Genomic DNA, 57,671 nt, shown 5'->3' with positions numbered 1-57,671 from the left:
TTGAACCCGACGAAGGCGCAGGAGGCGTCCTCCCCGAGTTCGATCGCGTCGCCGACGGCGTGAACGGCGAGGATGTACCGGTGCGGACCGTGGCCCTCCGGCGGGGCCGCGCCCACGAACCCCGTGAACCCGGCGTCGTTGCGGACCACGACGGCCCCCTCCGGCAGGCCCGAGGTGTCGTCGCCGGTGCACGCCCCCTCCGGTAGCGAGGTCACGTCGGCCGGGATGTTGGCCACCGACCAGTGCCAGAACCCCGAGGCCGTCGGCGCGTCCGGGTCGAAGACGGTCACCACATAGGTCCGGGTCCCCTCCGGTCCGGCACTCCACGTCACCTGTGGGGACCTGTCCTCGCCGCCCTCGACGCCCATCTTCCCGCCGAGCTGCGCGGACGACAGGGTGGAGCCCTCGGTGAAGGACTCGCTCGTCACCTCGAGCGCGGGGAGATCCGGCAGGGCGTCATAGGGGTTCGGCACGCGGAAGTCGGTCATCGTCATCCTCCTGGGTCGGACGGTGTGGGGGAGGTATCCCCCAGCCGGTCACGTCCTTGTCTACCAGCGATGACCGACGGGCGCCGGGTGGGAGCGGGGTCCGATTTGTCCCACGGTTCGCGCATCGGCTAGTGTCATTCCTCGCACGACCAAGCCGGGAACGAGCCGGTGCAGGTCACCAGTGTGCGAGCGCGAGTGGCGGAATGGCAGACGCGCTAGCTTGAGGTGCTAGTGTCCTATTAACGGACGTGGGGGTTCAAGTCCCCCCTCGCGCACACTGTGTCGAGACAGTAGAAGTGGCCCCGGATCCGTGAGGATCCGGGGCCCACTTGTTTCCGGGAGGACTCCCGATGGCCCGCACGCCGCCACCCCCCGCCCCACGGTGGCTGGTCGAGCGACTGCGCAGACTCCTCGCAGACGAACAGGTGGCGCGCGAGGACGAACTGCTGGCCCGCGGGGTGTCGAGGTCCGGCGTTCGATGCCGGATGAGGTCCGCCGTCGCCCGGGCGGCGGATGCGCTGGGATACCTGGTCGGCGCCACCGCTCGCGCCGTGGACCGGCGTCTCGAGACCCTGGGACTGGCTCCCCCACCCCTCGACCCGCCCCCCGAGGTCCGCGACGACCTCCGCGCGTTCTTCGGACACACGATCGACCCGGCCGAGGTGATGATCCGTCGGGGACACGTGCCCGCTGTGCCCCACCGGCGCGCGTTCGCGCTACCCGGCCTCATCTACCTGGGCGCCGACGCCGGAATCGTGCGCCCGCGCGGAGGGGGCGTCGAGCGACCCCGGGCCACCCCGACGCTGGTGCACGAGCTGGTCCACGTCTGGCAGGGCCGGGTCATCGGCCCCCGATACGTGGTCATCGCGCTGGTCGAGCAGGCACGACAGGGGCGTCGGGCCTACGACTGGCGCGCGGTGCTCGACGGCGCCGTCCACGACCGTGCCTCCCACGACCGTGCCTCTTACGATCGTGCCCCGCGGGCCTTCCCGGTGGAGGCCCACGCCCAGCTGGTGTCCGAGGCCTACGCCCACCGGTACGGGTTCAGCCCCGCAGCGGCGTCCGCGAGGCGGAGTCGGCAGCTGCCGGCCGTGGAGGAGGCGCTCGCCGGGCTCAGGGCCGGTCGCGCGCCCACCCTGCCGTGGCGAGCGGTTTAGGGACCGACGGCCTCGTCGTCGTACCGTGTCCTGGTGACAGGCATCGATCCGGACGACCTCGAGACCCTCCAGCGCGTCCTCGACCAGGCGGCGGCGCTCGGGGAGGACCACCCCGATTCCATCCGGGTACAGCGCTCGGTCGGCCACATGTTCAAGCTGCTCAAGAAGTCCCGCCGGAACGAGGTCCGACGCGCCCGGCAGGAGGCGGACAAGGCGGTCATCGAGGCCACCGCGACCGGGTCGCCCTCCCGAATCGACGACGAGACCGCCGGCATCCGCCTGGTCTCCAACGCCCCGGGCGCCGTCGCCGGCCACCTCCAGCGCGCGATGGCGTGCTACGTCTGCAAACAGCGCTTCACCCAGGTCGACGCCTTCTACCACCAGCTGTGCCCGAGGTGTGCGGCGCTCAACCGTGCCAGGCGGGATCCGGAGATGGACCTCACCGGCCGGCGGGCCCTGCTCACCGGTGGCCGCGCGAAGATCGGCATGTACATCGCCCTGATGCTGCTGCGCGCCGGCGCCGACGTCACCATCACCACCCGTTTCCCCCGCGACGCCGCCCGCCGGTTCGCCTCGATGCCAGACCACGCCGACTGGGCCGACCGCGTGCACGTGATCGGGGTGGACCTGCGAGACCCCGCCCAGGTCGTGGCACTGGCCGACGAGGTCGCCGCCGCCGGACCGCTCGACATCCTCATCAACAACGCCGCCCAGACGGTGCGCCGCTCCCCCGGGTCATACTCCGGACTCGTGGACGGGGAGTCCGCGCCCCTCACCGGGCGGGCCGCCGACATCCCCATGATCACCATGGGCCGCACCTCCGAGCTGCACCCGGCCGCGCTGATGGGCGGCGAGTCCGCGCTCATCGGCTCCGACGAGGCCGAGCGCGAGGCCGGACACATCGCCGAACAGGCGCTCCTGGCCGGGTCGGCGTCCCTGGACCGCGTGGCCGCCGGCACCGCCATCGACGCCGGCGGGCTGCTGCCGGACGTGGTGGACCACAACAGCTGGGTGGCCACGGTCGAGCAGGTGGAGCCCATGGAGATGCTCGAGGTGCAGCTGTGCAACTCGGTCGCCCCGTTCATCCTGGTCTCCCGACTGCGGCCCGCGCTCGCCGCGTCGAAGGCCCGCCGCAAGTACGTCGTCAACGTCTCCGCCATGGAGGGCCAGTTCTCCCGGCGCTACAAGGGCGCGGGGCACCCGCACACCAACATGGCCAAGGCGGGCCTGAACATGCTCACCCGCACCTCCGCCGAGGAGATGTTCACCGAACACGGCATCCTCATGACCGCGGTCGACACGGGCTGGATCACCGACGAGCGTCCGCACACGACCAAGGTCCGGCTGCACGAGGAGGGCTTCCACGCGCCCCTGGACCTCGTCGACGGCGCGGCCCGCGTGGTGGACCCGATCGTCCGCGGCGAGGCCGGCGTGGACCTCTACGGCTGCTTCCTCAAAGACTTCGAGCCGAGCCCGTGGTGAGCGTCGACGCCGCCCGGCGGATCCTGGCCGACGAGCTGATGCCCGCGATCCGGGCCGCGGTGGCCGATCTCGGCGGCGACGGGCCCGACACGCTCGTGCACCACCGGCCCACCGCCGAGGGTTCCGAGTGGCCCACCAACACCGCCGCCGCGCTCGTCCACCACCTGTGCGGCGTGCTCACCTCGTGGGGCGCGGCCTGCCTCGGCGGGGAGGACATCGTGCGGCACCGCGAGGCGGAGTTCGACTTCGCCGGACCGACGGCGCCCGAGCTCGACCGGCTCGAGGCGCTGATCGACCGGCTGCCCGGGTGGGCCGCCGCGGCGGCCGGGCGGGGCGATCTCGCCGAGCCCGCCGGCACCACGGTCGACGTCGACGTCGCGCGCCGGGCGGGGACCTTCACCCCGGACTGGGTCGTGGGCCACATCCTGCACGAGGTCGCGACCCACACCGGCCAGCTGCAGCTGACCCGCGACGTCCTGCTCTCCAGGGGCCGCGCGCGGTGAGTCCGACGCCGGTACTGCTCGACTGCGACCCGGGCATCGACGACGCCCTGGCGATCGCCTACCTGGTGGCCGAACACCTCGCCGGGCGGATCGAGCTGACAGGGGCCGTGTGTACGGCCGGCAACGTCGGGCTCGAGGACACCGTCGCCAACGCGTGTGCGTGGCTGGACCTCGCGGGTGCCCCGGAGCTCCCCGTGGCCGCCGGCGCGTCCGGCCCGATCGCCGTCCCCCACGTGCTGACACCCGAGACGCACGGCCCCCGCGGGGCGGGGCACGCGCAACTGCCGACGACGACGAGGTCCACCGATCCACGTGACGGCGCCCGCCTCTGGGTGGACGCGGCACGCGAACACCCGGGCGAGCTCGTCGCGGTGGTGACCGGTCCCTCGTCCACCCTGGCCCTCGCGCTGGAGCTCGAGCCCGCGCTCCCGCGGTTGCTGCGGCGGCTCGTCGTGATGGGTGGGTCCTTCCGCGGCCACCCCGGCAACACCACTCCCGTGAGCGAGTGGAACGTGGACGTCGACCCCGAGGCCGCCGACCGCGTGTGCCTGGCCTGGGAGGTGGCGCGTGCCGACGACCCGAGCGTCGCGCCGGCCCGATGGTGCGGGCTCGACCTGACGGAGCGGGCGGTGTGGACCCCCGAGCGCTCCGGGCGTCTGGTGGAGGCGGCACGGGGCTCGACGCTCTCCCGGCACCTGGCGGATGCGCTGCGCTTCTACTTCGAGTTCCACGAGTCGGTCGGCGAGGGCTACCTGGCGCAGGTGCATGATCCCCTGGTGGCCTGGCTGGCGCTCCACCCCGAGGCGGCCCTGACCGAGCCCGTCCATCTGCGCATCGAGTGCGCGGGAGAGCACACCCGGGGGATGACGGTCGAGGACCGCCGTGGCCACCGTGGGCGGCCGGCGAACGCCGAGCTCGTCGTCGATCTCTCCGTTCCCGGTGGTGCGGTCGCGGTGGTGGAGGAGGTCACCGCCTCGATCGCGAACCTGCGCTGAGACGACCTCCACCGGCCCGGTCCGACGTCGAGACCACCATCCGCACGGACCGGCTGACCACCCCGGGGTCGCCCTGTGGAACCGGTGCTAATCTCGTCCGGATGCCCTGGCGGCGGCACCACCGTCGCCGGACGAGGGACCGTCGTCTCACTTGAAGTAACCCCGGGAGAATCCATGAGGCCTGTCGCCGCCGTCGCCCTCGCTGGTGGAGCTGTCGCGGCCGGGTTCGCCGCGCGACGCCTCGCGCAGCCCGCCCCACCGACGGCGGCGGCTCCGACCCTGGCCGACGCTCCCGAGACCGCCGCAGCCGAGGCCACCGGGGTGCAGCAGCCGCGGCTCGCCGGTGCTCGCGGTCACATCCCGGCGCTCGAGGGTCTCCGCGGCCTCGCGGCGATCGGCATCATCACCACCCACGTCGCGTTCGTGACCCGGATGTCCTACGGGACGCCGGTGCGCCGCCTCTACGGTCGTCTGGACATGCTGGTCGCGGTGTTCTTCGCCAAGACCGGCTTCCTGCTGTGGCGGGCTCACTCCGACCACGCCCGCCGCGACCGGCCGGGAACGGCCCGCGCGGTGATCCCCTACCTGCGGGCCCGGCTCGTGCGAATCATGCCGGCGTACTCAGTGCTCGTCGCCGTCGCCATGGTGCTCCTCCCCCAGAACCGGATCAACGGCCCCGTGGTCTGGCTGCGCAACCTCACCCTGACGCAGATCTACCAGCGGAGGTTTCTCGTCTCCGGGCTCACGCACGCCTGGTCACTCGCGGTCGAGATGGCCTACTACCTGGCGCTCCCGGCGCTGTGGACCGGGATGAGGAACCTGCGGGGCGACAGGGCCCGATGGCGGCTGCCCGCCGTCGGCGCCTTCGGGCTCTCCGGCCTGCTGTTCCCGCTGATCCCCTGGCAGCGCCTGCGGCTCCTGCCCAGGGGCATCAACGTCCAGATCCTGCCGCCGGCGTTCTCCGCCTGGTTCGCCTCCGGGATGCTGCTGGCCGAGCTGGCCACCGCCCGCCCGGGACTGCTCGCCCGACTGAGCCGGGCATCCTATGCCAGGTGGGGTTGGTGGACGGCCGGCGCCGGGGCGCTGCTCGCCACCACGTCGACCCGCTGGTTCTCCGAGGGCTTCCACCACCCGAGCGGCCGTGAGTACGCCGCGCGCAACGGGCTCACCGCGGCGATGGCGTTCTTCTTCCTCGGGCCGGTCGTCCTGGCCCCGGCGGGCACGCGCTTCCGCGTCCTGGAGTCGGCACCCCTGCAGGCGATCGGCCGCTGGTCGTACGGGATCTTCCTCTGGCACCTGATCGTGCTGCACTACGCGTTCCCGCTCACCCGCACCTCGCTGTGGACCCGGCGGATGGGCGCCATCTGGCCCGTGACCGTGGCCGGGTCGATCGCAGTGGGCGCGGCCAGTTACCGGTTCATCGAGGAACCGGCGCGAAAGCTCCTCTCTCCGCACGCCTGAATTCGGCGCCGAGTTCTCGTAGGGTGAGCCGCACGACCGCGGACAGGCTCGCGGTCACGACGAAGGAGAACAGACGATCGGTACTGACCCCGGGCGTCGGCGGGCCGGGCGTCGACCTCTACCGCCTCCTCGGTCGTCTCACGTCTGAATCCACACGCGTGATCGTCATTCCCGGACGTGATGTCGCGTGTGGGTGAGCCTGCAGCGTGTGGATCCGACGGCTGAGGACTCCCGTCCTGGTGCGCCCGGGAGCGGAATCCGGAAGAGCGCGGAGAATTATTGTGCGAACCTGTCGATCTTGCGGCGGCTGTTCGTCATGGAGGTGTCGGCGCACAACACCGCGGCCGGCATCCACCACTCCCAGTCAGGAGATCGACATGAAGTACGTACTGCTGCTTATGGCCAACCTCGAGGACGTGCGCTGCGGCGAGGAGGAAGGGCCCGGCGTCGAGGAGTTCATGGCCTTCGACGCCGAGCTGGAGAAGGCCGGCGTCCTCGCCGGTGGCTTCGCTCTGGAGGACCCCGAGACCGGCGTCACGGTCAGGATCCCCGCGGGCGGGACGGACGCCGTCGTGACGTCCGGTCCGTACGCCGAGAGCAGGGAGTTCGTGGGCGGCACGATCGTCATCGACGTGGCGGACATCGACGAGGCGCTGGCCTGGGCCGCCAAGTGCCCCGGCGCCAGGGGCGGACGGGTCGAGGTCCGCGCGATGCTGGAGTTCTGATGCCGGACCGACGGGTCCGGGGCGACGCGGGGGTGACCCCGTGACCGCCCCGGGCCCGGCGGCGTCGGACGTGCTGGTCGCACTGCGGCGCGAGGAGCACTCGCGCCTCCTCGCCACGCTGGCGTCACGCTTCGGGGATCTGGATCTCGCGGAGGACGCGGCCCAGGACGCGCTCGAAGCGGCGATCGAGGCCTGGCCCCGTACCGGGGTGCCGGACTCCCCGCTCGCGTGGCTCACGACCACCGCCACCCGCAAGGCGATCGACCGGCTCCGGCGGGAGAAGGCGCTCACCGAGCGTCTCGCGCGTCTCCGGGTCGAGGAGGACCGACGAACCTCCGCGCCGCCGGTCCGTGCGGTCGTGGAACCGGACGAGATCCCTGACGACAGGCTCGAGCTGTTCTTCGCGTGCTGCCACCCCACGCTCAGGACCGACGAGCAGGTGGCGCTGATCCTGCGGTACCTCGGCGGGCTGACGACGACGGAGATCGCCCACGCCTTCCTCCTCCCGGTGACGACGGTGCAGCAACGCCTGGTCCGGGCGAAGAAGCGCCTCCGGGTCACGCGGATCCCGATCCGCACGCCCGGCCCGGATGATCTGCCGGCTCGACTGCCCGCGGTGCTCGCGGTGATCTACCTGATCTTCACCGAGGGATACGCCGCGTCCACCGGTGACGGCCACCTGCGCGGGGACCTCACGACGGAGGCCATCCGCCTCGCCCGGATCGTGCACAGGCTCGTACCGGGGCAGCCGGAGGCGACGGGCCTGCTCGCGCTCCTGCTGCTCACCGAGGCACGCGCGCCGGCCAGGGTCGACGACGAGGGCCTGCCCGTCCCGCTGCGCGAGCAGGACAGGGACCGGTGGGACCGTCTGGCGTCGGATGAGGGGCTGGCCCTGGCGATGGAGGCCGCGGCCGGCGGTCCGGGGCCCTACTCGGTGCAGGCGTCGATCGCCGCGGTCCACGCGGAGTCGCGAGACGTCGAGTCGACCGATTGGGCACAGATCGTGGTGCTGTACGACCTCCTCCTCGCTCTCGCACCCGGACCCGTCGTCCGGATGGCGCGTGCGGTGGCCGTGGGTCGCCGCGACGGACCGCAGTCAGGCCTTCGGCAACTCGACGCCCTCGCCGGAGAGGCGGAGCTCGAGCGGCACCACCCGTTCCACGCGGCGCGGGCGACGACGCTCGAGGAACTCGGCCGCGGTGAGGAGGCGCGCCGGGCCTGGGCGCGTGCCCACCAGCTCACGGAGAACGCCTCCGAGCGCGAGTACCTGGTCCGCAGGTGGTGGAACGCCTGACGTACTCGCCGACGAGTCGGCGCGTCAGCTGTCGAAGGCGTCGATGATCGCCTGGGCGGCGAGGGCCGCCGTCAACGTCCCCTCGCTGACACGTCGCTCGACATCGGCCGTGACCCGACGCACCTCGGGGTCGGCCGCGAGTCTCGCCATGAGTGTGTCGTGCACCATCGACCTGGTCCATTCCACCTGCTGACGGGCTCGACGGGCCGCGACCTCGCCGATCTTCCCCATCGTGTCCTGGTGCGAACGGACGGCATCCCAGAAGTCGTCCAGACCGTCACCTTCGAGACCCGACATCGTCAGGACGGGCACCTTCCACGCCGAGTCCGACGGTCGCACGAGTCGCAGTGCCGCGCCGAGTTCCCGCGCGGCGCGTCTGGCGTCCTTGACGTGGGGGCCGTCGGCCTTGTTGACGGCGACGACGTCCGCCAACTCCAGGACGCCCTTCTTGATGCCCTGGAGCTGGTCTCCGGTGCGGGCGAGGGTGAGGAACGTGAAGCAGTCGACCATTCCGGCGACGGTGACCTCGGACTGTCCCACCCCCACCGTCTCGACGAGTATCACGTCGAATCCCGCCGCCTCGAGCAGCACCATCGTCTCGCGGGTGGCCTTCGCCACCCCTCCGAGCGTGCCGGAGGTCGGCGACGGCCGGATGTAGGCGCGGGGTTCCGTCGAGAGCGTGGCCATCCGGGTCTTGTCGCCGAGGATCGACCCGCCGGTGCGGGTGGAGGACGGGTCGACGGCGAGGACCGCCACCTTGTGGCCCTTCTCCACCAGATACAGACCGAAGGACTCGATGAACGTGGACTTCCCCACGCCCGGTACCCCGGTGATCCCGATGCGCAACGCGCCACCGGCGTGCGGGAGTGCGCCGAGAAGCAACTCCTGGGCCTTCTCGCGGTGTGCGGGGTTCGTGGACTCGAGCAACGTGATGGCGCGGGCGAGGATGGGACGATCATCCTCGAGCACCCCCTCGAGGAGGGCCGCCACGTCGATCTCCCGGCGCGGCCTCGGGCCCGTCGCGGACGGGACCGGACCGCGGACCGCACCCGTACCGAGCGTGGTGGACAGGCTGCCCGAGACGTTGCCCGACCCCGCGGGATCGGGACCGGAGCCGAGGCGGTTCAGGACTCGGCCCCCGCCCCTGCCCCTTCGCCGGGGCGCGCCGGTGCCGAGCCCGCGGCGTCCGATCCCGGGGACTCCGGGCCGGCGGAGGGCAGCTCGTGACCGAGTTCCCGGGCCAGTGCCCCGAGCAGTTCGATCGCCGCGTCCGAGATCACGGTGCCGGGGGGATAGATGGCGGTCGCCCCGGCGTCGTAGAGTTCCTGGAAGTCACCGGGCGGGATGACGCCACCGACGGTGACCATGATGTCCGCACGGCCCACCGCGGCGAGCGCCTCGCGCAGTGCCGGCACCAGGGTGAGGTGACCGGCGGCCAGGGAGGACACGCCGACCACGTGGACGTCGGCGTCCGCGGCCTGCTGGGCGACCTCTTCCGGGGTCTGGAACAACGGGCCCATGTCCACGTCGAAGCCGAGGTCGGCGAAGGCGGTCCCCACGACCTTCTGCCCGCGGTCGTGGCCGTCCTGTCCCATCTTGGCCAACAGGATGCGCGGCCTGCGACCCTCCAACTCGGCGAACTCCTCGGCCATCTTCATCGCCTTGGTGACGTTGTCCACGGCGCCCTCCTTGGAGACCTCCTGCCGGTACACGCCGGACAGGGTCTTGATCTCTGCCTTGTGTCGACCGTAGACCTTCTCGAGCGCGTCCGAGATCTCGCCGATGGTCGCGTGGGCGCGGGCGGCGTCGATGGCCAGCGCCATGAGGTTGTTCTCCATACCGCTCCCGGCCCCGCCGCCGGCGGCCTCGGTGAGCCTGTCCAGGGCCGCCTGGCAGGCGGCCTCGTCGCGCTCAGCCCGGAGCCTGTCCAGCTTGGCGAGCTGCTCGGTGCGCACGCGGGAGTTCTCGACCTTGAGGACCTCGATCTCCTGGTCCTCGGTGACGACGTACTTGTTGACCCCGATCACCGGCTGGCGACCGGAGTCGATCCGCGCCTGGGTGCGGGCCGCGGCCTCCTCGATGCGGAGCTTGGGGATCCCCTCGCCGATCGCCTGTGCCATCCCGCCCGCCTCCTCGATCTCGATGAGGTGCAGTCGGGCCTTGTCGGCGAGCTGAGCGGTGAGCCACTCGATGTAGTACGACCCCGCCCAGGGGTCGATGGGGCGGGTCGTCGCCGATTCCTGCTGGAGCAGGAGCTGGGTGTTCCGCGCGATGCGGGCGGAGAAATCGGTGGGCAGCGCCAGCGCCTCGTCGAGGGCGTTGGTGTGCAACGACTGCGTGTGACCCTGCGTCGAGGCCATGGCCTCGATACACGTGCGGGCGACGTTGTTGAACACGTCCTGGGCGGTGAGCGACCAGCCGGAGGTCTGGGAATGGGTCCGCAGGGACTTGGACTTCTCGTTCTGCGGTCCGAACTTCTCCACCAGTTCACTCCAGAGCAGGCGGCCCGCCCGCAGCTTGGCGATCTCCATGGAGAAGTTCATCCCGATCGCCCAGAAGAACGACAGCCGAGGGGCGAACTTGTCGATCTCCAGCCCGGCGTCCAGCCCGGCGCGCAGGTATTCGACGCCGTCCGCGAGCGTGTACGCCAACTCCAGATCCGCCGTCGCACCGGCCTCCTGGATGTGGTAGCCGGAGATCGAGATCGAGTTGAACCGGGGCATCTTGCGGGAGGTGTAGGCGAAGATGTCCGAGATGATCCGCATCGAGGGCGTGGGCGGATAGATGTAGGTGTTACGGACCATGAACTCTTTGAGGATGTCGTTCTGGATGGTCCCCGCGAGCTGCTCCGGAGCCACCCCCTGTTCCTCGGCCGCAACCACGTACAACGCGAGGATCGGCAGGACGGCGCCGTTCATCGTCATCGAGACGGAGACCGCGGACAGGTCGATCCCGTCGAACAACTCGCGCATGTCCAGGATCGAGTCGATCGCCACACCCGCCATCCCGACGTCCCCGGCGACCCGGGGGTGGTCGGAGTCGTACCCGCGGTGGGTGGCCAGGTCGAACGCGACCGACAGCCCCTTCTGGCCCGCCGCGAGGTTGCGGCGATAGAAGGCGTTGGACTCGGCCGCGGTGGAGAAGCCGGCGTACTGCCGGATGGTCCACGGCTGGTTGACGTACATGGACGGGTACGGACCGCGCAGGAACGGCGCGGCGCCCGGGACGGTGTCCAGCGGGAAGGGCGTGACCTTCTCGCCGTCGTCGGTCGGGGCACTGCCCGTCTCGACCGCGTCACGGTCCGCCTTGGTGAACACCCGCTTGACGTCGATGCCCTCCGGGGTCTCCCACGTGGGGCCCTCGTCGACGGAACCCGGCTGGGGGGCTCCGTCGGTGGACCCGCGCAGCGGAGAGATGCTGAAATCGGGGAAGGTGGTCATCTCACTTCACTCCCAGCTGGTCGAGGAGGGTGGTCAGGGCGGCGACGGCGTTGATCCCGGTCGCGAGGTATCCGTCCGGTCGGTCGTCGGCGTCGGCGGGGAACCCCTTCTCGGCGCCCGCGAGGTACACCGTCGTCACACCCGCCTCGCGCAGCGCCCGGACGGCCTCCGGGCCCTCGGTGGCGTAGCGCTTGTCGGCGCCGCAGAGGACGGCGATCTCCTCCCCCTCGCGGACCCCGGCGTACTGGTCGGCCGCGGTGGCCAGGGGGTTGCGGGCCTCGATCCCGCCCGCCGCGAGCAGGTTGGCGATGAAAGTGACCCGACCCGTGGTCTCCGCCATGGGGCCGAGCCCGGCGAGCAGGATCGTCGGCCGGGCGCCGGTGGCCTCGAGGTGCGCGTCGGAACGGTCCCGCAGGGCCTCGAAGTCGCGCCCGTACCGGTAGTCCTCCCCGCCGCGCCGAGCCGGGTCGAGCGGTGGCTCGGCGAGGTTCGGGAACTCGGAGACACCGGTGATCGGCGCTGTGCGGTGGGCGATGTCGGCATCGCGGGCCTCGCGGACCCGGGCGATCGCGGCGGCGACGCTCCCCGAGGCGATGGCGGCGGCGAGTCCTCCCTCGGCCTCGACGGTCTGGAACGCGGACCAGGCGGCCTCGGCGAGCGAGTCGGTGAGCGACTCGACGTACCAGGATCCTCCGGCGGGATCGACCACATGCCCCAGGTGGGACTCCTCGAGCAGCAGCAGTTGGGTGTTGCGTGCGATGCGCTCGGCGAAGGCCGGTGAGGCGCTCTCCAGGCCCCCGGGCAGGGAGGCGTCGAACGGCAGGACGGTGACGGAGGTGGCACCGCCGACCCCGGCCCCGAACGAGGCGAGAGTGGTGCGCAGCATGTTCACCCACGGGTCGCGTCGCGCCATCATGGCCGAGGAGGTGACGGCGTGCTGCGGCGCATTCCCCGCGTCGGGTGCGCCCAGGAGTTCGGCGACGCGGGCCCACATCAGGCGCCCGGCACGGAACTTGGCGATCGAGACGAACTGGTCGTCCGTGGCGGACAGTCGGAACGAGATCTGGCGCAGGGCGACCTCGACGTCGAGCCCCGCCGACACCAGTCCCCGCACGTACTCGAGGCCCGCCGCCACCGCGTAGGCGAGCTCCTGCGCGTCCCCGGCGCCGTCAGCGTGGAAGACGGTGCCGTCGGCCACGAAGGTCCGGAGGGTCTCCTCGCGCTCGGCCACACGGACGGCGAGGCCGACCGCCGCGTCGAGGTCGACCGATTCCGACGACGCGCCCGCGGCATACGCGGAGGTGACCGGTGTCGCGCCGAGGTCGGCGATCACCGCGGACCGGTCGGTCACCCCGTCGCCTGCCGCCCTGCGCTGGTCGAGCAGCTGGAGGAACGCGTCGGTGACCTCGACGAGGTCCGATCCGGCGTCGAAGGTCACCGGCGCGAGGTCCAGGTAGACGTCCTTGAGGACGGCGGCCACGTCGGCGGCCGGCACCCGCAACCACAGCGCGGACGCGCCCTGGCCGAGAAGGTCCAGGACCGAGGTGTTGACCTCGCTCGGGTCGCCCTTGGCCTCGACCCTGGCGCTGAGGTGCCAGCCGTTCTCCGGGAGCCCCGACCGGTCCCCTCCCCGCACGAACGGGAACGACCCCGGAGCCGGGCGCTCGGGCGTCTCGTCGGCGCGCGTGTAGAGGGGGTTCACCTCGATCCCGTCGCGGGTCGTGGCCACGAGGGCGCGCCAGGCGTCCTCGGGCATCTCGGCGGGATCCTTGCGGGCGGCCTTCGCGAGGACGGCTCCCACAGAGGCGTACCAGGAGTGAAGGTCGGGACCTGTGGTCGGACTGGACACCGGTACCTCGTTCTCTTGTGGAGTGAAGGGGGTCACCACGGACTCTAATGCAGCCCCTCCCGCTGTCGAGACGTGACCATGTGTGCGGGGTCACCAGGGGTGGGCTCCGCGATCCCGGCGACTACAGTCGACCCGTGCGCGGACGGGTGATCTGGTGGGTGGCGGTCGTCCTGGCCCTGGTGGTGCTGGCCACCGTCGTCCCGACCCCGGGACTGGAGCAGCTGCGCGGTTGGGCGGATGAGCTGGGCCCGTGGTTCCCGGTCGCGTTCTTCTCCGCCTACGCGATCGTCACCGTGGCGCCGGTCCCCCGGTCGACCTTCACCTATTCGGCCGCTGTGCTCTTCGCTCCCGCGGTGGCGATCCCGTGGTCACTGGTGGCCTCCGGGATAGCGGCCACCCTCGCGTTCGTCGGCGTCCGCCGTCTGGGCCACCGCCGCACCGCCGCGCTGCGCGCGGACCCCCGCGTCGCGGCGGTGGACGCCCGCCTCCGGCGTCGCGGATGGCTCTCCGTCGGGAGCCTGAGGCTGGTCCCCGCCGCGCCGTTCTCGGTGGTCAACTATGCGGCCGCCCTCACCTCGATCCCGTTCCGTCAGTTCCTGCCCGCGACCGTCATCGGCAGCACCCCGGGGACCGTCGCGGCGATCCTGCTGGGGCACTCCCTCACCGAGGGCGACGGCACCGCCGCGCTGTGGGCGACGGGCGCCTTCGCGGCGGTGGGACTGGTCGGGATGATCCTGGACGCCCGCCTGCCCGTCCGTGGAGACGACGACGGGGTCGGCAGACCCGGGTGAGCTGCCCCCGGTGGGGATCAGGCGGGCTCGGTGACGAAGTCCACCAGACGTTCGACCGCACCCAGCAGGGCCGGCTCGACGTCCCGGTACGTGCTCACCGCGCCCAGGACCCGCCGGAAGCCGTCGGCCGGCTCACCCCATCCGAGCCGGTCGCAGATGCCGGTCTTCCAGTCCTCGCCCCGTGGGACGACCGGCCATTCGTGGATCCCCACGGCCCGGGGTTTGACCGCCTGCCAGATGTCCACATAGGGGTGTCCGGTCACCAGCACGTCGCCGCCGAGCCCGGCGACGATGCGTGACTCCTTGCTGCCCGTGACCAGGTGGTCGACCAACACGCCCAGGCGCGCCTGCGGCGTCGGCCCGAACTCCGCCACCAGGGCGGGCAGGTCGTCGATCCCGTGGAGTGGCTCCACGACGATCCCCTCGACCCGCAGGTCGTGGCCCCAGATCTTCTCGACGATGGCCGCGTCGTGGATGCCCTCGACCCAGATACGGCCAGCGCGCGCGGTCCTGGCCCGCAGGCCCTCGACCTTCCGGGACCCGGACGCCGTGACCTTCGGGCCGGCCGCCACGACCGGCCCGGGCCTCCGGAGCGTGACCGGTGAGCCGTCGATGAGGAAGGCCGAGGGGGTCATGGCGAAGAGGCGGACCAGGCCGCGGCGGTCCTCGAGTTTGACGAAGTCGCCGTCGGGGGTGCGGTTGAATCCCATCACGGCACCGCAGAATCCGGAGTCCGCGTGCTCCACCACCAGGTCGCTCTCGGCCACGACGACGGGGATCTCCGGTCGGCGACGTCGCGCCGTCCCGGACAGGATGTCGGATCCGTACATGTCTGCCATGGGCCGACACGGTAGCCGGATCCGTGCGCGGGGGGTCGGCGGCGCACCGGCCGGTAGGATTGATCGTCATGTCCCGCCCCCTCACCCGGAGCGCCGCGCTGTCCCCCGCGTGGCCGCTGCCGCTGTTCCTCCTGCGCACCGCCTGGGGTGATCAGCCCTTCGACGAACTGACCGGGTACGTCTCGGGCCTGGCCGGGTCACACCTGGTCGAGGTCACCGGCGAGCCCGTACGGATGCTGGACGGGATCTCCCCCGCCTCGGGACCCACCGCGCTGCTGCCCGGGCTCGTGACCGGTCTCCGGCGCTCGGTCGGATCGCATCCCGCCCCGGAGTCGCTGGCCCTGCTCACCGCGGCACCCGGGGATTCGTCGAGCCTCCCCGCGGTGCCCTCGCTCCGCTCCGACGTGGCGGAGGCGGGGTGGGGGGTCCTGGTCCGCGACCCGGCGAGCCGCGAGGCGGTCGTCCTCACGTGCGTCCACCCGCACCCGGACGTCCTGCGTTGGCGTGCCCGCGGCGTCGCGGACTGTCCGGTGCCTCCCCAGCCCGACGGGCCCTCCGCGGCGCTGTTCGCCCTGGGGCAGGCCGTGGTCGAGGCGGCCGAGTTGATCGAGCGGACCACGACACGGGTGGGTCAGGTGGGTGATCTGGATCTGGACTCCCACGTCACCCGGCTACCCGCCGGCCTACCGACCCGGGTGATCGAGCTGGTGGACAGGATCGACAGGGTGGAGGCGATCATCTCGGTCGCGCTGGCACAGCCGGACGTGGGCGTCGACCCGGCCGCCCGCGAACCGGTCCTGCGGCGCCTCGTGGCCGTGAAGGACGCCGCTCGTCGCGCGGCGGTCGCCGCCGCGGGGGACGCGGCCTCGCGCGGCGCCTGAGGCGCGACCGGGGGACGGTGGTCCTGGTGTGGTCTACCGCGAGCAGCACCCCACCGCGCAGCGGGCGCCATCGCGGTTGCAGCCCAGTGCGGGCACGTCGCCGAGTCTGTCGCCCTGCACCCCCGACTCGACCTCGTCGAGCAGCTGCAGCACCATCCGGGCGAACTCCGGACTCGGTCCGGGGGTCGCCGTGCGGGTGACCGTCACGCCGAGTTCGCGCACCTCGTCCACCAGCTCGGTGTCCAGGTCCCAGATCACCTCGACGTGATCGGAGATGAACCCGATCGGGACGATCACGACGTCGCGGACGCCGCTGCTTCCCGCCAGTTCGCGGACATGATCCACCACGTCGGGCTCGAGCCACGGCACGCTCGGGGGTCCGGAACGGGACTGCCAGACCAGGTCGTGCTCGGCGACCCCGGCGGCCCGGGCCACCAGCCGCGACGCCTCGGCGACCTGACGGCTGTAGAGACGACCTCCGAGCGTGGGGGGCCCCGCGACGGCGTCCGCCGCCTCGGGAACCGAGTGCGCGGTGAAGATGACGCGGGCGCCCGGCGCCGCCGAGTCCACTGCGGTGCGCAGGTCGGCCGCGAACCGCTCGATGAACAGGGGGTGGTCGTAGAACTGCCGCAGGCGGACCATCGAGGGCGCACCGGGGACCTGCTCGCGCGCGCGGGCGATGTCCTCCTGATATTGCGCACAACCGGAGTAGCCGCCCCATGCTGAGGTGGCGAACACCGCCGCCGTCCGGATGCCGTCCGCGGTCATCTGCCGGACCGTCTCCTCGATCATCGGGGTCCAGTTGCGGTTCCCGAAGTACACCGGCAGGTCCCTGCCGCTGCGGGCCAACTCCTCCTCGACGTGGGTGATGATCTCGCGGTTGAGGTCGTTGATCGGGCTGCGGCCGCCCAGCTGTCGATAGTGTGTGGCGACCTCCTCGAGTCGCTCCGCCGGGATCCCGCGCCCGCGGGTGACGTTCTCCAGGAAGGGGATCACGTCCTCCTGTCCCTCGGGCCCCCCGAAGGACAGGACGAGGAGGGCGTCCACGGGCCCGGTCATCTCGAGCACACCATCGGTCATCTGGAGTTCTCCTGTCCGCTGAACGAGACGGTACCGGCTCCACCGTCTGCATAGATCACTGTTCCCGTGGTGGCGGACATGAGGTCCGAGAGCAGCGCCACCGCGGTGGTCGCCACCGCGGTCGGGTCGTTCACGTCCCACCCCAGGGGGGCGCGCTCGGCCCATTCGTCCTGCATCTGGTCCAGTTCTCCGCCGGGTCCGAGCGCGTCGCCGGCGATGGCCTTGGCCGCGAGGGTCTTGACGGGACCGGCCGCGATGAGATTCGACCGCACGCCCTCCGGCCCGAGTTCGCGGGCCACGTAGCGGTTGACCGCCTCCAGGGCGTTCTTGGCCACGGACATCCAGTTGTAGAACGGCATGGAGAACCGCGGGTCGAAGTCCAGTCCGATGATCGACGCGCCGGGGTTGAGCAACGGGCGCACCGCCCGGGCGAGTGATGCGTACGAATAGGCGGAGACCTCCACGGCGACCGAGACGTCCTTCCACGGTGCGTCGAGGAACGGGTCGCCGAGGCAGCTGGGCGGCGCGAACCCGATCGAGTGGACCACCCCGTCGAGCGAATCGGCGTGTTCTCGTACCCTGCCCTCGAGTGCGGCGAGGTCCTCCTCGCTCTGCACGTCCAGTTCGATCACCGCGGGCCTGTCGGGCAGGCGCTTCGAGATCGCCCGCACCAGCGACGGCCGGCCGAACGCGGTGAGGATGACGGTGGCGCCGTGGAGTTGGCAGTGCTTGGCGATGTGGAAGGCGATCGAGGCGTCGGTGATCACCCCGGTGACGAGGATGGTCTTGCCCGAGAGGATCCCGGTGCGGGTGTGGTCGGTCATGATCAGTGCCCCATTCCCATTCCGCCGTCGACGGGCAGGACGGCACCCGAGATGTATCCGGCGTCGTCCCCCGCGAGGAAGCTGACGGCCCCCGCCACGTCGTCGGCGCTGCCCTTCCGGCCGAGCGGGATGGCCGCCACGGCGAGGGCCTGCGTCTTGTCGTCCAGCCCGGCGGTCATGTCGGTGTCGATGAACCCGGGGGCCACGACGTTGGCCGTGATGTTGCGCGAGCCGAGTTCCCGGGTCAGTGAGCGGGCCATCCCGATGAGGCCGGCCTTCGACGAGGCGTAGTTGACCTGGCCCGCGGTGCCCGACTGGGCGACCACCGATCCGATGAAGATGAGTCGGCCGAACCTGGCGCGCAGCATCCCCCGGGAGGCCCTTCTGGCCACCCGGAACGCGCCGGACAGGTTCGCCTCGACGACCCGGGTGAACTGCTCGTCCTTCATCCGCATCAGGAGGGTGTCGTCGGTGATCCCGGCGTTGGACACCACCACCTCGACCGGGCCGAACTCGGCCTCGACCGCGGTGAACGCCGCGTCGACGGAGTCGGGGTCGGTGACGTCACACCGGACTCCGAATAGACCGTCGGGCGCACCGGACCCTCGATGGGTCACCGCCACCCGGTGGCCGTCGGCGGCGAGTCGTTCGGCCACGGCGCGTCCGATGCCGCGGTTGCCCCCGGTCACCAGGACCGTCCGGGGGGTGGGGGTGGGCGTGCTGTCGGGAACCATGTGCACCAACCTATCGAACCGTCACGGGTGACCCTGTGGGGGTGCGCGGACCCGTCACGGGATGCGGCGGTGTGCCACCAGGGATCCGGCCGCGGCGAGCATCGCCAGCAGGGACCCGATCACGAGCCACGGCCGCGAGGCGTCGGCCTTCTTCCACTCGAACCCGATCTGTTCCTCGAGGGTGCGGTAGACGGAGTCGAGCTCCTCGAGGCTGGAGGCGGTGAAGAAGTCACCCCCCGAGATCTCGGCGATGGTGCGCAGCGAGGCGTCGTCGACGGGGACGGGCTGCGGGCGACCCTGGATGTCCACTGTCCCGTAGAGGGTGCCGAAGGAGATGGTCGAGATCGGGATGCCGGCCTCCTCGGCGCGCTCGGCGGCGGTGAAGGCCCCGCGCTCCTCGGTCGGGTCGGCGGGGACGGTCTCCTTGCCGTCGGAGAGCAGCACGATGCGGGCCGGCGGCGCCTGGTCGGTGCCACCGAGGCTCTCGGTGAACGTCGTGACGGCCTGGGTGGCGGTGTAGATCGCCTCGCCGGTCGCGGTCCTCTCGTCCAGCCGGAGTCGCTCGACGGCGCGGACCACGGGTCCCCGATCGGTGGTGGGTGCCACGAGCATCGAGGCCGTTCCGGCGTAGGAGACCAGTCCCAGGTTGACGCCCGGGGTGAGGTTGTTGGCGAACGTGGTGGCGGCCTGCTGCGCGGCCTCCAGGCGGGAGGGCGCTACGTCCGTGGACTCCATGGACAGTGACACGTCGACGACGAGCATGACCGTCGCGCGGTTCCGCGGCACCTTCTGTTCCTTCTGCGGCCCGGCCAGCGCCACCACCAGGGCGAGCAGCGACAGGATGAGCAGCACCGCGGGGACGTGGGTGAACCAGCGTCGACCGCCACGGTCGACGGTCCGCAGGACGCCGAAGTTGCCGAAGCGCACGGTCCTGCGCCTCTTGGATCGCAGCGCGATCACGTATCCGATCGCGAGGGCCAGTGGCACGACCACCAGGACCAGCCACAGTGGGTGCTGGAACTCCGACAGGCTCATCGGTGCGTTCCTCCCGGTGTCGGATGGTCGTCGGGCAGGTCCCTGACGAGGTTCTCCCCGGTGGGCAGGCCACCCTGGCGGCGTGCGCCGACGAAGTCGATCACGTCCCTGATCCAGTCCCGGTCGGTCCGCAGGGCGAGGACCGGGGCGCCACAGCGGCGTAGGGCGGCGTGGACCTCCGCGCGATGAGAGTCCGCGGCCCGGCGGTAGTCGGCGGCGAGGGCGTCGTCGACGTCCAGTTCGAGCACCTCGCCGGTGGCCGGGTCCTGGAGCAGTGCGGCGCCCACCGCGGGGAGGGCGATGTCGAGGGGGTCGGCCGTGTGCACGGCGAGGAACTCGTGCCGGGCCCCCAGGACGCGCAGGGACCGTTCCCAGTCGACGTCGGCGAGGAAGTCCGAGATCACCACCACGAGTCCGTGCCGTCGGGCGGCGTTCCGGACGGCGCGGAGTGCGTCGTCGAGGGTCCCACCGGGTGAGACCCGGGCCGGGGCGCGGGTGACCTCCTCGAGGAGCCGCCTGACGTGGTCGCGCCCGCTCGTGGCCCGGAGGACCCGGGGCCGCCCGGCGCCGGTGAGGACCATGCCGACACGACTGCCACCCCCGGCGGACAGGAACCCGACGGTGGCCGCGGCCGCCTCCACGAGGCGACGCTTGGCGCCGTACCGACCCTCGACGTCGAGGCTGGGCGTCAGGTCCACCACGATCCAGGTCTCCAGTTCCCGGTCGGCGATGGTCTGGCGGATGTGCGGCACGGTGGTCCTCGCCGTCACGGACCAGTCCATGGTCCGGACGTCGTCACCGGGTTCGTAGGCGCGGGCCTCGCCGGGTTCGGTTCCGGGCCCGGGCAGCAGACCCCGGTGGTCGCCGTTGAGCACCCCGTCCAGACGGCGGGTGACGAGGAGTTCCAGCTGCGTCAGGGCGGCGCGGGACGCCGCCGCGGCCGGGTCGTCGCGGGTCCCCTCGTCCGCGTGGGTCACCGCGAGGACGGCGGGCCGGGCTGTGCGGGAACCGCGCTGATCTGTGGGAGCGGGACGGCCTCGAGAACGCGGCGCACGACGGTGTCCGCGGTGATCTCGTCCGCCAACGCGTCGTAGGTGAGGACGAGTCGGTGGCGGAGCACGGCGGGGAGCACGTCGACGACGTCCTGGGGCACCACGTAGTCGCGACCGCGGACCAGGGCCAGCGCGCGGGCCGCGGTGACGGCACCCAGGGTGGCCCGGGGGGACGCGCCGTACGCGAGCCACCTGGCCACGTCCTCGAGGCCGTGCCTCTCGGGTTCGCGGGTGGCGACGGTGACCCTGACCACGTAGTCGACCAGCGCGTGGTGGACGAAGACCTCGCGGACCGCGTCCTGCAGCCGGATCAACGCGTCGACCCCGAGGACGCGGGACGGCTCCGGCGGACGTGTCCCCATCCGGTAGACGATCTCCCGCTCCTCCTCGGGGCTCGGGTAGTCCACGACGAGCTTGAACAGGAACCGGTCCCGCTGGGCCTCCGGGAGCTGGTACACGCCCTCGCTCTCGATGGGGTTCTGGGTGGCCATCACCAGGAACGGTGTCGGCATCGGGAAGGTCTGGCCGCCGATCGAGACGTGCCCCTCCGCCATCACCTCGAGCAGCGCCGACTGGACCTTGGCCGGCGCGCGGTTGATCTCGTCGGCCAGCACGAAGTTCGCGAGGATGGGACCGAGTTCGACCTCGAACTCCTCGCGGCCCTGCCGGTAGATCCGGGTCCCGACGATGTCCGCCGGAACCAGGTCCGGGGTGAACTGGAGGCGACGGAAGCTGCCCCCCACGACGGTGGCGAACGTCTCCACGGTGAGCGTCTTGGCGACACCCGGCACGCCCTCGAGGAGGATGTGACCGCGCGAGAGCAGACCCACCAGGATCATCTCGATGAGCCGGTCCTGGCCCACCACGACCTTCTTGACCTCGTACACCGCCTGCTCCAGCAGCCTGGCGTCCGAGGCCGCGGAGGACGCGGAGACCGCGGAACGTGAGCCCGGGTCGGGCGAGTGGTCGGTGTGGGGATCGCTCACCGCGGAGGGCTCCTTCGCGAGGTGGGGGGTCGGTGGCCCTGGGGCCGGACCCTCAGGACGGACTGTGGACGACAGTACCGGTGTACGGCGGTGCCCGGCCCGACCAGTGGTCGGGCCGGGCACGGTGGGTCCGGCACGGTGGGTCCGGCGCTGTGGGTCGGTGCTGCGGGTCGGCGCGACTGCGTCAGGTCAACCGGACGACCATGGGTGAGATCCCGGCCATCCGGACCGGCGAGATCTTGACGACGTCACCGGACTGCGGGGCCTCAACCATCCTGCCGTCTCCGAGGTACAACGCCACGTGGCCGGGCCAGAAGAGCATGTCGCCACGCTTACGGGTGGCCACCGGGTACTGCGGGCCCGCGGTGTACTGGTACCCGGTGAAGTGCGGCAGTGCCTTACCGATTCCGGCGAACGCGTAGATCATCAGTCCGGAGCAGTCGAAACCGATCTTGTTGTAGTCACCGTGGCTGTCCGCGACGCCGCCGTCCCGGATGCCCCGCGTCGGTCCCCTGGCGTCGCCACCGCCCCAGGCGTAGGGGACGCCGAGCTGGGACAGCGCCCGGTTGACGACGGTCTCCACCTGGGCCGAACTCGACGGAGTCCCCGAGTTGCCGCCGCCCTGACCGGGTGCGGGTGCGGGCGCGGCAGGGCCTTGTTGGATCGACCCGAAGTCAGCCCGTCCGATCGCGTCGGCGACCTGCTGGATGATCGCCTCGGTGTCCCCGTTGATCCCCGCGTCGATCGCGGCGCCGACGCTGCCGGCGTCGATCGCACCACCGACGGCCCGCGCCGCCCCGTCCGAGGACCCCCCGGCGAACTGGCGGACCGCGCCCAGGTCGAGGTGGCCCGGGAGGGCGGAGGCGATGTCCGCGGCCTGTTCCCCGGCCCGTGGATCCCCGGCGAGTGCGCGGAAGGCCTCGTCCCGTACGGCGTCCTGGTCGACCGCGTACGGGTCCGCGTTCTGCGGTCCCGCGGGAGTGGCCCCCGACTCGGCCAACGCACTGCGGTTCTGCTCGAGCGCGCTCGTCAACTCCGCGACCTCGGCCTCCAGCGAGGTGATGTCGGCATAGACGGTCGCCACCTCGGATTCGGCCGCGTCCCGCCGGGACGAGGCGTCCGCGAACCGCTGTTCCGCGTCCGTCCGGGCGAGCGCGGCGTCGGACTCGCGCCGGGTCGCCTCGTCGACCGCTGCGACCATGTCCCCCACGACGTGCCGCTGGTCCGCGGCGGCGCGCTGGAGGAACTCCTGGCGACGCCCGGCGTCGGCGGGGCCGCCCGGGTCCAGGATCGCCGAGGCCGCACCGGGTGCGGTCCCCTGGCGGTGCAGCAGCCGCGAGTACTCGTCGAGGGTGCCCCTGGCGGACTCCACACCGGACTCCGCGCGCTCCCGCTCCGCGACCGTGCGATCTGCGTCGGCGATGGCCCGGTCGAGCTGGATCCGGGCCATCTGCAGGTCGACGAGGGTCTTGTTGACGCCCTCCCGCTTGACCGCGATGTCCTGACGGGTGGCGTCGAGCCGGGCGGAGGCGTCCGCGACCGCACGGATCAGACCGCTGATGTCTCCGGGCGAGGTCGCCGGGACCTCCTGGGCCGCGACCACCGGTGCGTGGACCACGCCCGACGCGGTGCCCAGGACGAGCGCCGCCGCGAGGAGGGCGCGTCCGGGCGTCCGGACCGGGCCCCGACGTCTCCGCGCTCCCGGAGCGCGGCTTGATGAATGGTCAGGCTTCACGTTTCACCTTCCGATAACCGCACGAGGATGCGGCTGACCGCGCGACCCGCACGGCGGGACGCGTCACCGAGGAGGGTGAGGTTCGGGTGATGCCTTCCCCTGCGCCACTAGAGCCTCATACCAACTCGGCAGAACCGATGGTTCCTCTAGCACCGTAGGTCACAGAAGTCCCGTCCGGAACATTGGACGGCAAAATACACTGCTGTAACTCTAATAACGCGAGAAAACCCGGCGTGTCGGGCGATGGGGAGAAGAGCGTCCGTCAGCGCAGACGCTGCCGGAGATCGTCAGCGCAGGCGCCACCGGGGATCGTCAGCGCAGGCGCCGCCGGAGGGCGACGACGAAGGCGACCGCCACGACGATCGCCAGCACGAGCACGACCGCCGAGAACGCGCCCCAGGGCGGGGCGGGGGCGGTGACCTTGTGCGCGAAGACGGAGGCGGAGGCCACCGGGTCGAACTCCTCCCAGGCGTCGTCCTGGCCGGCCTCGAGCTTGTGGCGGGGGATGGTGTCGCTGGAACTGCCGACGAAGACCGGGGTCCGGACAAGGATCGTCCCCTCGTACTCCTCGTTCAGCAGGGCGGCGAGGTCGCGGGCGTCGGTGTAGACGGCGGCCGGGGCCTCGGTGTAGACCACCTTGAGATCGAGCCCGCGGTCCCCAGCCTCGGTGACGACGGTCCGCAGTCCCTCGACGAACGGCTCCGGGGCGGAGACCCCGTCGTCGGCCAGGTCCCGGGACACGGCCTCGAAGTCGAGCCACTGCGGGACCTCGCCCTCCTGCAAGGACATCACCGGCTCGGCCTCGTAGGCGAGCGTGGTCACGGAATCGTCGGAGTTGTCCACGGCCGACATGGTGCCATCTCGTCGTCGTCGAACCGAATACGCGCGCCGGACGGCGCGATACCCGCTCCGCGCCCCCCACCTTCGGGCGTGCCGGAACCTATACAGAACGAGCGTACTGGTAAATTGATGACCGCAACCGGGCGCGAGGGTCCACAATGGGTCCTGTGTCCGCCCCCGGCGTTGCCGCCCGAGACACGCGGCGACACCGGGAGGGATGACGAATCGACATTCACACCACGAGTGGAGCTGACGTGACAGCAAGCATTGACAGCTTTGGCGCCAAGGGGACCCTAGAGGTCGGCGGCCAAGCCTATGAGATCTACCGCCTCTCGGCGGTCGAGGGAGCCGCCAAGCTCCCCTATTCCCTCAAGGTCCTCACCGAGAACCTGCTGCGCACGGAGGACGGCAAGAACGTCACCAAGGCGCACATCGAGGCCCTGGCCGGTTGGGACCCCTCCGCCGAGCCCGACACCGAGATCCAGTTCACGCCCGCCCGCGTGATCATGCAGGACTTCACCGGTGTCCCCTGCATCGTCGACCTCGCCACCATGCGTGAGGCCGTCAAGACCCTCGGTGGCGACCCCGACAAGGTCAACCCCCTCGCGCCGGCCGAGATGGTCATCGACCACTCCGTGATCATCGAGTCCTTCGGTGGTCGCGACTCCTTCGACAAGAACGTCGAGATCGAGTACCAGCGCAACGAGGAGCGCTACCAGTTCCTCCGCTGGGGTCAGGGCGCCTTCGACGACTTCAAGGTCGTCCCCCCGGGTACCGGCATCGTGCACCAGGTCAACATCGAGTACCTGGCGCGCTCCGTGATGGTCCGGAACGGGCAGGCCTACCCCGACACCTGCGTGGGCACCGACTCGCACACCACCATGGAGAACGGTCTCGGCGTCCTGGGATGGGGCGTCGGCGGTATCGAGGCCGAGGCCGCCATGCTCGGCCAGCCCATCTCCATGCTCATCCCCCGCGTCGTGGGCTTCAAGCTCACCGGGTCGATCAAGCCGGGCGTCACCGCCACGGACGTCGTCCTGACGATCACCGAGATGCTGCGCAAGCACGGCGTCGTGGGCAAGTTCGTGGAGTTCTACGGTGCCGGCGTCGCGGCTGTGCCCCTGGCCAACCGCGCCACGATCGGCAACATGAGCCCGGAGTTCGGCTCCACCTGCGCCATGTTCCCGATCGACGGCGAGACCATCGACTACCTGCGCCTGACGGGTCGCGACGAGGAGCAGCTCGCCCTGGTCGAGGCTTACGCCAAGGAGCAGGGCATGTGGCTCCACGCCGACGCGGAGGAGCCCGTCTTCTCCGAATACCTGGAGCTCGACCTGGGCGACGTCGTCCCGTCGATCGCCGGACCCAAGCGTCCGCAGGACCGCATCGAGCTGGCCGACGCCAAGAGCGCGTTCCGCAAGGACATCCACAACTACGTGGACGCCGGCGTCAACCCCCTCGGTGACACCGAGAAGGGCCGGATGCAGTCCGAGGGCGGTGCCCCGTCCGACAACACCGGGACCGCGACCCTCTCGCACGCCGAGGAGGGCTCGGTCCGGGCCGACGCCTCCGACGGCTCCGAGGGACGTCCCTCCAAGCCCGTCGAGGTGTCCGTGGACGGCACCGAGATGGTCCTGGACCACGGCATCGTCTCCATCGCCTCGATCACGTCCTGCACCAACACGTCCAACCCGTCGGTGATGATCGGCGCCGGGCTCCTCGCGCGCAAGGCGCACGAGAAGGGCCTCAAGGCCAAGCCGTGGGTCAAGACGTCGATGGCGCCGGGTTCGCAGGTCGTCACCGAGTACTACGAGCGGGCCGGACTCTGGCCGGACCTGGAGGCCCTCGGCTTCTACCTCGTGGGCTACGGCTGCACCACCTGCATCGGCAACTCCGGACCGCTGCCGGAGGAGATCTCCAACGCGATCCAGGAGCACGACCTGACCGCCACCGCGGTGCTGTCCGGTAACCGCAACTTCGAGGGCCGGATCAACCAGGACGTCAAGATGAACTACCTGGCGTCCCCGCCGCTGGTCATCGCGTACTCCATCGCCGGGACCATGGACTTCGACTTCGAGGCCGACTCACTGGGCAAGGACACCGACGGCAACGACGTCTACCTCAAGGACATCTGGCCCTCCACCGAGGAGATCGAGGAGACCATCAAGGCCTCGATCTCCTCCAAGGAGTACACGTCCAAGTACGCCGACGTCTTCGCCGGCGACGACCGCTGGCGTGGGCTCAGCACCCCGGACGGCAAGACGTTCGAGTGGGACGCCAAGTCGACCTACGTGCGCAAGCCCCCGTACTTCGACGGGATGCAGATGGAGCTGACCCCGGTCGAGGACGTCAAGGGCGCCCGCGTCCTGGCCAAGCTCGGCGACTCGGTCACGACCGACCACATCTCGCCCGCGTCGACGATCAAGCCGGGCACCCCGGCCGCGCAGTACCTCGACGAGAACGGTGTGTCCCGTCAGGACTACAACTCGTTCGGGTCGCGCCGCGGCAACCACGAGGTCATGATCCGGGGCACGTTCGCCAACATCCGCCTCCAGAACCAGCTGCTGGACGGTGTGACGGGCGGCTACACGCGCGACTTCACGCAGGAGGGCGCCCCGCAGGCGTTCATCTACGACGCCGCGCAGAACTACGCCGCGCAGGGCACGCCGCTCGTGGTGCTCGGTGGCAAGGAGTACGGCACCGGGTCCTCCCGCGACTGGGCGGCCAAGGGCACCAGCCTGCTCGGCGTCAAGGCCGTCATCACCGAGTCGTTCGAGCGCATCCACCGCTCGAACCTCATCGGCATGGGTGTCATGCCGCTGCAGTTCCCCGAGGGCGAGTCGCACGAGACCCTCGGCCTGGACGGCACGGAGACGTTCGACATCACCGGGATCGAGGAACTGAACAACGGCACCACGCCCAAGACGGTCAGGGTCACCGCCACCAAGGAGGACGGCCAGGTGGTCGAGTTCGACGCCAAGGTGCGCATCGACACCCCCGGCGAGGCGGAGTACTACCGCAACGGCGGCATCCTGCAGTACGTGCTGCGCAACATGATCAAGGGCTGATCACCTCCACCCCGACGGCGGTGCGCGGTAACTCCTGGTGAGACAGGGGGAACCGCGTACCGCCGTGGTGTATCCGTAGGAAGGTTGTGAGATGCCCAGGGTCAGTCAGGACCACATGGACGCCCGGCGTCGAGAGATCCTGTCGGGGGCGCGCGAGTGCTTTGCCGAGTTCGGGTTCGAGGGCGCCACGGTCCGACGTCTGGAGGAGACCACCGGTCTCAGCCGCGGTGCGATCTTCCACCACTTCGACGACAAGGACGCCCTGTTCCTCGCGTTGGCGCACGACGACGCCGCGGCGATGGCGGCCACGGTGGCCGAGCAGGGTCTGGTCCAGGTGATGCGGGAGATCCTGGCCGACCCCCACGAGTTCTCGTGGCTCGGGACCCGACTGGAGATCGCGCGACGGATCCGCACCGACCCGGCCTTCCGGGAGCGGTGGACCGACCGGCAGGCGGAGCTCGACGAGGCCATCCTCGCCCGCCTGCGGGAGCAGAAGGACTCCGGGAGGATGCGGACGGACGTCCCCGATGACGTGCTGCGCGTCTACCTCGACATCGTGCTCGACGGACTCATCACCCACCTCGCGACAGGGCGCGGCACGGCTCACGTGAGCGCGATGCTCGACCTGGTGGAGGCCTCGCTGCGTACCGGTCGCGAGTGATCCCGGGACGGGCGTACGGTGGGGCGCATGACCGATTCGACACCGCAGATCCCGCTGATCGACCTGGGCGACGGCCGTGCGATCCCCCAGCTCGGCTTCGGTACCTACCAGGTTCCCCCCGCCGACACCGAGAAGGTCGTCTCGGACGCACTCGAGGCCGGGTACCGGCACCTGGACACCGCCCAGATGTACGGCAACGAGGACGGGGTGGGTCGCGCGATCGCGGCCTCGGGGATCCCGCGTGACGAGCTGTGGCTCACCACCAAGCTCAACAACTCCTTCCACGAGCCCGCCGCCGCCCGCGACTCCGCCGAACGCTCACTCGAGGCCCTCGGCGGCCGGATCGACCTGTTCCTGGTGCACTGGCCGCTGGCGATGCACGGCGACGTCGCCCGCGTCTGGGAGGCCATGGAGGGCATCCGCGCCGACTTCGCGGTGGACTCGATCGGGGTCTCCAACTTCACCCCGGCCAACCTCGCGCGACTGTCCGATGCGGGCCTCAGCACTCCCTCCGTCAACCAGATCGAGTCGAACCCCTACTTCGTCAACGACGAGGTCCGCGCGGCGTGCGCGGACCGCGGGATCGCAGTGGAGGCGTGGAGCCCGCTCGCGCAGGGCGCGGTCTTCGGCGACCCGCAGCTCACCGCCTTGGCGGAGCAGGTCGACCGCTCGGTCTCCCAGGTCGTGCTTCGCTGGGTGCTCCAGCGCGGGGACATCGTCTTTCCCAAGTCCTCGAGTCCGGAGCGGATGCGTCAGAACCTCGACGTGTTCGACTTCGAGCTGAACGACGAGCAGATGGCCTCGATATCGGCCCTGCACAACGGCACTCGCTCCGGCCCGGATCCGGACACCTTCGACTGGCGGGGCTGAGGATCCCGGCTCACTCCTCATCGAGAAGAGCGTTCCGGACACGTTTCGTTCGAGCCAGGTGCGCGGAACGCCCTTTTCGACGGTGAACGCTCTCGCCTCGCCCTAGAGTCTGTCCATGACCACCACACGGGCGCACGGCGAGGCCGCGCGTGACGACGGCCGGTCCGCCGGGCGTCCCTCGGGCCGGATGCTCGCCTCGTACGCCGCCGGCAGCGTGGGCACGGGCGCGTTCAGCACACTGCCGGGGCTGGTACTGGCCTACTACCTCACCGACTCGATCGGGGTCGCCGCCGCGGTGGCGACGGTGCTGGTGCTGGTGCCCAAGGTGATCGACGTGCTGGCCTACCCGCTCATCGGGGCGATCTCCGACCGCGCCTCGCACCGCACCGGATACCGGACGGGTCTCATGCTGTTCGGGGCGCTCGCGCTGCCCCTGCTCTTCGTGGCCACCTTCTCGGCGCCGACGCAGTGGGGCACCGCGCTGGCCGGTGTCTGGGTCATGGGCTTCTTCCTGCTGGCCTCCCTGGCCTTCTCGTGTTTCCAGGTCCCCTACCTCGCTCTGCCGGCGGAGCTGACCGGCGACTCGGGGGTGCGGGTGACCATCCTCGCGTGGCGCGTCGCGGTGCTGGCCGCGACGATCCTCGTGGTGGGGGGCGGTGGTCCGGCCCTGCGCGAGGCGGCGGGCGGAGGGGCGACGGGGTACGTGGTGATGGCCGTGGCCGTGTCCGCCCTGATGCTCGGCGGCATGCTGTGGGCGACGCTCGGATCCGGTCGGCGCACGGTCCTGCGGGCGGACGCGCAGGTCGGCGACCTGGGCCGGCAGTACCGCGACGGACTCGACGCGCTGCGGGTGACCCGGCCGTTCCGGTTGCTGGTGGGCCTGTTCTGCCTGCAGGCGGTGGCCACGGCCGTGATGCTCGCGGGTGGCCAGTACGTCGCCACCTACATCCTCGGCAACGAGGCCGCGCTGACCGGGCTGTTCCTCGCGCTGATCGCCCCCGCCCTGCTGGTGATGCCGCTGTGGGCCCGCCTGGCGCACGCCCGGGGCAAGGTCCCCGCTCTGGCGACCGCGACGATCCTGTTCACCGTGTCCGCTCTCATGCTCATCCCCGCGGGTATGTGGCCCGGGATGTGGGTGCACGTCCCCGTGGCGCTCGCGGGGGTCGCCTACGCCGGGATGCAGGCTCTACCGATGTCGATGCTCCCCGACACCACGGACATGGACCGCGAGCTGGGCGGCCGCCGTCGCAGCGGGGCGATGAGCGGGCTGTGGACGGCGTCCGAGACGGGATCCATGGCGCTCGGGCCCGTGGTGGTGCTGGCGCTGCTCGCGGTAACCGGCTTCCGCTCCGGCGGCGTCGCTGATCAGCCCGAACCGGCCCTCTGGGCCATCATCCTCGGCTTCTCCCTGGTCCCCGCCCTGCTGACCGCTGCGAGTCTGCTGGTCATCCGGGCGTTGGGCCGCGAGCACCCGAGCTGGACGGAGCCCGCATGACAGTCGAACCACCGGACACCGATCCCCTGGACGCCCTGATCGCCCGGAGAGGCGAGGCGGCCCTCGAGACGCTGGCCGCGCTGCGGGCGTCGGATCCGCCCACGACCGGCGGCAGGGTGCTCTCCTACGTCTACGACTCGGGCGTGGAGGGCGTGGACCGGTTGGCCGTGCGCGCCGCCGGTCTGGCGCACGGCGTCAACGGCCTGGACCCGACCGTCTTCGGGTCGGTCGCACGGATCCACGGCGGGATCGTCAACAGGGTCCGCACGATCCTGGGTGGGGACGCCGGCGACGGTCCGGGGAGCGACGACGACGAGGTCCACGGTGTCGTGACGTCGGGCGGCACCGAGAGTTGCGTGCTGGCGTGTCTGGCGGCTCGGGAGGTCTCGGGGCGTGCCCCCGGCAGTGGCGGGACGATCGTCGCCCCGGTGACCGTCCACGCGGCGTTCCGCAAGGCCGCCCACATCCTCGGGATGCGGTTCGTCGGCGTCGAGGTGGACCCCGACACGGGCCGGGTGGCCGGCGAGGACCTGCTGGCCGCCGTGGGCCACGACACCTGCCTGGTGGTGTGCTCGGCCTCCTCCTACCCCACCGGTGTGATCGACCCGGTGGAGCAGGTCGCGGCCGGGCTCGACGCGCACCACGATCCGCGGATCGGGCTGCACGTGGACGCCTGCCTGGGCGGGCTGGTCCTCCCCTTCTGGCCGGGCGGGGTGGGATCGACCTGGGATCTACGGGTCCGACGGGTCACCAGCATCTCGGCCGATCTGCACAAATACGGCTTCGCCCCCAAGGGCACCTCGGTCCTGCTCAGCCGGGGCCGCGCCAGGCACCGCGCATCCTGGTTCTCCACCGTCGACTGGCCGGGCTACCCGGTGGTCAACCCCGCCCTGTCCGGGTCCAAGCCTCTCGAACCCGCGGCCGCTGCGTGGGCCGTGCTCGAGGCCCTGGGCGACGACGGTCAGTCCGAACTCGTGGCGCGCACCGCCCGGGCGACCGGGCGCCTCGTGGAGGGGCTGGCCGGAATCGAGGGGCTGCGCGTGATCGACTCCGATCCGGGACCCCTGATCGCCGTGGTGGCCGACGGATCCGTGGGAGACGCCCGACGTGTCCACCCCCACCTATGGGCGGACGAGTGCGGTCGTAGGGGCATCGCCGTGCAGGCGCAACCGGCCTACCGGCAGGAGCGGGGCGCGTTGCCGTCGTCGTCCCACCTCACCATCACCCCGGTGACCGAACGCCTGACGGACGAGATCCTGGACGTGGCACGCGCGGCGGCCGAGGAGGTACGCGGGCTGCCGGACCCGACGCCCCCGGCGGCGTTCGCCGATGTGCTGGCCGCACTGGAGGCCGGAGCCCTCTCCCCCGGCGACCTGCTCGCCCTGCCCGAGGACGATGTGCACGCGATGGTGTCCGGAGTGCTCGCCGACGACGACGGGGACGACGGCGGGATGGCCGCACTGCTCGCGGCGATCGAACGCCTCCCGGCCGAGGTGGGTGCCCGGCTGGTGCGGGCGTACCTCGCCGCGGTGATGGAGTAGTCAGGTCAGCTGCGCGCGGACGTCCACGGACGCTCGGAACCAGCGGGCCACATACGAGTGTGCGAGTAGCTCCGGGTGCTCCTGCAGGCATCGGACGAACCAGCCGGTCAAGCCATCCCAGTCGGTATGGAGCCCCGGCGGGTGAAGCGACCACCCCAGCTCCTCGACGGTCCAATGGGCCTTGGCCGAGTTTCGCAGCATCGAGGTGCAGACCCAGTTCGAGGCGTCGTCCACTCCTCCTCGCGCCACCGGCTCGAGATGGTCGATGGTGGGGAACAGCTCCCAGAACGCGAAGTGGGTCTCCGACATCAGCCAGTTCGGGTGTGCGGGAAAGTCCTCGGGAAGGAGCACGGACAGCAAGCGCAGCGCACCCGGATTCACCAGTTTCACCCCACTGTAGCGGTCGAGGAATCCGTCCCGGTAGAAGATGTGCAGACACTGGCGGTCGGTGTAGCGGCGGCCGGACTTGATCACCGGCGCGAAGGGGTAGTCGGCCCGGAGAACGACACGGCCTGAATCCATGTCGCCGGCGTCGATCGCGGTGACCACTCGAGCCAACACCTCAGCCTTGTCCTCGACGGACGTACGCGGCAGGGGCAGGCCGGCCGCCGGGGTCTCCTCCATAGCCACGATGCGCCTCTCCCCCCCCTGACTCGACGTCCTCGGCCTCCGGGCTCGACGCTACTGATCCAGAACAACGACGTCCGCCCCCCGACCGGAGTCGGGGGGCGGCGCGGGGCGTGTGGTCCCGGTGTCAGACCAGGACCGTGTCAGACCAGGACCGCGATCGCGACGTTGACTACACCGAGGACGCCGGCGATGGTCGCCAGGGTCCCGGTGCTGCCCGCCGCCCTGGCCTCCTTGCGGACGCCCATCACCGCGACGACCAGGATGACGACCGCGACGACGAGCTTGATCCCGATCTTCATGTGGTTGAGGTCCACGTCCTGCATCTCGCGCAGACCGACGAGCAGCAGACCGGTGACCACCTGGAGGATCGCCCCGTGCAGGATCGCCTTGTTCATGTGAGGCGCCTTGATGGTGGCGAGCCACCCGCCGATGATGCCGGCCAGGCCGATGAAGTGCAGGATCAGAACGATGTCGAAAACGATGTCCATGTGGACAAGTGTCTCAAACGCACTGGTCACAGTGGACGCTAAGGCTCACCTAACCGTTGACGTCCGGACCGGCCCGCGCACGCGCCAGCCGACCGTGGTGGTCCCCGGCGGCCCGGGCCTCGGGTCGGTACTGCCGTATCGCGGCCTGCGTCGACGGGCCGCCCGCCTCGGGCACGACCTGATCATGGTGGAGCACAGAGGTGTGGGCTTGTCCCGCACCGATACCGCCGGCCGGGACCTGCCGGTGTCGGCGATGCGGATCGCCGCTGTCGCCGGCGACATCGCGGCGGTTCTCGACCGGGAGGCGGTGGACTCGGCCTACCTGGTTGGTTCCTCCTACGGCAGCTACGTGGTGTCCTGCGTCGGCGCCCTGTATCCCGAGCGCGTCGCGGGCATGCTGTTGGATTCGGCGCTGCAGTCGTCGGCGGACATCGACCTCGAGCGACGGGCGGTGCGCTCGGTGTTCTGGGATGCAGACACCGCGATCGCGGCGGATGTGCGGCGCCTCTACCTCCGCGGAGAGGACGGCCGACGCCTGCTCGACGTGGTCCGCGCGGCCTACGAGTTGGGCGGGCCGGAGCTGCTCGGTCCGTTGCTGCGGGGCCGGGTGCGCGGTCGGGCACCGGGACGGCTGCGGGTGCCGGCGGGCGCAGCCTGGCGACTACTCGAGGCCTATGCGACCATGGACGGCTCGCTCGCCCGCGTGCCGGGAGTCTACGAGTTCGACATCGCCGGAGCGATCGGCTTCCGCGAACTGGGGTACGGCGCCCCGGCGGACGGCCAGCCCCTCGACCCCGCACTCACGTATGCGCCGCTCGCACCTCTGTTTCCCGGGTTCGACGCGGAACCGGTCGACCTGGGTCGAGAGGTATCCCGCTTCACCTGGCCGATGGTCCTCCTCAGCGGCACCAGGGACCTCCGCACCCCTCCGGACATCGCCGACCGCGTGGCGTCGATCGCCCCGGACGCGGCGGTCACCCGAATCGAGAACGGCCACAGTGCGCTGGACACCCACCCCGCGGCGCTGATGAGGGCACTCGACCACCTGGTCACGGGTAGGCACGCCGCGCTTCCCGGTCAGGGCGAGGCGTTGAACGCCCTCCCCCGCCGAGGCGTCTCAGCCCGGTTCCCGACACTGCTCGAGGGTCTGGTGGGACACGCGGAGCCCTGACCTGTCCGCGGGCCAGCCGGGACCGGTCGCGCGCGTCGCACTCGTCGCGCCACGCCGACCGGACTCAGGCGTCCTCGGCCTGACGCGGCAGGACCACGACCGGGGACCGCGAGTGCGCGACGACGTGCTGGCTCACCGAGCCCATGAGCAGTCCCCGGAAACCACCCCACCCCCGGCTCCCCACCACCACGAGCCGGGCATCCCGCGAGGCCGCGACGATCGCCTCCGCAGGGTGGCCGCGGAGGACGGTCTGGTCGACGCGGGCGTCGTCACCCAGGGTGTCGCGCACCGAATCCGAGAGCATGATCCTCGCCCTCTCTTCCAGAATCGACGGGTCCACCCACCCGGCCATCGCGTACGGGCCGACGACGGCGGGGGTCTCGACGGCGGCCAGGGCGATCAGGGGCGCCCCGACCGAGCTCGCGTACTCCGCGGCCCAGGCCAGGGCCTTCAGGGAGTCGGGTCCCCCGTCGACCCCGACTACGACCGGCTGTGCATCCATTGGTCGACCTCCTCGGTGACACCGTCGTCGGTGCACCCGGCGTCAGGCCGGATCCGGCGACACCCCCACCGTAACCCCGTGGCCGCGTTGCCGTGCGGTGGCGGACGAGAAAACGAGGCAGACCGCGAAGCTCGCCACCTAGCGCGAACGTCCGCTTGCCCTCGCTGCGCTCGGTTACGCGAGCTCGTCGGAACCATTCGCGAACGTCGCGTGCCCTCGCTGGACTCGGTTACGCGAACTCGACGATCTCCATGTATTCCTGGTTCCACAGGTTCTCCGTGCCGTCGGGCAGGATGATGACCAGCTCGGGCTCGAGGGCCTCCATGGAGCCCGGGTCGTGGGTCACCAGAACGACAGCGCCCTCGTACGTCCGTAGCGCGTCGAGGACTTGCTCGCGCGAGATCGGGTCGATGTTGTTGGTCGGCTCGTCGAGCAGCAGCATGTAGTCTGCCGAGGACACGAGTCATGCCAGCGAGCGACGGGGTCCTCTCGCCACTCATCTGGGTGCGAGACGACCGATTCCAGGTCCTGCCTCTGCATTCTCGCGAATCTGGTCGTGCTTCGGCACGAGGACGTGCACAACAAGGTCGACGAGCTATATGGAGTCCCTCAAGCCGATCGATAGCACGCTCCCCTTTCGTCTTCTATGCGTGCGGGCTCGCACCTGGCCACGGCTTCACGGCCATCCTGATCCGCCGATCTTCATCGTCTCGCGCTCCACAGCAGCCGCTCGCGACGGTTTCGAGTGAGGCGGAGGGCAGGACGGTCTACATGGACCCCTCGCCCAAGGGGGCCTGAACAGACCTTGACGATTGCAGCCGGGGCGCATCTCAATTTGGGATTCGATCAGAACCGGCCGCGTTCGATCTCCTGCCGGCTGGGGGGATCGTCCGAATCCCAGATCTGAGCGAAGATTCCCGAGACCCGAGGCCAGAGTTCCCGAATGCCGGTGTCAAGTGAGTCGACGAGATCGGCATCTGCGCCGAATAAGACGATCTCGTGAGGAATGACCCGGCCGGCGAAGTCCCTCCGCTGGAGCGGATCGGGGAAACGCACGGCAACGGTGTCAGCGGAGCGGCGAAATGCTTCGGCGGCATCGGAATCTCCACCGAACGCCCTCTCGTACTCCAGCAGCGGGTCGTCCAGGCCGGCACCCAGGAGAAATCGGAAGCCCCAATTCCGACCGCGGGTGGCCCAGATCAATCGCGGCTGGTCGTCGGAGTGAGTGTTCACTTGCGGAACAACGCCACATTGTCGGTGACGGACTGCTCCAGGTCGAGCTTGAACTGTGTGAGCATCGAGCGGAGATGGTCGTGCCTATCTCGAGCCTCTGCGTTGATCTCCTTGAGTTTGGGTCCCGCGGCTGCTACCGCGGCGGCGAGGATCGGCGTCAACTGAGTGAACACCCCAATGGCCTTGTTGGTCTTGGCTACATTCTTGAATAGCTTCTCCACTGTCTTGAACTTCATTCCGAGGAGGGCGGCTGCGATCACGTCGGCGCCGTCGGCCAGCTTGTCCACGACTTTGAGTGGGATGTCGAATTGCTGCTGCCACTGGACTCTGCGCTCCAGAGGCAGGATTGACGCCAACGGCAGGACCAGGTCCACTCCCACGCGTTGCGTCAGATCGATCTCGGACGGCTCATATCCTCCCGGTTTCATCTGGAACTTGGCGGAGGAAAGTAGGAGGAAGTCCTCGCCCAACGAGAGTGCTTTGGGCGTATCGAGAAGACTCGCGATCGTCTCGCGGAGACTGTTCATCTCTCCCGCGGACTTTCGAATGAGCAGGTCGCGGAAGCTTTCGACGGTCCAGCCGGGATGGAGATCGGATTTTGACAGGGCGAGGATCCAGATCCGGGGGAACTCGACGAGGGGGCCGTTCTTGGCGAGGAGATGGTCCTTGGCGAGCAGAATGTTCTGACGGTAGTTGGCGAAAAGTGAGGTCAGATAGCGCTCTTCCTCTCCTCGGAAATCAAGCAGCTTCTGCCCGTCCACGAGGATCAGGGCCACGTCGGATTTGAGGAGGTTGCCCCAGGTCTCGAGCCGACGAGCCTGCTCCTCGTCTCCTTCCGGGTCGGTGGTGAACCACTCGCCGGGGTAGTCGTGCCACATGAGTCGCAACTCGTCGAAGGGGCGCTTCGTGGATTCTCTCAGGCTGGTGGTCTTGAGCTTCACTGCGAATTGGTAGGTGATGCCGCTGAATCGGTTCTGAATGGGCATGGTTGCGGTGTCCCGCATTTCCAGATAGCTCTGCAGCAGTCGATTACCTTGCCCCGGCTGAAGCGCCACGAGGTCCCAGAGGTCATTCTGATACGCACTTTCCTGGGTGGGCCCGTAAAACGAGGACACCAGAACCGTCTTGCCAGATCCGGCTTCGCCGAACACCGCGATGTTCTGCTCCTGGACCTTAGGAAAATTTGCCATGGAGGCAGCGTAGAGGACACGTCGCTCACCGCATCTGCGATGGTGGGAATCATCCCGCGACTAGCCCCGCTGATTCACGGGCCGGTGTGACTGCTGCTGTCGGGTGACGGCGGGCTTGTTTTCGCGTAAGGGCGTGCGGGGGTGCCGGCTGGCGCTGCCGGTGGGCGGGTCTCCGGGTGGTGATGTCGAGGGCGGGCAGGTGAGATCAGGCTGGTTTGGGGATCGCGGCGATCTTGTTGAACACGGCGACGATGGCGGTGGCCCAGGGCCACGTTTCGGGGATCTTCACCCGGCGCCGCCGGCCGCTACGGGTCAGCCGGGCTGCGACGTGCAGGAAGCGGTAGCGCAGCGCTTTGGGCTCGCACAAGGCCAGAACCGCAGCCTCGCCGGTACAGGCCAGCATCCGTGTCCACGCCACCAGATCTGCGGCGAGCATCACCGCCACCAACCAGGCCTGGTTGAGCGCGAACTCGCGTGAGGGCAGACGGCCAAGACCGGTGTCCTTGGCGTGACGGATCCGGTCCTCGACCCGGGCGTGAGCCCGATGCCTGGCTTCGAGGAATTGCAGCTGGCCGGTGGCGGTGTTGGTGACAAACGCCTGGTAGCGCCACCCGTCGATCTCCTCGAACATCGACAGTTGGGCGCCGGGGTGGGGTCGTTCGCGGCGGACGATGACCCGCATCCCGTCTGGCCACTTGGCGAGCATCCCGGGAGCGAGAAATCCGGTCAGCTCGGCAACCTCGGCCCCGTCCCGGATGTCACCGGAGGGATTGAGCGCCGGTCCCCACGCGCCCTCGGGGCAGGTCACGATGGCCCGGCGAATCGGGGCGGTGATGGAGAACCCGACCGAGTACTCCACCCGTCGACCACGGACGCGGTTCTGCTCGGTGATCCAATCCAACAGGTCGTGAGAGGCGCCGGCGCCGTCCGAGCGGATCAGCAGGTCACGCCGGTGAGCAGCGGGGATCTGCGCGATTGCCTGGCCCAGGACGTCGATGTGGTCGGCAGCGGTGTTGGAGCCAGCATTGCCCGGGCGCAAGCTCGCGGCGAGAAACTCTTCTGTGTTGTCGCACCACACGCCGATCGGGTGGTAGCCGAACGTGCGCTTATACGTCGGAGCTGCATGTTCCTTCTCGCTGTGGGTGACCACGATGGTGGCATCCACATCGAGCACGACCGTCGATCCCAGATCCCGCCCCGCACACGCCGATGCGGGCACCCCGCCGGGCAGGCGGGACCACACGTGCCGCCGGGTGCGGGCACGCGCGACCTGGATCTTCTTGCGCTTGCCGGCAGTGACCTCATCGAGCGTGCGCCACACCGTCGGCGCCGACGCCACTGGGCCCAGGGCCCCGGACTGGTGGCGCAGGACGCCGATGTCGGAGATGGACTCGCCGCCATCGGCGAGCATCACCGCGGTATCGATCAGCACACGGCCGCGGTCGTGGATCGGGATAAATTGTCGGCGAGCCATGGCCCCTGACAGCTCGGCGGTCAGACCGACCTGATCAGCCAGAAGCCGAGGCGCGATGGCCCCGGCGTGGGCGATCACCCCGACACCATCAGCAGTAACGGACAGACCGGCCGACCACGAAGTACGCTTCACCTACCGAGTGCTTTCTGCTGGAGAACATGGAACCTTAGACAAGTCCCAGTTTCCCCTGTTCAGGAAGCACTTCGGTCTATTTTCGCCCAGCGATCCGCAGATCCCCGTGAATCACCGGGGCTAGGATCTGGCCAGTGGCCAGACCTTCCGCACACGCGGGAGACGCTAGTCACCCGCACCGATCCGCGCCGAGGAGACCCGTTCACCGTGCTTCAGAACTCCCCCCGCTGGAAAGAGGTCTCCCGCTCGGCCTTCGAGCACGAGAAGCAGGGACTGGCTCTGCTCGCGAACGCCGTGCCGGACTCCGCGCCCTACCGGGTGTGGGCCAACTTCGAGTTCCAGGACGGCCACGGCCAGTGGCACGAGGTCGACGCGCTGGTGGTGGGCCAGTCCCGCATCCACCTGCTCGAGCTCAAGTCGTACCACGGCAGGATCGGCGGCGACGAGCACCGCTGGGTGACCGACCGTAACGGCCGCGTGGACAGCATGCGCTCGCCCATGGTCGCCACCCGGCGCAAGGCGCAGCGATTCAAGTCCAAACTCGAGCAGGCGATCAGCCAAATAGCGCGGGACCAGGACGAGGACCCGCAGATCAGGCAGGTCGCCGCTGCCGTCGGCCGCCTGCCGTGGATTCAGGAGGCGGTGTTCCTCCACGACCCCGGGGTCGTCTCGCACCTCGCGGCGGACAAGGCCCACAACATCTTCGGAGTGGACCCTGCGGATTTCCCCGACCGCGAGGTGCGCACCAACCTCCCGCCGATCGCCGACCGCGTCCAGGAACCGGTGGGGCGCGAACGGATCAGCGAGGCACTGAGCATGCTCATCGCGCTGGCCATGCGCAAGATCGCGGGGATCACCGTGCGCGATCACCTGGCCGGCTCGTACCTCCTGCACGACCGCGTCGACTCCCCCGACCCGCGCTTCCACGAATGGGACGGCGAACACCGGGAGACCCACGAGCCGATCCGCGCGCGGGTGCTCAATGTGGCGGCGGCCGCCACGGAGGGCGAGCAGATCCGGATGCGCAGGACGCTGCGCCGGGAGTACGAGCTGCTGTCGGGGTTGGGAAACGAGCACATCGTGGCCCCCCGCTCGATGGAGACGCTGCGCGGCACCTCGGACGAGGTGGTGATCTACCCGGCGCTGCCGGACCATCGACCGTTGGACGTGGCGCTGCCGGGGGCCAAACTCTCGGCGAGGGAGCGCGTGGAGATCGTCCGCCAGGTCGCGGACGCGCTGCTGTACGCCCACCGGCACCAGGTGGCGCACCGGGGTCTCGACCCGACCACCGTCCTGCTCGACACCCGACTGCTCTCCACCCGGCCGGTCGACGCGTACGGCCGCATCGAGGTGAAGGTCGACGGCTGGTCCGGCGCGGGGACCTCCGAGGCCTCAGGAACGGTCCTGGGTGCCACCGGCTCTGCCACGTCGATGCCGGGCGACGAGCTGTCAGGCCGCGTCTACCTGGCACCGGAGGCGGCGGGCGTCCACACACCGGACCGCATGGCGGCGGATCTGTTCTCCCTCGGTGCGCTGGCGTACTACATCCTCACTGGCGGCCATGCCCCCGCCACGGACCGCTCGTCGCTGCTCGACCGGCTGGAGCGCGACCGCGGCCTGGACATGTCCGCGGTGACGAGCGAGTTCGATCAGGGCCTGCGCGCGCTCGTCATGGACGCCACTTCGGCGACGGTCGACACGCGCAACACCAAGTTCGGGGTCTCGGATTCCACACAGGGACTCTCCCCGGTGATCGGCTTCGAGCGGCGCCTGGCAGAGGCCGCACGACCGGCCACTCCGCAGCCCGCCGCCGAGCAGATGGACGCGCTGCGCCCGATGATCGACGGAGTGCTCGAGGGCCGGTTCGTCATCAAGAAGGTCCTGGGCTCGGGGTCCACGGCGGTGGGCCTGCAGGTGGAGGATCTCACCGACGATTCCGGTCCGCCCACCAAGGTCCTCAAGGTGGCGCGGGACGAGCGCGCCGCGGAGCGCTTGGCCGCGGAGTCGGAGGTCTTGCGCTCGCTCGGCCAGGGGCTGCCGGCCAAGTACTCCTCTCTGTTCGTAGCGCTGCTCGAGGGCCCGATGGTCGTCCATGACCGGCGCACGTGCCTGGTGCTCACGGACTGCGGGGACGTCTCACTGGCGAGCATGCTGCAGCTCGGCCGGATCTCCCAGGACCGGTTCTGGAAGTTCGCCATCAACCTGGCGGACATGCTGGTCGCCCTGGAGGCGGCGGGGGTCGCGCACCGGGACATCAAGCCCGCCAACCTCGGGATCGTGGGACGGGGGCGCGGCCAGCACCTGGCCCTGTTCGACTTCTCCGCCTCCCGCGAGTCCCTGCAGCACACCAAGGTGGGCACCGGCGTGTACCGCGATCCGTTCCTGGGCCGGCGGTCGCGGCAGATCGCCGACTCCTCGGCCGAGCGGTATTCGGCCGGCGTGGTGTTGTTCGAGATGGCGACGGGTGAGACTCCGACGTACGGGGACGGGGTGAGCGAGCCCTCGCTCACCGACGGTCACGTGGTGATTCCGGCGGAGGCGATGCCTCCCGAGTGGAGTCAGGACGTGGTGGAGCAGATGACGGGGATCTTCACCCGTCTGCTCGATGGGGACAGCGGGGCGCGGTTCGGCTCGGCGCAGGAGTTCCGCGAGGCGCTCGCGGCCGTCGCGGCGTCGGTCACCGCGGGTGACGGGGGGACGACGACGACGAGGGAGCCGGTGACTCCCCGCGATGCCCCCACCCCTGTGACAGCCGTCGCTCTCCCGACGTTGGCGGAGCTGGCGGAGGAACTCCTGCGGGCTGCGGGCAGCTCGCGCAGCTCCGATTACCGGCTGGTGCGGACGATCCTCGGGCGGGGCGAGGGCGCGCCGGCCGATCCGTTTCAGGCCATGTCCCGGTACGCCGAGCCGCTGCGGCTGAGCGTCGGCAGGATCCCGCAACTCACGGGTAAGTTCCCGGCACTGTGGCAATCCTCCCCGGCGCTCACCGAGGCATTCGAGGAGATCCGGGCCGCCACCCGCCGGGAGATCGTGCGCCGCGGCGGGGTGGCGAGCATCCGGCAGATCGCGGGGGCGGTCGAGCAGAGTTTCCCGGCGGAGCAGGGGCACCGCGATTCTGAGCGCCTGCGGCTGGGCGTCCTGCGCATGTTTGACCTGGGCCTGCACCGTGCTGACGCCGCTGGCGGGTCCGAGGTGGAATTGCTGCGGCGCGGGCGCTCCGCTCGGGTGATCGGGATGAGCGTGCACCCGGATTGGGCGCGTCCCCTGGTGGTCGAGCTCAATCGGGCGGCGCACGACCTGCTCGCCGAGCCGGGGGTGCGGCACGTTCCCGCGGAGCTGGTCCACGCGGAGCTGCGGGGGGCGGCCCGGTCGGTGTTCTCGGACGCCGCGGACGCGGAGTCCCGGATCGATCCGCTCACGCTGGCGGAGCTGGCGGTGGCAGGCGACGACGAGTTGGCGCTCACCGCCACGGGTGACCTGTACTCCACCGCGATGGAGCTGCCCGAGCTGCTGGCGCTGACCCTTCCGCGGGCTGCCAGCCAGTTCAACCTGGGCTTGCTCAAGGACCTCATCCGCGCCCGCTTTCCGGAGCTTCGCACCCGCGAGCCGAGGCGTGAGGACGTGGAGGCGGTGCTGGCCGAGCACATGCCGGGGATGGCGTGGGATCCGCAGCACCGGGACTTCCGCTACCCGCAGCAGGCGACCGGGCTGAGCATGGTGCATACCCGGACTCCGTCCGCGTTGGTCACCGACCGTTCCGGCACTGAGGATCCTCTGATCGAGCAACTGGCGCGCGCGGCCTCGAGCCCGGGGTTCGTCTCCGTCTCGGTGCCCTACGGCCGTGGAGACGAGGTCGCAAGCAAGCTGGCTGAGCGCCTGGGCGCTGAGGTGGTGGATCTGTCCGCCGAGGTGCTCGCCAGCGTGGACTCTCTGCTCGAGACCAGCGGCCAGCTGGACAAGCGCGGGGATTTCCTGCGGTTGCCGCCGGAGCAGGTGCGCGGCGTCATGGAGGCCAACGTCACGACGGTGCTCGACAACGTCGATGCCACCGATGGTTCGGCGTTGGTCCTCACGGAGGCTTCGCTGCTCGCCGAGTACTCCCAGCTGTCCCAGCTCGGGCGGTGGACGGATCTCACCGCTCCCCCGCGCCGGCCAGTGGTGTTGGTGACGGGCCGCGCCAAGGACGCCCCGGGCCAGCCGGACCAGGTGGATGGCCGGCCGCTGCCCATCACCAGCGACTCGCAGCTGGTGAGCGTGTAAGCGAGGATCTACTTTCGCTTGCCCAGCGAGGGTGCTCCGCCGGACCGCACGTCGAGTACACCGACGACGTTGTCCGGGCCACGCCTGATCTGGCGGCGCCGCTCCAGGTGTGCATCCAGTAGGAAGGCCAGCTCGAGCTCGGACGGCGCGGACTTCCGGCGACGCATCGCAATGGCGCCCTGAAGCTCCCTGAGGCCTTCTTTTCGGAGCCGGGCCCTTTTTCTGGCGCGCGCGTCGTAACGCACTCCCTGATTGATGAGGAAGCTGTTGTCTGCGTCGCATTCGGCGATAGCGTTCCGGACGCCTTTCGCGGTCGGGTCGCTGCAATGCTTCAAGAGCTTCCGGACCTTGATCCTGGCGGCCTCGATGCGGCCGCGTTCTTTCGCGGGAAGCGACTGCAGACGTTTCGTATCGGCTGCGGAGTCGGGAACCACCGAGATGCGCCCGCCGGCCTTCGGAGAGCCCTTTCCCGTCCCGCCGGCCGCCGCGGCCTGGCGATCTCGGGCCTCGCGGACAGACCTCTTGATTGCCTTTCTGCTCTTCTGGGCGACCGCGCGTTTGGCCACGAGCGCTCGGATTCGCGAACTGTTGGTGGGGACGCCGTCCTCGATGAGGGCGTCGATCCGGGCATCGATCGCGGCGACGGCGCGTTGGCGCTCCTCGTCGGTGTTCATGTCGGAAACACTATCCGGGTCTCGCCGCTCTCACGTGCTTCGTAGGATGGTCGAGGGACTCGCAACGCGCGGGTCCGCGTGTGTGAAAGGCCAGGTGCCAGGTGGCGGGTAAGCGGCGGAAGTCGGCGGAACAGCAGACGCTCACGGACGCGTTGCAGCCGGTGGTACGGGAGCTTGTCGACGACATGCGTACTCGCCTCGCAGCTGACCTGGACAAGACGGCGGAGTGGAAGACCACTCACGCGGCGCTCAAGGAATCCCAGCGGACCGGTGCCACGTGGGCAGACTGGCAGGAAGATCAGCTCACCCAGGCGGCGGTGGGGTGGGTGCTCACGAGTGTCTTCGTGCGGTTCTGCGAGGATAACGACCTGCTGGGGGCGCACCAACGCTGGATCAGTGGGCCAGATGCGGACGGGCGCCGGCGTGCGGTGGACGAGCAGGACCGTTTCTTCTCGGCGAACCTGGACCAGAGCTTCCGTGGCTATCTGCGGCATGCTTTCTCCCAGCTGGAGCGCTCCCCTGCGGCGGCACCCCTGGTGGGCGAGCACGCGGGAATCCACATTGCCGAGCCGACCGACGACGCGGCGCAGCGGTTGGTGGAATTCTGGCGCCAGCCTGATGCGGAGAACGCGACCGTATGGTCCCTGCGCGATCCAGCACTGGATACCCGGTTCTTGGGCGACATGTATCAGGACCTGTCGGAGTACGCCAAGAAGAAATATGCGCTGTTGCAGACACCGGAATTCGTCGAGGAGTTCATCCTTGATCGCACGCTGACCCCGGCGCTGAAGGAGCGCTCCCCTCGTCTTCCGTCGGTCGATGCAGAGGGTCGGACAGAAGCGGTGGACTTTAAGATCATCGATCCCACCTGCGGATCGGGGCACTTCCTTCTCGGTGCATTCGAGCGGATGCTGGACTATTGGCGAGCCGAGGCTCCGGGAATGGAGCCGACCGAGCAGGTGCGCTTGGCGTTGTCTTCCGTCCACGGGGTGGACATCAACCCGTTCGCGGTAGCGATCGCCCAGTTCCGGCTCATGGTGGCAGCACTTCGGGCGACAGGTGGGTCGAGCCTGCTTAACGTGCCCGAGTTGCCGCTTCAGGTTTATGCCGGCGACTCGCTGCTCTGGAGCGAGGACTCTGCCGGGCAGTCCGGATTCGACTATGGAGATCTCACCGTCGATCCCGATGCTGTCGCCAGCGGCACCCACCTATCGACGGAGGACGTGGCGGCGCTGCGGCGGACGCTGGCGCGGGATCAGTACGACGTGGTGGTAGGTAATCCGCCCTACATCACCGTCAAGGACAAGACCCTTAACCAGCGGTATCGGGAGCTGTACGGATACTGCAAGGGCACATACGCGTTGTCGGTTCCGTTTATGGAGCAGTTCCACGCTTTGGCGAAGTCGGGAACGCTCGATCCCTTCCGCTCGGGCTGGATCGGGCAGATCACCTCGAACTCGTTCATGGCGCGCGAGTTCGGCGTCCCGCTCATCGAGGAGTTCTTCCCGCGGGTTGATCTTCTCGAGGTGATCGACACCTCTGGCGCGTACATCCCGGGGCATGGCACGCCAACGGTGACGCTTGTCTCGCGGAATCGTCAACCAGGCGCTGACACCGTCCGTGCTGTACTAGGTATTCAGGGCGAGCCGGGTGCGCCCGAAGACCCGGCACAGGGCCTGGTGTGGCGCAGCATCGTCGAACACGTCGATTCTCCGCACTTTGAAGACCAGTGGATTAGTGTGGACAACCTGCCGCGTGACACGCTCTCGGCTCACCCCTGGTCGTTGCAGGGCGGTGCGGCGGGCGGAGTTGCAGGTCAGATTGAGGCGAACGGTCCCCGTGCCCTGGGTGAATTGGTTGTCCGTATTGGCTTTTACGGTCAGACAAATGCTGATTCTGCATTTCTTACCGATCAAGCTACCGTCAAGCGACTGAGCTTAGAGGATCCCTTTACGAAACAGTTAGTTGTCGGGGATGAAGTTCGTGATCATGCCATCGCGGGATCGACTTTCACTTGGCATCCCTACCGGGCGCCATCTGGGCTCTTAAGGGTCGAAGAGGCTCCAAACTGGCATCGAACTCTATATCGGGCTCGAACCAGCATTGCTAATCGCGCCACCTTCAACAAGCTCCCCTACTATCTAGATAAGAAGCATTGGCACGAATGGCACATGGTGCAAGATCCGAATAAATGGACGCCGCTTTCGATTGCGTTTGCGGAGGTGGCTACGCATAACCATTTTGTGCTGGATCGTGGTGGGAAGGTGTTCAAGCAGACCGCCCCGGTGATCAAGTTGCCGGAGAGGTCGAGCGAGGACGAGCATCTTAAACTGCTTGGGGTGCTGAATTCGTCGACGGCGTGCTTCTGGTTGCGCAATAACTGCTATCCGAAGGGTGGCGACCCGGTTGGCACCTCCGGAGCCCGGGTGAGCAAGGAGAAGTGGTCGGATCGCTATCAATTCAACGGCACCACCGTCGGAGACTTCCCTCTCCCCGCCGGCTCGGTGTTGGAGCGCGCACGGTGCATCGATCTGCTGGCTCAGGAGTTAGCGGCGGTCGCGCCCGCTGCTCTTCTCGAGGGGTCGTCGCCGTCGGCTGAGCTGTTCGCCCGCGGCGAGGTGGATTGGGAACGCATTCGGGGGCTGATGATCGCGGAGCAGGAGGAACTCGACTGGCAGGTGTACCACTTGTACGGGTTCACCGACTCCGACCTGTCGCTCCCGGTGGGTGACGTCCCTGAGTTGGCATTGGGCGAGCGGGCGTTCGAGATCGCCCTGGCCCGCCGCGTTCAGGCCGGTGAGGCCGAAACGGCGTGGTTCGACCGCCACCGCTCGACCCCGGTCACCGAGATCCCAGAACATCTGCCGTCCGGGTATCGGGACGCGGTGCAGCGGCGGCTGGATCTCATCGCCGAGGATCCTTCGCTCGAGCTTCTCGAGCGCCCCGAGTACAAGCGGCGCTGGTCCTCTGTGCCCTGGACTGACCGGGTCCGATCGGCACTCGAATCCTGGATCTTGGACAGGCTGGAGAACCCTGAGCTGTGGAAGGACCCCAACGGGTATCCGCAGCCGCAATCGGTGCGTCAGCTCGCCGCGAAGGTCGAGACCGCTCCGCAGTTGGCTGGAGTTTCCGAAGCGCTCGAGCTGTGGTCGACCAAGCGGCAGGCCGGCGTGCTCGCCAACCTCGTGGCGCTGTTGGCGGACGAGGCAGTGCCGTACCTGGCAGGGCTGCGGCTCAAGGACTCGGGCTTGCGCAAGTTCGCCGAATGGCAGGTCACCTGGGACGCCCAGCGCGCCGAGGACCGCGGCGAGATCACCACCGCCCAGGTGCCGGTGCCACCCAAGTACACCTCCGCGGACTTCCGCAAGACCTCCTACTGGCAGGCCCGCGGCAAGCTCGACGTGCCCAAGGAACGGTTCGTTTCCTACCCCGGGGCCTCGGGCCCGGACGACCCCACCGCAATGCTGGGCTGGGCGGGCTGGGACCACGCCGAGCAAGGCATCGCCCTGGTGTCGTTGTACGACGACCGCAAGGACGACACCGACCCCGCCCAACTCGTCCCTCTGGTCGCCGGGCTGGCCGAGCTCATGCCGTGGATCCGCCAGTGGCACTCGGGCATGGATGCCCACTCCGGAATCGACTGGGCCGACTATCTCGGCGGACAGCTCACCTCGCTCGCAGAGCGCACCGGCGTCGCGATCGCCGACCTGTCCGACTGGCGCCCCGCCCCTGCGACCCGCGGCCGCAGGCGCGTCGCAGCCGCAGCTACTACACCCGATAAGGAAAGCTAGAGTTCATGGCCTTCACCCCTCCCGGCGCGACGGCAGGGTCGGGCACTAGCCCCACCCTGCGTGACGTCTTCTCGATCCCCGAGCACTCGGGAACCTCGACGTTCGTCCTTCAACTCTCCGACGCCGTCACCCGAGACGAACTCGGAACCACGCTGGCAGAGTACGTGGTGACCCCGTCCATCGGCGACGCCTTTGATGAGGCGCTCGCCCTGGTCGACAGCGCCCTGGCCACCGGGGAGAACAAGGGTGCCTTCCTCAAGGGCTCCTTCGGCTCCGGCAAGTCGCACTTCATGGCGGTGCTGCTCGCCCTGCTCACCGGCGACCCCCGCGCCCGCGCGATTGCCGAACTCCAGCAGCACATCGCCGACCACCCGCGGGCCACGTCTAGCAAGATCCTCGCGCTGCCCTTCCATTTCCTGGGCTCGAACTCCATCGAGGACACCCTCTTCGCGGCGTACCTCTCGCACCTGAACCGGCTCCACCCGGGAGTCACCCCGCCGGTACTCCACATGGCTGACGGGCTGCTCGAGAACGCCGAACAGATACGGGCCGAGGTCGGCGACGAGCGATTTTTTGCACGCCTGGCCACTGCCACCACCGGACCCGGCGGCGTCACGTCGTCGTCGTCATCCACTCCCGGCGGCCTCGACCTGGCCGCGCTCGGCGGCGCCACCGCCACCACCTGGGACCGCGACTCCTACGACCGCGCCCGACACCCCGCCGCGTCCCGCGCCGAGCGGGACGCGCTGGTCTCCGCGCTCGGCCAGACGTGGATCACCTCCGCCCACACCAACACCGACTGGCTGCACCTGCCCGAGGGGCTGTCCGCGATCGCCGCGCACGCCAAGACCCTCGGTTACGAGGCCGTGGTCCTGCTGCTCGACGAGCTGATCCTGTGGCTCACCTTCCACTTCTCCAATCGCGAGTTCTTCGGCCGCGAGATTCAGAAGCTCACCGGGTTCGTCGAATCCGACCAGGGCCGCATGGCCGTGCCGATCGTCAGCTTTATCGCCCGCCAGCACGACCTCAAGGCGTGGAAGGACTCGTCGATCGAGGCCGGCGAGGCCACCAAGATCCGCGAGCAGGCCATCGCCCACCAGGAAGGCCGCTTCTCGGGCATCGCGCTCGGCTCGGCCAACCTGCCGCAGATCGCCCATCGCCGGCTCCTCACCCCCAAGAACGCCGCGGCGGTCGAGGCGCTCGAGGCCTCGTTCCAGCGCCTGCACCTGTCCCCGGCCGTCAAGCCCGTCCTGCTGGACAAGGTCAACACTGACGACCAGCACCGCGGAGCCACCGAGGAGCAGTTCCGCCTTACCTACCCCTTTAGCCCGGTCCTCATTGACACCCTCGTCCACCTGTCCACCGCCATGCAGCGCGACCGCACCGCGCTCAAGGTGATGGAGTCGATGCTCGTCGACCTGGCCGACTCCATGACCGTCGACCAGGTGATCCCCGTGGGCGAGGTGTTCGACTACATCATCGACGGGACCGGCAACGGTGGCGCCGACGAGGCGGTGGCTGCCCGGTTCCGCACCGCACGCACCCTGTGGCACGACAAGCTCCGGCCCGCCGTCCTGGCCCAGTTCCCCGACGCCGACCCGAGCGTGCGGGACCTGGACCAGCCCAAGGGGGTGCGCGCCCAGCTCCGCCTGGCTAAGACCCTGCTGCTGTCCGCCCTCGCGCCCGAGGTGCCCGGGCTCAAGGCGCTCACCGCCAGCAGGCTCGCCCACCTCAACCACGGGGAGCTCGTCTCGATCGTCGCCTCTGACGCGCCGACCCGCGCGCTCGCCTCGGTCCGGGAGTGGAACACCTCGGTTCCCGAGATCACCGTGGGGACCGACAGCCACGATCCGCTGATCTCCATCACGCTGGAAGAACTGCCCTTCGACGAGATCCTCGAGCGCGCCCGCGGCGAGGACACCTTCTCGCGGCGCCGGGAACGTCTGTGGTCGATGCTGCAGGAGGAGTTCGGCATCGCGGCCATCGACGCGCAGGCCGACGGCGCGCGCTCCACCCGAATCACCTGGCGCGGAACGAACCGGACCGTCGAGATTGTTCGTGGCAACGTCCGTGACCCAGGTTCCGTGCCCGACACCCTCTTGGCGCCCGTCGAACCCGGGGCGCTGCGGGTGATCGTGGACTTGCCCTTCGACGAGGAGGGACACGGCGTCTCCGAGGATCACGCTCGCCTGGACCGCCTGCGAACCGAAGGCCACGACCACTTCACCCTGGCCTGGCTGCCGGCGTTCCTCGACCGCAAGCAGATGGACGACCTGGGCAAGCTCGTCACCATGGACTGGGTTCTGCAGTCCGAGAAGTGGCTCGGTTACACCAGCTACCTCGCCGACGGCGACCGCGAACGCGTCCGCCAGGTCATGGTGACCCAGCGCAATCAGCTCGCCGGGCAGCTCGCCGCCATCCTGCGCAAGATGTACGGCATCGCCGAGGGGGCGGTGTTCCCCGAGGGGCAGCCGCCCGTCCGCTCGTTGAGTTCCTCCGTAGTGGTCCAGCGGCCCGTCGGCGCGTCCCTGCGCGAGGCCGCTAGGCGGCTCTACGACCAGGCGTTTGACCAGCGCTACCCCGACCACCCGCCGTTCGACACCACCAGCGCGCTCACGCAAAAGGACTTCGCGGTCTCGCTGGAGGTGCTGCGCCGGTCCGACGCCCGCGAGGACGGCCGCGCCGCGTTTGTCGCCGCCGAGCGCAAGTCCGTGCAGCTCGTGCTGGGCGGTCTTCGGGTGGCCGACGTCCACGAGTCTCACCTCGTGTTCCCCAGCGCCACCTTTGCCACCCTGGCCGGGCAGATCGACCGCGCGCTCGCCGAGGCGGAGAAATCCGGGCAGGCCGACGGTGTGCTCACGGTGGCGCAGGTCGTAGCGGCCGTGGAGAAGCTCATGCCGCAAGCCGGGCTCAACCGCGACTGCACCACGCTCCTCGCGGCGGCGTGGGCCGAGTCACGCGACCGCAGCTGGTTCACCTATGGGACTCCTGTCGCTGCCCCGGCCTTCAAGGACATCCAACAGTCCCACCAGCTGCGCGAGCCGGTCCTGCCCGAACAGGACGAGTGGGATCGCGCCGTGCAGGCCGCCCAGCACCTCTTCGGCATCCCCGAGCGAGGCCACCTCTCCCCCACCAACCTCACCCACCTGGCGGGCGAGGTGTCGAGCAAGGCGGACGAGTTCAAACAGTCCAGCGAGGACCTGGTTGCGCAGCTGTCCAAGCTTGAGCAGCGTCTGGGGCGAACCGGGGAGGGGCGCCGGCTCCAGCTCGCGCGCCGGCAGACCGAGTTGCTGCAGACGTTGGTGCGCAAGAAGCAGCATCACGGTGAGATCGTCACCGCCCTCGCCTCCGCGGGTGAGGGGCCGGGCAACTACCTCGGTGCCACCACCAACGAGGCGAGCCAGTCCATCACCACCGCCGAGGACGTGGCGGCCGTGGCGCGCAACATCGGGCCGACCCTCGAGACCCTGATCGGTGGGCGGGCCAAGGAGGGGCCCCTCGGGGGTGAGGCCACGCAGATCGTGAAGGACCTGGACAACGGGGTCGACACCCACGAGTTCGTCCAGCATCTGGTCACGTCTGTTCAGAAGTTTGAGAAGCGCGCTCAGGACTGGATCAACAAGGCGATCGTCGGTCCGCCCCCGCCCCCGCCCCCGATCCCGACCCCGCCGATTTCGCCGCCTCCACCCCCGCTGCCACCTCTTCCGCCGACCGAAGTGGAGATCACCGGCTCCGGTCGACGCCGGACATTCGAGGCGCACGGCAGCCAAGTTGAAGGGGCGATCCACACCGCCCTCGCTGATCTTGGGCGGAGCTACGGGACGGGCACCCGCTTCCGGATCGAGATTGTCGCCGAGGAGCCCGAGACGTGACCACGGCCAGTGCAGGGGTTGCGGGGGGAGCCACCTCGTCGTCGTCGCTCGGTACGGCGACCGCCGCCGACCTCATTCCACTCCTCCACGGCCTCTACCGGGACAAGCAGCACAAGCGCGGTTTGCTGGTGATGCACGCCCGTCCCGAATGGGACGGCACCGAGCTGCGCGTCGACGACCTCGCCGTCCCGGTCCACTGCTGCCGGACGGTGCTGGAGATCCGGGACGTGGTGCGGCACCGGAATGCCCCCGAGGTGCCGTGGCGCGTCGTGCTCACCGACCTCCCCGAGGAGCAGATCCCCCAGGGGGTTAAGGAGCATTTCCAACCGCTCGGGCGCATGCGGGAGCTCGACCCCGTGGGCACCCTGCTCGGGATGTTCTCGGCAGACAAGACCGACGGCCGCATCCCCCGAGGGCGGGACGACGTCCGGGGGCTCACGACCGCGCTGGCCGACCACCGCGACACTCTCGCCCCCACCCCGACTCCGGTCCTCACCGCCGACCACCTCTATGGGGCCATCAGCACGCTCGTACTGGGTCTGGAACAGGACTTCCGGCTCGCGGACCTCCTGGCCTGGAGCGCCACCCCCGACGCCCACGCCGCGTGGGACGAGCTGGCCTCGCGGCTCACATCTCACGTCCGCGCGGGGCTCATCACGTGGCTGTGCCGCACGTTCACGTTGACCGGTCCCGGGATCCGCAGTCTGTGGGCCAAGAGCGGGCCACGAGGGCTCCTGCCCGCCGGCCTGGTAGCAGAGACCCTCCGCACGCCCGACTGGCAGGACACACCCACCGAACTCACCGGAGCGCGGGCCCTGTTCAGCCACCACATCGGCGCCACACTCGGCGACCAGTCCCTGCGCGAATGGGGGTCCGCCGCCGCCAAGGCCGTCCGCACCTCACTGGATCACGGGCAGCCGCTCACCGCCGTACTCGGCGAGGCCCACCGGTTGATCACCGGATTCGAGCAGAACGGTGGCGCCTCCCTCCTCGCCGGATCCACCGTCCTGCCCGGCGCCTTCCAACGACGCCTCGACGTGTACGCCCGCGGCCTGGCCACCACCCTCGACGGAGGGAGCGAGACCGCGTTGCTGCGGGGGCTCGAGACGCTGCGGGCGCACGTCGAAGCCGAGCGCTCCCGGCCCGACGACCTCGAGACCGCCGCCGCGCTGGTCCGGCTCCACCGGTGGAACCGGACCGAGGCCACCGCCGTGGCCGACCGGATGCGTTCTGTCGGTCACGTCGAGGCGATGCGCGCGTACGTTGACGAGCTGAGCTGGGTGGACCGGGCCGTCAACTCGGCGTGGCGTGGATTCACCGCCGATCCCAAGCCCGCGATCGGGCAGTCTGCGGCGGACCCCGACGCGCTCGGTCGTCGCGTCCTCGACCGCACCCTCGCCGTACGACGCGACATCGACCGGACCTTCGCTGCGCTCGTCGGTGCGCGTTTGGCCGACCGCTCCACCGCTGGCGACGCCCTGCTCGTGGAGGACGTGCTGTCCAGGGTCGTCGCGCCCCTGCGGAAGTCCGGGCCGGTCGAGTCCGGTCAACGGAGTGAGCGGGCGCTGCTCGTGGTGGTGATCGATGGACTCTCCGTGGCCGCTGCGCACGGGCTTCTCGAGGACGTGGCAGCCCGTCACGCCACCGTCTGGCAGCGGCTCGACTTGGCCTCCCTCGGACTCGACGTGGCCGCCTCCGCCCTGCCGTCGGTGACCACCGCGTCCCGGACCTCCCTGCTCAGCGGAGAGCTGGCCCTCGGCGGGCAGCAGGAGGAGCGGACCGGATTCGCCGCCCTGTTCCCCGCCCACCCCTCGGTCAGCGACGGGCCGCTGTTCCACAAGGCAGACCTCGACGCGAGCATCGGCGATACCGTCCGCAGCGCCATTTACGACACCGAGCATGTCCCCGTGGTGGGCGCGGTGCTCAACACCGTCGACGACGCCCTCGACCGGTCCGACCCCATCGCCACCACCTGGACCACCTCGCGCATCACCCACCTGGACAAGCTGCTCGACTACGCCCGCGCCGTTGGACGAGACGTGGTCCTGCTCTCCGACCACGGACACGTGGTCGAACGCAGCCGAATCGGCAAGGTCACCGCCGACGGCGCCGTGAGTGCGCGCTGGCGGCCCGCCAGCGGAGCTCCCGCCCAGGACGCCGAGCGAGCCGTGTCCGGGAACCGCGTGCTCGCGCCCGGCACCAGCGGCACACCGCACCACAGCGCGATCCTCGCTGTGGACGAGGACCTGCGCTACACCGGCAAGAAGGCCGGCTACCACGGCGGCGCCTCACCCGCCGAGGTCTGCGCGCCCGTTGCCGTTCTGGTCCAGAGCCTCGACGGGCTCGGAGAGGACTCACCGTTCCCCGCCGGGCCGCCCGTCCAGGACTCGTGGCCCGCGTGGTGGCCGATCTCGACGGCGACGTCGACCAGTGGTGCGGGCGAGGCGACCCCGGGACAAGCGGCTGCTGGACAGGCTGCCGCCGGGCACTCTGGGCGAGGACCCGCGGCCAAGCCCGCCACGCGGCGCAAGGCACCGCAGGACGCCGACCAGGTCTCACTCTTCGACTCCCCAGTCCCGGCCGAGCCCACTGCCTCGCCGGCACCCGCGCCCGCCCGGGCGAAGAGACCCGCCGACACCTTCACCGCCTTGGCCCGCAAGGACTACTTCAAGGAGAGGGTCGAGTCACAGCGGGTCGGGCTCGACCCCGGCGTGCTGGCCGACGCGCTGCGCGCGATTGCAGCGAACAACGGGCGCATGCCCATTGCCGTACTCGCGAGCACTCTCGACCTCAACCCGCTTCGGGTCAGCGGCACCATCGCGAGGATCCAGAAGGTGGTCAACGTCGACGGCATGCCGGTCCTCGAGCGTGAGGACAACGACGTGGTGCTGGCGTCCCAGACCCTCTTTGAACAGTTCGGACTGTAGATGACCGTCTCCCCCGCCCGCCGTACCGCGATCATCGACGCCCTCCGCCGCGGCACCGTCCCCGCCGACGGGCTGGACCAGCTCGCCGTGGGCCTCGACCGACTGGCGCCCGTCCTGGGAGAAGAGCTGGACAAGGTCGCCGGTGGCGCCGCCGTGTTCAAGGCCGTCCGCGGCGAATACGGCTCCGGCAAGACCTTCTTCGCGCGCTGGCTCCAGCAGCAGGCCCTCGACCGCGGGTTCGCCGTGTCCGAGGTCCAGATCTCCGAACTCGAGACGCCCCTGCATCGGCTCGAGACCGTGTACCGGAGGGCCTGCGAAGAACTCCGCACCCCCGCCGTCTCTCGACAGGCATTCCGGGCGGTCCTCGACGACTGGCTCCTCGGAGTGGAAGACGACGCGGCCTCCTCCGGAGCAGACGCCGCGGAGCTGCTCGAGGACAGACTGCGCTCCGTCGCCGATGCTGCGCCCGTGTTCCCTCTCGCCCTGCGCGGGTATCGAGACGCGTTGCTCAACGGTGAGATCGAGGTGGCCGACGGGCTTGCAGCCTGGCTCGGGGGTCAGCGCAACGTTGCCGCGTCTGCTAAACGAGCAGCCGGGGTGAAGGGCGAACTCGACCACTTCCTGGCGATGGGCTTCTTTCAGGGGCTACTCCAGGTGCTCGCCGGCTCCGGACACCGCGGGCTTCTGCTGGTCCTGGATGAGGTCGAGACCCTCCAGCGCATGCGCGGCGACGTCCGGGAGAAGGCGCTCAATGCTCTGCGGCAGTGGATCGACGAGCTCGATTCGGGGCGCTACCCCGGGATGTACCTGCTCATCACCGGGACCAGCGCCTTCTTCGAAGGACAGCAGGGCATCAAGCGACTGCCTCCGCTCGACCAACGGATCGGCGTGAAGTTCGACGCCGACCCCCGATTCGATAATCCCCGGCAACCGCAGATCCGGCTTCAGGCCTTCGATTTCGACCGACTGGTCGAGGTCGGGTCGCGCGTGCGTGACCTCTACGCGGTCGGCCTCGACCCCGCCGTCGCCCAGCGGGTCACCACCCTCGTCGACGACGCCTACCTGCGCGTGCTCGCCGAGTCCGTGGCGGGAAAACTCGGCGGCCAGGTGGGGATCGCACCCCGCCAGTACCTGCGGATGCTCGTCGACTGCCTGGATCGCGTCGAGATGTTCCCTGACTTCCTCCCGCGGCAGCACTTCACCCCGACGCTCGAGGCGTCCGACCTCAGTCAGAGTGAACGGTCCGCGGTGGCGGCCTCGTCGTCGTCCCCCATCGATGACCCCGACGCCATCGAGCTCTAGATGGACCACCGCGCCCCGCAGGGCTTCCCCGCGCTGCACCCGCTACTGCAGCACCACGTGGTCAACTCCCTCGGCTGGCCCGGCTTGCGGCCACTGCAGGAGGAGTCCGTCCGGCCGCTCATCGACGGCGAGGACGCCCTACTGCTCGCGCCGACCGCCGGCGGCAAGACCGAGGCCGCCGTATTCCCCGTCCTCACCCGCATGGCCCACGAGGACTGGGCCGGGCTGACCGTCCTGTACGTGACCCCGCTCAAGGCGCTGCTCAACAACCTCGCCGTGCGACTGGTCGACTACACCGCGTGGATGGGTCGCCGCGTCGAGGTATGGCACGGAGACGTCGGCGAGAGCGCCCGCAGAGCCATCCGGGCTGACCCGCCGGACATCCTGCTCACCACGCCCGAATCCATCGAGGCGATGCTCGCCTCCACCAAGACCGACCACCGCACGCTGTTCGCGAACCTGCACACCGTGGTGATCGACGAGGTACATGCCTTTGCCGGCGACGACCGCGGATGGCACCTGTCCGCCGTCCTCTCGCGTCTCGAGCACCTGGTCGGGCGGCCGCTGCAGCGGATCGGGATGAGCGCAACCGTCGGCAACCCCGAGGATCTGCTGCGGTGGTTGCAGGGCGGTGTCGACGGGCGGGCCGGGCGTGTGATCGCGCCGGGCGTTGCCGTGGGTGAGGCGGTCCGGCCTGTCGCCGGTGACGCCGACATCGTCGTGGACGCCGTCGACACTCTCGACTCCGCGGCCGTGCTGCTGTCCAAGCTGTACCGGGGACAGAAACGGCTCGTCTTTGTGGACAGTCGCCGGCAGGCCGAGGAGTTGGCATCCATGCTCCGCGGCTTTGACGTGGACGTGTACCTCTCGCACTCGTCACTCTCCGCCCAGGAGCGGAGGCGGTCCGAGTTGGCGTTCGCCGAAGCGCGTGACTGCGTGATCGTGGCGACTTCGACCCTCGAGCTGGGAATCGACATCGGGGACCTGGACCGCATGATTCAGATCGGCGCCCCCTCCACCGTGTCGAGTTTCCTCCAGCGTCTCGGTCGCACCGGTCGTCGCGCTGGCACCGTCCGCAACTGCCTGTTCATCGCCACCGAACCCCGGCATCTGCTCCGGACACTGGGTCTTCTTCACGCCTGGGGCACGGGATATGTCGAGCCCGTCGTGCCTCCACCGGTCCCGCTGCACTTGGTGGCGCAGCAGATCATGGCGGCGATGCTGCAGGAGGGCGCGCTGCCGCGGTACGGCTGGCAGGACCGTTGGGCGGCCACCCCGTTGATGAGCGCCGAGACCCTCGAGCGTCCCGCCGAGCTGATCGTCGACTTCCTCGTGGAGCGCGGGTACCTCAACGTCGATGGCGGCGCCATGTTCCTCGGGCCCGACGCCGAGAGGGTGTTCGGCCGCCGACACTTCATGGACCTGCTCACCACCTTTGCGATGCCTCGGGAGTTCACCGTCCTGGCCGGTCGGCAGGAGGTGGGCACCGTGGAGTGGCGGGCACTCACCGGCGTCGATGGGCCGATCCACCTGCTTCTCGCGGGGCGGTCGTGGAAGGTCACTGACATCAACTGGCCCAGGCATCGGGTGCAGGTGGAGCCCGCCGCGGGCGGCGGCAGAGCACGGTACGGGTTCGGGGGCGCCGACATCGGTCGGCAGGTCGCGCAGGGCATGCGCGCTGTGCTGCTGGGAGAGCTCCCCGAGCAGATTCGGCTCACCGCCCGCGCCCGCGCCGTACTCGCCGACGACGAGGACCGGTTGCGTCACACGGTGAGCCCACACGGACCTGTGTGGACCACCACGGACAACGTCCGGAAGTGGTGGACCTACGAGGGCAGCGCCGCCAATCGCAGGTATCAGGCGGCGCTCGGGCCGGCGCTGGGTGAGGAACTCGCACCGCAGGGCGGCATGGCCCAGCCCGACGCGATCACGTTGCACGAGGGCATGCCCACCGGGCCTCCAGCGGAGCGGCTCGAGTTCTGGGCGTCCCTACCGGAGAGTGAGCGGCCGCTTCCTGCGGTTCCCGCGACGCTGGTTGACAAGCTCAAGTTCTCGGAGGCGTTGCCCGTGGAGTGGGCGATCGAGGTGATCGCGCGGCGGATGGTGGTGGAGTAGGCACCCGCCGGGCTTCAGACCTGACTTCCACAAGTTTTAGTGTCACCCTGCGTTGATCGCGTCGATGACGGCTCGCGCGGCGTC

42 protein-coding genes, 1 tRNA gene and 1 pseudogene (1 of these 44 running past the window's edge) are annotated in these 57,671 nt (G+C 69.9%); 22 read left to right on the top strand and 22 right to left on the bottom strand.

Features of this window, described 5'->3' with window-relative positions:
- A protein-coding gene (locus tag ABD250_RS13320; RefSeq protein ID WP_182657838.1) for a YbhB/YbcL family Raf kinase inhibitor-like protein crosses the window boundary here: on the bottom strand, positions 1-488 show its 5' portion. The gene continues 55 nt to the left of window position 1, outside the view; only the first 488 of its 543 coding nucleotides appear in the window; it begins with the start codon at positions 486-488; its stop codon lies beyond the left edge, outside the window.
- A gap of 189 nt (positions 489-677) precedes the next feature.
- On the opposite strand from ABD250_RS13320, the gene ABD250_RS13315 reads away from it, so the two are divergent.
- The 8 genes from ABD250_RS13315 (at position 678) to ABD250_RS13280 (ending at position 8,105) form a co-directional block, all read left to right on the top strand.
- Positions 678-763: transfer RNA gene (locus ABD250_RS13315), tRNA-Leu, on the top strand.
- Between the two features lie 75 nt (positions 764-838).
- Positions 839-1,645 (top strand): hypothetical protein, encoded by an 807-nt coding sequence (locus tag ABD250_RS13310; protein ID WP_241730464.1) that lies wholly within the window; start codon positions 839-841, stop codon positions 1,643-1,645.
- A gap of 33 nt (positions 1,646-1,678) precedes the next feature.
- Positions 1,679-3,127 carry an SDR family NAD(P)-dependent oxidoreductase gene (locus ABD250_RS13305; protein ID WP_182657837.1) on the top strand — a complete coding sequence of 483 codons (1,449 nt, stop codon included), beginning with the start codon at positions 1,679-1,681 and terminating at the stop codon, positions 3,125-3,127.
- The gene (locus tag ABD250_RS13300) at positions 3,124-3,630 is read left to right on the top strand and encodes a mycothiol transferase (protein WP_344392757.1); all 507 of its coding nucleotides are present in this window, start codon (positions 3,124-3,126) and stop codon (positions 3,628-3,630) included. The genes ABD250_RS13305 and ABD250_RS13300 overlap by 4 nt, the downstream gene beginning before the upstream one ends.
- A complete protein-coding gene (locus ABD250_RS13295) occupies positions 3,627-4,625 on the top strand; it encodes a nucleoside hydrolase (protein WP_344392755.1) in 999 nt (332 codons plus the stop codon). Before ABD250_RS13300 ends, ABD250_RS13295 begins: the two co-directional genes overlap by 4 nt.
- Before the next feature lie 174 nt (positions 4,626-4,799).
- Positions 4,800-6,086, top strand: coding sequence for an acyltransferase family protein (locus ABD250_RS13290; RefSeq protein WP_344392751.1), 1,287 nt, complete (start codon positions 4,800-4,802; stop codon positions 6,084-6,086).
- Between the two features lie 377 nt (positions 6,087-6,463).
- Entirely contained in the window at positions 6,464-6,811 is a 348-nt protein-coding gene (locus ABD250_RS13285; RefSeq protein ID WP_179525288.1) for a YciI family protein, read from the top strand.
- 40 nt (positions 6,812-6,851) lie between these two features.
- Positions 6,852-8,105, top strand: a complete 1,254-nt coding sequence (locus tag ABD250_RS13280; RefSeq protein WP_182659517.1) for an RNA polymerase sigma factor — start codon at positions 6,852-6,854, stop codon at positions 8,103-8,105.
- 24 nt (positions 8,106-8,129) lie between these two features.
- Here ABD250_RS13280 and meaB read toward each other — a convergent pair whose 3' ends face one another.
- The 3 genes from meaB to ABD250_RS13265 form a co-directional block, all read right to left on the bottom strand.
- The gene (meaB, locus tag ABD250_RS13275; protein WP_182659518.1) at positions 8,130-9,095 is read right to left on the bottom strand and encodes a methylmalonyl Co-A mutase-associated GTPase MeaB; all 966 of its coding nucleotides are present in this window, start codon (positions 9,093-9,095) and stop codon (positions 8,130-8,132) included.
- Between the two features lie 134 nt (positions 9,096-9,229).
- Positions 9,230-11,545 (bottom strand): methylmalonyl-CoA mutase, encoded by a 2,316-nt coding sequence (scpA, locus tag ABD250_RS13270; RefSeq protein WP_179525291.1) that lies wholly within the window; start codon positions 11,543-11,545, stop codon positions 9,230-9,232.
- A 1-nt stretch (position 11,546) separates the two neighbouring features.
- Entirely contained in the window at positions 11,547-13,394 is a 1,848-nt protein-coding gene (locus ABD250_RS13265; protein WP_338404262.1) for a methylmalonyl-CoA mutase family protein, read from the bottom strand.
- A 134-nt stretch (positions 13,395-13,528) separates the two neighbouring features.
- On the opposite strand from ABD250_RS13265, the gene ABD250_RS13260 reads away from it, so the two are divergent.
- Positions 13,529-14,185, top strand: a complete 657-nt coding sequence (locus tag ABD250_RS13260; RefSeq protein ID WP_259847760.1) for a TVP38/TMEM64 family protein — start codon at positions 13,529-13,531, stop codon at positions 14,183-14,185.
- A 17-nt stretch (positions 14,186-14,202) separates the two neighbouring features.
- On the opposite strand, the gene ABD250_RS13255 is transcribed toward ABD250_RS13260, so the two are convergent.
- Entirely contained in the window at positions 14,203-15,024 is an 822-nt protein-coding gene (locus ABD250_RS13255) for a DUF3097 domain-containing protein (protein ID WP_259847761.1), read from the bottom strand.
- 68 nt (positions 15,025-15,092) lie between these two features.
- Here ABD250_RS13255 and ABD250_RS13250 point away from each other — a divergent pair, with 68 nt between their 5' ends.
- Positions 15,093-15,905 (top strand): hypothetical protein, encoded by an 813-nt coding sequence (locus ABD250_RS13250; RefSeq protein ID WP_344392746.1) that lies wholly within the window; start codon positions 15,093-15,095, stop codon positions 15,903-15,905.
- 33 nt (positions 15,906-15,938) lie between these two features.
- On the opposite strand, the gene ABD250_RS13245 is transcribed toward ABD250_RS13250, so the two are convergent.
- From ABD250_RS13245 to ABD250_RS13210, 8 genes are all read right to left on the bottom strand, one after another.
- On the bottom strand, positions 15,939-16,985 hold the full coding sequence (locus ABD250_RS13245) for a ferrochelatase (protein WP_182658704.1): 1,047 nt from the start codon (positions 16,983-16,985) through the stop codon (positions 15,939-15,941).
- Complete coding sequence (inhA, locus tag ABD250_RS13240; protein WP_182658705.1) at positions 16,982-17,809, bottom strand: NADH-dependent enoyl-ACP reductase InhA; 828 nt, start codon at positions 17,807-17,809, stop codon at positions 16,982-16,984. Before inhA ends, ABD250_RS13245 begins: the two co-directional genes overlap by 4 nt.
- A 2-nt stretch (positions 17,810-17,811) precedes the next feature.
- Positions 17,812-18,543 (bottom strand): 3-oxoacyl-ACP reductase FabG1, encoded by a 732-nt coding sequence (gene fabG1, locus ABD250_RS13235; protein WP_182658706.1) that lies wholly within the window; start codon positions 18,541-18,543, stop codon positions 17,812-17,814.
- 54 nt (positions 18,544-18,597) lie between these two features.
- Positions 18,598-19,578 carry a VWA domain-containing protein gene (locus tag ABD250_RS13230; RefSeq protein ID WP_182609846.1) on the bottom strand — a complete coding sequence of 327 codons (981 nt, stop codon included), beginning with the start codon at positions 19,576-19,578 and terminating at the stop codon, positions 18,598-18,600.
- Positions 19,575-20,555, bottom strand: a complete 981-nt coding sequence (locus ABD250_RS13225; RefSeq protein ID WP_182658707.1) for a DUF58 domain-containing protein — start codon at positions 20,553-20,555, stop codon at positions 19,575-19,577. The genes ABD250_RS13230 and ABD250_RS13225 overlap by 4 nt, the downstream gene beginning before the upstream one ends.
- Positions 20,552-21,616, bottom strand: coding sequence for an AAA family ATPase (locus ABD250_RS13220; protein WP_182658708.1), 1,065 nt, complete (start codon positions 21,614-21,616; stop codon positions 20,552-20,554). The genes ABD250_RS13225 and ABD250_RS13220 overlap by 4 nt, the downstream gene beginning before the upstream one ends.
- 184 nt (positions 21,617-21,800) lie before the next feature.
- On the bottom strand, positions 21,801-23,234 hold the full coding sequence (locus ABD250_RS13215) for an NlpC/P60 family protein (RefSeq protein ID WP_425551916.1): 1,434 nt from the start codon (positions 23,232-23,234) through the stop codon (positions 21,801-21,803).
- Between the two features lie 429 nt (positions 23,235-23,663).
- On the bottom strand, positions 23,664-24,203 hold the full coding sequence (locus ABD250_RS13210; RefSeq protein WP_187700278.1) for an Rv1476 family membrane protein: 540 nt from the start codon (positions 24,201-24,203) through the stop codon (positions 23,664-23,666).
- Between the two features lie 242 nt (positions 24,204-24,445).
- Here ABD250_RS13210 and acnA point away from each other — a divergent pair, with 242 nt between their 5' ends.
- The 5 genes from acnA to ABD250_RS13185 all read left to right on the top strand — a co-directional run bounded on the left by acnA (position 24,446) and on the right by ABD250_RS13185 (position 31,826).
- Positions 24,446-27,259 (top strand): aconitate hydratase AcnA, encoded by a 2,814-nt coding sequence (acnA, locus tag ABD250_RS13205; protein WP_182658584.1) that lies wholly within the window; start codon positions 24,446-24,448, stop codon positions 27,257-27,259.
- Between the two features lie 91 nt (positions 27,260-27,350).
- The gene (locus tag ABD250_RS13200; protein ID WP_179525301.1) at positions 27,351-27,920 is read left to right on the top strand and encodes a TetR/AcrR family transcriptional regulator; all 570 of its coding nucleotides are present in this window, start codon (positions 27,351-27,353) and stop codon (positions 27,918-27,920) included.
- Between the two features lie 27 nt (positions 27,921-27,947).
- Positions 27,948-28,790, top strand: coding sequence for an aldo/keto reductase (locus ABD250_RS13195; RefSeq protein WP_182658583.1), 843 nt, complete (start codon positions 27,948-27,950; stop codon positions 28,788-28,790).
- Positions 28,791-28,905: 115 nt separating this feature from the next.
- On the top strand, positions 28,906-30,285 hold the full coding sequence (locus ABD250_RS13190) for an MFS transporter (RefSeq protein ID WP_344392736.1): 1,380 nt from the start codon (positions 28,906-28,908) through the stop codon (positions 30,283-30,285).
- The gene (locus ABD250_RS13185) at positions 30,282-31,826 is read left to right on the top strand and encodes a pyridoxal phosphate-dependent decarboxylase family protein (protein WP_182658580.1); all 1,545 of its coding nucleotides are present in this window, start codon (positions 30,282-30,284) and stop codon (positions 31,824-31,826) included. Before ABD250_RS13190 ends, ABD250_RS13185 begins: the two co-directional genes overlap by 4 nt.
- Here the strand turns inward: ABD250_RS13185 and ABD250_RS13180 are convergent, their stop codons facing one another.
- The 3 genes from ABD250_RS13180 to ABD250_RS13170 form a co-directional block, all read right to left on the bottom strand.
- Entirely contained in the window at positions 31,827-32,450 is a 624-nt protein-coding gene (locus ABD250_RS13180; protein WP_182658579.1) for an HNH endonuclease, read from the bottom strand.
- A gap of 146 nt (positions 32,451-32,596) precedes the next feature.
- Positions 32,597-32,944, bottom strand: a complete 348-nt coding sequence (locus tag ABD250_RS13175; RefSeq protein ID WP_182658578.1) for a hypothetical protein — start codon at positions 32,942-32,944, stop codon at positions 32,597-32,599.
- Between the two features lie 49 nt (positions 32,945-32,993).
- Entirely contained in the window at positions 32,994-33,119 is a 126-nt protein-coding gene (locus ABD250_RS13170; protein ID WP_338404182.1) for a hypothetical protein, read from the bottom strand.
- Here ABD250_RS13170 and ABD250_RS13165 point away from each other — a divergent pair.
- Positions 33,075-34,115 carry an alpha/beta fold hydrolase gene (locus ABD250_RS13165; RefSeq protein WP_338404181.1) on the top strand — a complete coding sequence of 347 codons (1,041 nt, stop codon included), beginning with the start codon at positions 33,075-33,077 and terminating at the stop codon, positions 34,113-34,115. The two genes, ABD250_RS13170 and ABD250_RS13165, sit on opposite strands and share 45 nt — an antisense overlap.
- A 64-nt stretch (positions 34,116-34,179) precedes the next feature.
- Here ABD250_RS13165 and ABD250_RS13160 read toward each other — a convergent pair whose 3' ends face one another.
- The 5 genes and pseudogenes from ABD250_RS13160 to ABD250_RS13140 all read right to left on the bottom strand — a co-directional run bounded on the left by ABD250_RS13160 (position 34,180) and on the right by ABD250_RS13140 (position 38,646).
- The gene (locus tag ABD250_RS13160; protein WP_182658577.1) at positions 34,180-34,617 is read right to left on the bottom strand and encodes a universal stress protein; all 438 of its coding nucleotides are present in this window, start codon (positions 34,615-34,617) and stop codon (positions 34,180-34,182) included.
- A 229-nt stretch (positions 34,618-34,846) separates the two neighbouring features.
- A pseudogene (locus ABD250_RS13155) lies at positions 34,847-35,080 on the bottom strand (ABC transporter ATP-binding protein); the annotation flags it as partial.
- Positions 35,081-35,463: 383 nt separating this feature from the next.
- Positions 35,464-35,850: a hypothetical protein gene (locus tag ABD250_RS13150; RefSeq protein WP_182658576.1), complete on the bottom strand. Its 387-nt coding sequence runs from the start codon at positions 35,848-35,850 to the stop codon at positions 35,464-35,466.
- Entirely contained in the window at positions 35,847-37,040 is a 1,194-nt protein-coding gene (locus ABD250_RS13145; protein WP_182658575.1) for a TRAFAC clade GTPase domain-containing protein, read from the bottom strand. The genes ABD250_RS13150 and ABD250_RS13145 overlap by 4 nt, the downstream gene beginning before the upstream one ends.
- A 205-nt stretch (positions 37,041-37,245) precedes the next feature.
- A complete protein-coding gene (locus tag ABD250_RS13140) occupies positions 37,246-38,646 on the bottom strand; it encodes an IS1380 family transposase (protein WP_344392731.1) in 1,401 nt (466 codons plus the stop codon).
- Positions 38,647-38,853: 207 nt separating this feature from the next.
- Between ABD250_RS13140 and ABD250_RS13135 the strand changes: the two genes are divergently transcribed.
- Positions 38,854-42,906 (top strand): protein kinase domain-containing protein, encoded by a 4,053-nt coding sequence (locus ABD250_RS13135; RefSeq protein WP_182659389.1) that lies wholly within the window; start codon positions 38,854-38,856, stop codon positions 42,904-42,906.
- 8 nt (positions 42,907-42,914) lie between these two features.
- On the opposite strand, the gene ABD250_RS13130 is transcribed toward ABD250_RS13135, so the two are convergent.
- Positions 42,915-43,580, bottom strand: coding sequence for a hypothetical protein (locus tag ABD250_RS13130; RefSeq protein ID WP_182659390.1), 666 nt, complete (start codon positions 43,578-43,580; stop codon positions 42,915-42,917).
- 101 nt (positions 43,581-43,681) lie between these two features.
- Between ABD250_RS13130 and pglX the strand changes: the two genes are divergently transcribed.
- Genes pglX through ABD250_RS13105 form a run of 5 tightly spaced genes read left to right on the top strand, consistent with a single transcriptional unit; the run spans position 43,682 to position 57,587 of the window.
- A complete protein-coding gene (pglX, locus tag ABD250_RS13125; RefSeq protein WP_338404249.1) occupies positions 43,682-47,371 on the top strand; it encodes a BREX-2 system adenine-specific DNA-methyltransferase PglX in 3,690 nt (1,229 codons plus the stop codon).
- A 5-nt stretch (positions 47,372-47,376) separates the two neighbouring features.
- Entirely contained in the window at positions 47,377-51,243 is a 3,867-nt protein-coding gene (locus ABD250_RS13120) for a BREX-2 system ATPase PglY family protein (RefSeq protein ID WP_182659391.1), read from the top strand.
- The gene (gene pglZ / locus ABD250_RS13115) at positions 51,240-54,170 is read left to right on the top strand and encodes a BREX-2 system phosphatase PglZ (RefSeq protein WP_344392728.1); all 2,931 of its coding nucleotides are present in this window, start codon (positions 51,240-51,242) and stop codon (positions 54,168-54,170) included. The genes ABD250_RS13120 and pglZ overlap by 4 nt, the downstream gene beginning before the upstream one ends.
- The gene (gene brxD, locus ABD250_RS13110) at positions 54,171-55,472 is read left to right on the top strand and encodes a BREX system ATP-binding protein BrxD (RefSeq protein ID WP_182659195.1); all 1,302 of its coding nucleotides are present in this window, start codon (positions 54,171-54,173) and stop codon (positions 55,470-55,472) included.
- A complete protein-coding gene (locus ABD250_RS13105; protein ID WP_182659194.1) occupies positions 55,473-57,587 on the top strand; it encodes a DEAD/DEAH box helicase in 2,115 nt (704 codons plus the stop codon).
- The last annotated feature ends 84 nt before the right edge of the window (positions 57,588-57,671 follow it).

This window comes from Dietzia cercidiphylli (assembly GCF_039531545.1).
GTDB classification, from domain to species: Bacteria; Actinomycetota; Actinomycetes; order Mycobacteriales; family Mycobacteriaceae; genus Dietzia; species Dietzia natronolimnaea.
The sequence above is the reverse complement of the archived record's forward strand: the minus strand, read 5'-3'. Positions and strand labels throughout refer to the sequence as shown.

What these genes read in the sequence shown, in the direction of transcription:
- ABD250_RS13120 (WP_182659391.1), top strand. Translation starts at nt 47,377, where the DNA reads ATGGCCTTCACCCCTCCCGGCGCGACGGCAGGGTCGGGCACTAGCCCC.
- ABD250_RS13250 (WP_344392746.1), top strand. Translation starts at nt 15,093, where the DNA reads ATGTCCCGCCCCCTCACCCGGAGCGCCGCGCTGTCCCCCGCGTGGCCG.
- ABD250_RS13245 (WP_182658704.1), bottom strand. Translation starts at nt 16,985, where the DNA reads ATGACCGATGGTGTGCTCGAGATGACCGGGCCCGTGGACGCCCTCCTC.
- fabG1 (WP_182658706.1), bottom strand. Translation starts at nt 18,543, where the DNA reads ATGGTTCCCGACAGCACGCCCACCCCCACCCCCCGGACGGTCCTGGTG.
- brxD (WP_182659195.1), top strand. Translation starts at nt 54,171, where the DNA reads ATGACCGTCTCCCCCGCCCGCCGTACCGCGATCATCGACGCCCTCCGC.
- ABD250_RS13190 (WP_344392736.1), top strand. Translation starts at nt 28,906, where the DNA reads ATGACCACCACACGGGCGCACGGCGAGGCCGCGCGTGACGACGGCCGG.
- ABD250_RS13105 (WP_182659194.1), top strand. Translation starts at nt 55,473, where the DNA reads ATGGACCACCGCGCCCCGCAGGGCTTCCCCGCGCTGCACCCGCTACTG.
- ABD250_RS13180 (WP_182658579.1), bottom strand. Translation starts at nt 32,450, where the DNA reads ATGGAGGAGACCCCGGCGGCCGGCCTGCCCCTGCCGCGTACGTCCGTC.
- inhA (WP_182658705.1), bottom strand. Translation starts at nt 17,809, where the DNA reads ATGACCGACCACACCCGCACCGGGATCCTCTCGGGCAAGACCATCCTC.
- ABD250_RS13130 (WP_182659390.1), bottom strand. Translation starts at nt 43,580, where the DNA reads ATGAACACCGACGAGGAGCGCCAACGCGCCGTCGCCGCGATCGATGCC.
- ABD250_RS13195 (WP_182658583.1), top strand. Translation starts at nt 27,948, where the DNA reads ATGACCGATTCGACACCGCAGATCCCGCTGATCGACCTGGGCGACGGC.
- ABD250_RS13200 (WP_179525301.1), top strand. Translation starts at nt 27,351, where the DNA reads ATGCCCAGGGTCAGTCAGGACCACATGGACGCCCGGCGTCGAGAGATC.
- ABD250_RS13185 (WP_182658580.1), top strand. Translation starts at nt 30,282, where the DNA reads ATGACAGTCGAACCACCGGACACCGATCCCCTGGACGCCCTGATCGCC.
- ABD250_RS13255 (WP_259847761.1), bottom strand. Translation starts at nt 15,024, where the DNA reads ATGGCAGACATGTACGGATCCGACATCCTGTCCGGGACGGCGCGACGT.
- ABD250_RS13175 (WP_182658578.1), bottom strand. Translation starts at nt 32,944, where the DNA reads ATGGACATCGTTTTCGACATCGTTCTGATCCTGCACTTCATCGGCCTG.
- scpA (WP_179525291.1), bottom strand. Translation starts at nt 11,545, where the DNA reads ATGACCACCTTCCCCGATTTCAGCATCTCTCCGCTGCGCGGGTCCACC.
- ABD250_RS13290 (WP_344392751.1), top strand. Translation starts at nt 4,800, where the DNA reads ATGAGGCCTGTCGCCGCCGTCGCCCTCGCTGGTGGAGCTGTCGCGGCC.
- ABD250_RS13285 (WP_179525288.1), top strand. Translation starts at nt 6,464, where the DNA reads ATGAAGTACGTACTGCTGCTTATGGCCAACCTCGAGGACGTGCGCTGC.
- ABD250_RS13230 (WP_182609846.1), bottom strand. Translation starts at nt 19,578, where the DNA reads ATGAGCCTGTCGGAGTTCCAGCACCCACTGTGGCTGGTCCTGGTGGTC.
- ABD250_RS13310 (WP_241730464.1), top strand. Translation starts at nt 839, where the DNA reads ATGGCCCGCACGCCGCCACCCCCCGCCCCACGGTGGCTGGTCGAGCGA.
- ABD250_RS13160 (WP_182658577.1), bottom strand. Translation starts at nt 34,617, where the DNA reads ATGGATGCACAGCCGGTCGTAGTCGGGGTCGACGGGGGACCCGACTCC.
- ABD250_RS13145 (WP_182658575.1), bottom strand. Translation starts at nt 37,040, where the DNA reads ATGGCAAATTTTCCTAAGGTCCAGGAGCAGAACATCGCGGTGTTCGGC.
- ABD250_RS13210 (WP_187700278.1), bottom strand. Translation starts at nt 24,203, where the DNA reads ATGTCGGCCGTGGACAACTCCGACGATTCCGTGACCACGCTCGCCTAC.